The organism is Rhodoferax sp. GW821-FHT10B06 (genome assembly GCF_059415605.1).
The window spans coordinates 112056-167624 of sequence record NZ_JBWKNO010000001.1 but is presented as its reverse complement, the minus strand read 5'-3'; the positions used below and the strand labels follow the sequence as shown (position 1 = coordinate 167624).

Sequence of the window (55569 nt, the reverse complement as noted above, 5' to 3'; positions counted from 1 at the left end):
GCGCCATATTTCAGCGTCTGTGACCAGTCCGGGAATCAATATCAATGCGGGCATGCGGGAATCTTTTGGCTGCGGGGTGGCGCTGAAGGCGGATTTGGGCCTATGCTGGACTTTTCAAAGTTCGAGAGGATAAGCCATGAAAATTTTGTTGCCCCTGGATGGCTCCGACGTGTCTTTGCAGGCTGTGCGGCAGGTGATCAGCCTGGTGCACCAAGGATTGCAGGCCAGCGTGGTGCTGGCCAATGTGCAAGAGCCTGCGCAGTTGTACGAGATGGTCATGGCCGCCGACCCTTTGCTGATTGAGCGGGCCAGTGCCCAGGCCGGCGCCCATGCGCTCAAGGCGGGTGAGGCTTTGCTGCGGGAGGCCCATATTCCATTTGAATGCGAGGTGGCCAGTGGCGATCCGGCGCATACCCTGATCGACATTTTGGAGCGCTACGGCTGCGATATGGTGGTGATGGGCGCGCGTGACAAAGGCAGCCTGCGCAGCGCTTTGCTGGGATCGGTATCGCATGAAGTCTTGCATGCGGCCAAGGTGCCGGTCATGGTGATCAAACCACAGGAGGACGCCTGATGCCCTTCAGACCCTGGGCCGGCAGCCTTAGGTCATTGATTGCGTTCACGCAATGCGGGGCGGTGCTGGCGGCCACATCTTTGGCGCTGTCGGCCCAGGCGGCCGGCTTTCCCAGCAAAACCATTAGCATCATCGTGCCGTTTTCGGCCGGAGGCCCCACCGATCGGGTGGCGCGTGATTTGGCCGAGGCCTTGCGTAAGCCACTGGGCAGCATCAGCATCGTGGTGGATAACGTCGCTGGCGCCGGTAGCTCGATTGGTTCGGCCAAGGCCGCACGCGCTACGCCAGACGGCTATACCTTGCTACTGAACCATATCGGCATGGCCACCATGCCGACCCTGGTGCGCAACCTGCCGTTCAAGGTGGAAACAGATTTTGAATACCTGGGCCTGGTAGATGAGGTGCCCATGACACTGGTGAGCAAGCCCAGCATGCCTGCTAACAATTACAAAGAGTTGGCCGCCTGGATTGAACAGAACAAGGGCCGTATCAACCTGGGCAATGCCGGCGTGGGCTCGGCCTCGCACCTGTGCGGTCTGTTGTTTCAGAGCGCGCTGCAGGCTGATATGACCACCGTGCCCTATAAGGGGGCTGCACCGGCGATCACCGACCTGATTGGTGGCCAGATCGACCTGATGTGCGACCAGACCACCAACACCACCAACCAGATAGAGGCAAAAAAGGTCAAGGCTTTCGCGGTGACGACGGCCAAGCGTTTGAGCACACCTTTGTTGAAGGATCTGCCGACCTTGCAGGAGCTTGGTCTGAAGGGTTTTGAAGTCACCATCTGGCATGGCCTGTACGCCCCCAAGGGCACGCCGGCAGCCGTGTTGGCCAGGCTGAATGCGGCGCTGAGGGTTGCACTGAAAGACCCGGATTTCATCCGTAAGCAGGCCGACCAGGGAGCTGTCGTAGTAACGGACAAGCGCCTGGAGCCGGCCGAGCACAAGAGGTTCGTGGCCGCCGAGATCGCCAAATGGAGCCCCATCATCAAGGCTGCAGGCGTGTACGCCGATTGAGTTTGGCTCAGCCGTTAGAAGCTACCAGGTCACGTCGGCGTCTTCCTTGGCACAGCGGTGCAGCATGGCGATAAAGGGCATGGCACGTTGTTGCAAAGACACCGTGTCGGCCAGATGGGCCTTGGCTTCGGCGGTGGCTTCCTTGCGTTCCTGGTTGTCTTTGGCGATGGCGGCGTTCAGCGCGGCCTCGGCCGCCGCAAACTCGCTGACCAGGATGATGCCGTGGGCACCTGGCGTCTTGCCGATGATTTCCAGTACCTGGCGTCCATTCGCTTCGTGCATGATGAGATCGCCGTCGGCTTTGGATTTGAATTTGTACAGCATGGAAAACCTTTTCAAAGAGGTGTCACTATTGTGCCCTTCTTGGGCGCAATAGACTGGCATCATCCGGCCTTGTATCCGGTTTGGAACGGATGTTTTCAGTCCTTTTTTCAGGAGTATCTTGGTGAGCGATATCCATATGCAGCGTGAACATACTTTGGGCTTGTTGAATGCCCGCAAACTTGTCGGCGAATGGATCGAGCAGGCCGAAACCCGGCTGGGCATGAGCTGCAGCTACCAGCAAGGCGAGTCCAGCGACGAGATCAGTTTCCAGCGCCCGGGCGTGACCGGCACGGTGCAGATTACCGAGGACCGCTTTGTGCTGGATGCGGAGCTGGGCTTTCTGCTGAGTGCCTTCAAGGACAAGATTGAGTCCGAGGTCGCCCGGCGTATGGACAAGCTGTTGGCATAGGCGGTCTAGCCTGCAGTTTTTATGGCGGAGGCTAGAGCCGCGCCTCTAGCCGCTTAGGATCGCGTCTCTACACCTTATGCGTGGCCGTGCGTACAGTGACGCCATCGTTTTTGAGTTCGTTCATCTCTATTTTTGAGGATATTCCATGGCCACGAAACAGCCCGGCGACAGCGGCACCACCCCGGAGGGCGGCTCTTCCGCCCATCCATCTGTCAAGGATTCGGCCCAGCAGATCTGGCTGGCGGGTTTGGGCGCATTCGCCAAGGCGCAGGAAGAGGGCGGCAAGGTGTTTGAAGCCTTGGTCAAAGAGGGGCTGGGCATGCAGCGCAAGTCCCAGGTCATGGCCGAAGAAAAAATCACCGAAGCCGCCAGCAAGATGACCAACCTGGCCCAAGGTATTTCCGAGCGCGCCACCGGCCAGTGGGACAAGCTGGAAAACATCTTTGAAGACCGGGTTGCCAAGGCCTTGAAGAAGCTGGGTGTGCCCTCGGCCCGCGATGTGGATTTGCTGCTGGAGCGGGTGGACGTTTTGACCCAGGCGGTGGAGGCTCTTTCGGCCCGCGTCGAGGGTGGCAAGCCTGCTGCCAAGCGGGCGACCTCGCGTAAAACCGCAGCCGACGACAGCTCTGTGGAATAAGCCAGGGGCCTGCTGCTCCAAGACTGAATAGGGTGCTGCGGCACCCTTTTTTGTGGTCTGTGCACCGATGACCCTACTAGCGCCATCCCTAGTTTTATCGCCGCATGGCCTGGGGTAGAGTGGGGCATTCATCACAGGGAAGACATCCATGGCGAAAAAAGCGCCGCGCCGTACTGCAGAACGCATTCTGGAGGTTTCGCTGGATTTGTTTAACCGGTTTGGAGAGCCGAACGTCTCCACCACGCTGATCTCCGCCGAGCTGTCCATCAGCCCCGGCAACCTCTACTACCACTACCCGGCCAAAGAGGAGCTGATCAATGCATTGTTCGACCGCTATGAGCGCGGGTTGACCGAATTGCTCAATGCCAGCGACGGCGTGCGCGATGTGGAAGACGCCTGGTTCTTCATGCACAGCCTGTTCGAGCTGATCTGGGAATACCGTTTTCTGTACCGCGACTTGAATGATTTGCTGAGCAACAACCGCCATCTGGAAACCCATTTCCAGTGGGTGTTGAAGAACAAGACCCGGGCCTTGCGGGCCTTGCTGGATAGCATGGCCCAGGCCGGTGCCCTGCAGATCGATGCCCGTGAGACCGAAGCTACCGCTACCAGCATGGTGGTGGTGCTGACGTACTGGCTGAGTTTTGAATACGTGCGGGACCCGCGCCACGCCATGGAGCCGGAAAGCGCGCAACTGGCGCCATTGCGCGGTGCCCACCATGTGCTCAATGTGCTGCTGCCTTATCTGGAAATGGGACAGCGCATGCATCTGCTGAAACTGGTTTCTGCCTATAGTGATGGAGCTGCCAACGTAGCGGCCTGATTCCCCCAGCGAGCAACGCTGCCAACCCAGGAGACATGCCATGACCCAGTGGACGACTTTTCCTTATCCGGGCGCTTTTGCTTTTGATACGGCCAGCCTGGCCAAGAGCTGGCAGCGCCTGCACCAGCTGGATGTGGAGCCACCGCCAGGCGATACCCGTTTGCTGGAGGCCTGGGCGCTGTTCCATAACGGTGAATTCCAGCAAGCCACCGAAGCCGGCCTGGCGCTGGGGAATGCGGGTCTGAACGTGGCCAACAAGGCCTGCAGCATGTATGCAACCTATCTGGAGCCGCGCGAGAAGGCGCGGTTGGACCTGTTCATGGACGTGGCCAAACGAGCACAAGCCCAGGTCGAATCCGAGCCGAGTAACGCCAATGCCTGGTACTGGCATGCCTATGCGCTGGGGCGTTACAGCCAGTGCATCAACGTGGCCAAGGCGCTGGCCCTGGGTTTGGGCAGCAAGGTCAAAGATTCTTTGGAGCGCACGATCCGCTTGCAACCGCACCACGTGGCGGCCCATGTGGCACTGGGGGCCTTTCATGCGGAAGTGATTGATAAGGTCGGCCCCTTGATTGGCAGCATGACCTACGGCGTCAGCAAAGAGGAAAGCCTGCGCCTGCTGCGTGAGGCGCTGCGCATGCACCCGAACTCGGCGATTGCCCTGGTCGAATATGCGAATGCCTTGGTGATGCTGAACGGCGAGGCGGCCATACCCGAGGCCACGCGTTTGTACGAGCAGGCCTCGGCTGTAGAGCCGCTTGACGCTTCTGAGCGGCTCACCGCGGACCTGGCCCGCGCCGAACTAGAAACTTAGCTCGCGGTTTCCAGCAACCGGACTTCGCCGCGCAGCGAGAAGGACATGGCCTCGGTGATGGTGACATCCACCATCTGGCCGATCAAGCGTTCAGGGCCCTGGAAGTTGACGGCCCGATTGCATTCCGTACGGCCCATCAGCTCCAGACCATGGGCGCCGGGGCGGCGTGAAGGCCCTTCCACCAAGATCCGCTGAACGGTACCCACCCGCTGGGCAGCGATGGAACGCACGCTGTCGTTCAGCACAGTTTGCAGATGCTGCAGGCGCGCCAGTTTGACCTCGTGCGGCGTGTCGTCTGCCAGATTGGCCGCCGGCGTGCCCGGGCGGGGGCTGAAGATGAAGCTGAAGCTGTTGTCGTAGCCCACGTCGTGCACCAGCTTCATCATCTTTTGGAAGTCTTCCTCGGTCTCGCCGGGGAAACCGACGATGAAATCGCTGCTCATGGCCATGTCCGGGCGGATGGCGCGCAGCTTGCGCACCGTGCTCTTGTATTCCATGGCGGTGTAGCCGCGCTTCATGGCCATCAGGATGCGGTCGGACCCGTGCTGCACCGGCAGGTGCAAATGGCTGACCAGCTTGGGCAGCTTGTCGTAGGCGTCGATCAGCCGCTGGGTGAATTCATTCGGGTGGCTGGTGGTGTAGCGGATGCGCTCGATGCCGGGAATCTCGGACACGTATTCCAGCAGCAGCGCGAAGTCGGCGATCTCGGCCGTGTCGCCCATGCTGCCCCGGTAGGCGTTGACGTTCTGGCCCAGCAGCGTCACTTCCTTCACACCCTGGTCGGCCAGGCCGGCGACTTCGACCAGCACGTCGTCGAAGGGGCGTGAAACCTCTTCACCGCGTGTGTACGGTACCACGCAGTAGCTGCAGTATTTGGAGCAGCCCTCCATGATGCTGACAAAGGCGGATGCGCCTTCTACGCGCGCCGGTGGCAAGTGGTCGAACTTCTCTATTTCCGGGAAGCTGATGTCCACCTGCGGCCGGCTTTGCAGCGCGCGCTGGTTCAGCATCTCGGGCAGGCGGTGCAGGGTCTGCGGGCCAAACACCACGTCCACATAGGGCGCGCGGGCAATGATGGCTGCGCCTTCCTGGCTGGCCACACAGCCGCCTACGCCGATCTGTACGCCTTTCTTTTTCAGGTGCTTGATGCGGCCCAGGTCGCTGAAAACCTTCTCCTGCGCCTTCTCGCGCACCGAGCAGGTGTTGAACAGGATCAGGTCGGCTTCGTCCACGTTTTGCGTGGTCTCGTAGCCTTGCGCGGCATGCAGCACGTCCACCATCTTGTCCGAGTCGTACTCGTTCATCTGGCAGCCAAAGGTTTTGATAAAGACTTTTTTACTCATGGGGTACTTTCTGGGCGCGCGGTGTTAGCTCAAGGCCGCATGCCATTGCAATGCTTGGAATCGTGCCGCCGCCTGGGCTGGCGGCGCCAGGTATCAGAAAAAGAAGAAGCGTTTGGGTTTGGCGCCGTTGCGTTCCAGGGCCGCTTCGGCCTCGGTCAGTATCCATATCTCGGATAGCAAGCCGCTGGTGTCCCGGGTGTAGTTCACCCACATGGTTTGTCCGACCAGGCTGCCGGATAGCACCAACAGATTGTTGGTGCCATGGATGCGCGCGCCGGGTGAGAGCTGGTCGGCTTTGCCGTCCATTTCTACCTGGGGTGGCAATGTGACTTGCAGCGATCCGCGCAATGCGCTGGCCGGGAAGTCGCGGGTCTGCGCCGCAGCATTTAAAGAAAAAATGGCGCTAGCGCAGAAGATGACTGCGCTGATGGCTATTAAAAATATAGCGGATAGGGAGCGTGATGGTGTAGGCATGCAGCGGTTCGTGGTGTACATCCAGAGGCTGGGTGGCCGCGATTTTACCGCGCGGCCTCGGCCGCCACCATGTGCGTGGTGCGCTGCGTAAAGATGGCTCGGATATTGCTCAATGTCATGGAATAGTCGCGGAATGGTCATAAACCGTCACTAGGATTGCGCAAGCAAAGGGGGGGCGCTAGTATGTAATCGAGGGTTTTGTTGTAATTGTTTAGTAATTCTTCAGACTCTTTGCCTCCAGCCTGGGCTGGGTGTTTGCAGTCGCCGTTGCCGTGGTGCGCGGGCTTGCAAGAACCCTGATCTTTCACTGTCAACTGTCTCTCTGCTAGATAACGAAAAGGAAGTGATATGCCTCGTCAAATGTTCAAGCTCCTCGCTGTGTCGGCTGCCGCTGCCGTGGCACTGGGTAGCGCCCAGAATGCCTCGGCCCAATCGGCCCAGCTCGTCGCAGCTGCCAAGGCAGAGGGCGAGTTGACCGTGATCGCGCTGGCGCGATCCTGGTGTGGCTACGGCAAGATGATTGATGCCTTCAAGGCCAAGTACGGCATTAAGGTCAACGAACTCAACCCTGACGCGGGTTCTGGCGATGAACTGGAGGCCATCAAGGCCAACAAGGACAACAAGGGTCCTCAAGCACCCGACACCATCGATGTGGGCTTGTCCTTTGGCCCACAAGCCAAGGCCGCTGGCCTGCTGCAACCCTACAAGGTCGCCAATTGGGCGTCTATTCCGAACGACTCCAAGGATGCCGATGGCTTCTGGTATGGCGATTACTACGGTGTGCTGGCCTTCGAGGTGAACACCGACCTGATCAGCAAGGTGCCCACCGACTGGAGCGACCTGCTGAAGCCTGAATACAAAAACGCTGTGGCTCTTGCGGGTGACCCGCGCGCTGCAAACCAGGCCATCCAGGGCATCTACGCCGCAGGTATCTCCAAGGAACCCAACGATCCTGCCAAGGCGGCTGTTGCGGGCCTGACATTTTTCCGCGATCTGAACAAGGCTGGTAATTTTGTTCCCGTGATTGGTAAAGCTGCATCACTGGCACAAGGTACTACGCCCATCATCATCCGCTGGGATTACAACGCTCTGGCCGACCGTGATTCTTTGAAGGGCAATCCCAATGTCCAGGTGGTGGTGCCAAAGTCTGGTGTTGTGGCGGGCGTTTACGCACAAGCCATTAGCGCGTATGCACCGCATCCGAACGCAGCCAAGCTGTGGATGGAGTATCTGTATTCCGACGAAGGCCAGGCGGCTTGGCTGGACGGCTACTGCCACCCCATCCGGTTTGCCGATCTGATGGCCAAGAAAAAGTTGCCTAAGGCCAGTTTGGATAAGTTGCCACCAGCTGCCGGGTATGCCAAGGCGGTTTTCCCCACGCTGGAACAGCAAGGCGTTGCCAAAGAAACCATTACCAAACAGTGGGACACCCTCGTCGGTGCCGCTGTGAAGTAATCCAAAGCATTTGGACAGTGCTGGCCTGACCGGTGTCGGTCATGCCAGCTTCTTTTTGGCTTTCTCGCTTGCCTGGGGGCGCTGCTTTAAGTGGCTCATCGTGACTAATTCTTCAAGTATGGCGCCCTCTGCTGCGCTGCCCAAACCGGGGGGTAGACTCAGCTGGAACTGGCTGGGTGTTGCACCCTTCCTGGTCTTTGCCACCGTGTTCCTGGTGCTTCCGACCAGCTATTTGATGGTCGGGGCATTCCAGGACCCGGCCGGCCACTTCACGCTGAACAATTTGCGCGGCCTGTTTGACGACAACGTCATCAACGCCTACTGGATCAGCTTTCGTATCAGTGCCGCATCGGCCATCGGTGGCGGTGTGATTGGCTTCTTGCTGGCCTGGGCTGCGGTGCAGGGCCAGTTGCCCGCCTGGATACGGCCTACGCTGATGACGTTTTCCGGCGTGGCCTCCAACTTTGCGGGTGTGCCTCTGGCTTTCGCGTTTTTGGCGACGCTTGGGCGCGTGGGCCTGGTGACCACGCTGATGCGCAAGTACCTGGGTTTTGACCTGTATTCCACCGGTTTCAGCATCCTCAGCTTTACCGGGCTGACTCTGACCTATCTGTACTTCCAGATTCCCCTGATGGTGCTGATCGTGTCGCCCGCGCTGGAGGGGTTGAAGCGCGAATGGCGCGAAGCCTGCGACTGCCTGGGCGGCTCGTCCTTCCATTACTGGCGCTACATCGCCTTGCCGGTCTTGTGGCCCAGCATCATGGGCGCGATGCTGCTGCTGTTTGCGAACGCATTTGGTGCGGTGGCGACCGCCTATGCGCTGACCGGCAGTTCGCTGAACATTGTGCCCATCCTGTTGTACGCGCAGATCCGTGGTGATGTGCTGCACAACCCCAATCTGGGCTATGCCCTGGCCCTGGGCATGGTGGTGATTACTGGCCTGTCCAATGCAGGCTACATCTGGCTGCGTAGCAAGTCCGAAAAGGGGCGCACATGAAACCCGCATCCCAATCCACATCGCGATTAGGTGCCTGGATCGCCATCGGCGTTGGCGCCAGCTATTTCCTGATTCCGCTGCTGGCCACGTTTGAATTCAGCCTGCGCATGCTGCGCGGTGAGTACAGCTTTGAAGCCTATCGCGTCGTGTTTACCGACCCACTGTTCCAGGCCACGTTTGGCTACTCCATCATGATGGCGGTTATCACCATCATCGTGGGTGTGTTGCTGGTGGTGCCCACGGCCTACTGGGTGCAGCTGCGCCTGCCCAAGCTGCGGCCGCTGGTGGAGTTCATCACCTTGCTGCCGCTGGTGATTCCGGCCATCGTGATCGTGTTTGGTTACCTGCGGATTTTCAACAGCAGCTCCTGGATTCCTTTGACTGGCAACGAGCGGGCCACAGACTTCTTGCTGGTCTGTAGCTACGTGACTTTGTCGCTGCCGTATATGTACCGATCCATCGATACCGGCTTGCGTGCCATCGATGTGCGCACGCTGACGGAGGCTGCCGAGGTGTTGGGCGCCAACACCTTCACCATTTTGTTCAAGGTGATCTTTCCCAATGTGCGATCGGCGATTTTGTCGGGTGCCTTTCTGACCTTCGCGGTGGTGATCGGCGAGTTCACCATGGCCAGCCTGTTGAGCCGCCCGGCCTTTGGCCCCTATCTGCAACTGGTGGGCGCCAACAAGGCCTACGAACCCTCCGCGCTGGCGGTCATGGCCTTTATGTTGACCTGGGCCTCGATGGGCCTGATCCAGGTGTTTGGGCGCAATGCCAAGAACGCGACCAAACCCTGAACCCGTATTTCCACGTCCACCCACTGTCTACCCACCACACGCGATGGCTTTCCTCGAAATATCCCACCTGAAAAAAACCTTCGGCAACCAGACCGCGGTGCATGACTTCACGATGGACATCGCGCGCGGCGAGTTCATTACCTTCCTGGGCCCGTCCGGTTGCGGCAAGACCACTATTCTGCGCATGCTTGCCGGTTTTGAGGGTCCATCGGGCGGAACCATCAAGTTCGATGGGCGTGATGTGACCCATGTGCCCACTAGCCAACGCAAGATCGGCATGGTGTTCCAGTCGTATGCACTGTTCCCGAACATGACCGTGGCCGAGAACATAGGCTTTGGCCTCAAGGTCGCCAAGATGCCGGTGGAGCAAATCCATGCACGCGTGGAAGAGATGCTCAAGCTGATCGGCCTAGGGCACCTGGGGGGGCGTTATCCCTGGCAGATGTCGGGCGGCCAGCAGCAGCGCGTGGCGCTGGCGCGGGCCCTGGCCGGCAAGCCCCAGGTCCTGCTGCTGGACGAACCCCTGTCGGCGCTGGACGCGAAGATCCGCGTCTCGCTGCGCGAAGAAATCCGTGCGGTGCAGCGTGAGCTGGGCATTACCTCCATTTTCGTCACACACGACCAGGAAGAGGCCTTGTCCATCTCCGACCGCATCGTGGTGTTGAATGAAGGCCGAGTGGAGCAGATCGGTACTTCGTCCGAGGTTTACAACTTTCCGCGTACGCGGTTTGTGGCGTCTTTCGTGGGCACGCTGAACCTGTTGTCCGGCGTGGTTACGGATGCGGCTTCTGGCCAGTTGCAGGTGTGTGGCCAGACGTTGACCACCGCCAACCCCATGCCCGGCGCTGTGGCAGGTCAAACCCGTGCACTGGCGATACGGCCCGAGGCCATTTCGCTGGAAGCACCCGTGTCCGGTCGCAATTCGCTGGCCGCGACGGTGGAGGATGTGCACTTCCTGGGCGCCGTGGTGCGCATACGCGCGCGCGTCGATACCGTGGTGATTTCTTTGGATGTATTCAACAACCCTAGCCATGCCCTGCCGGAGCGTGGCGCGCCTGTGCACCTGGGCTTTTCCTTCGACAACCTGTTGGTACTCGAAGAGGCGGCCTGAGCATGGTTGCGGACAATGCCATGACCGGCTGGTCGCCCGCGAATCGGCGCGCCCTGGACCGGGTGCTGAGCACCCTGGGGCAAGGTGCTGCCGGCTATAACCCGGACAAGAAGCCGTATGCCGTATTCGACTGGGATAACACCTGCATCATGAACGATGCGGAAGAGGCTTTGCTGCTGTACCAGGCCGAGCAGCTGCGCTTCAAGCTGACGCCCGCCGAGTTTGCCCACGTGCTGCGCCTGGGTGTGCCCGAGGGCCTGTTCCATGCGGATTGCAGCAATGTGCAAGGTCAGCCGGTGGACATGCAAGACCTGACGGCCGATATTGATGAGGCTTACAGCTGGCTGTACGCCCGCTGCGCGACCCTGGGCGGCACAACGCCGCTGGCTGAGTTGGTGGAGACCCCGCAGTACCAGAACTTCTGCGCCAAGTTCTACTTCATGTACGGGGCGCTGTGCGACAGCTACCCCATGGAGGTGGGCTACAAGTGGATCATCTATTTTTATAGCAACTTCAGCACAGCCGAGCTGCAGTCCATGGTGTTGGATGCGGTGGCCCACAATTTGGCGTTGCCGCTGCAACAGGCGGCCATCACCAGCAGTGCAGAGCTGCCGGGTCGGGCCGGGCAACTTGCTCCCGTGCACTTCTACGGCATGCGCGTGCATGGCGAGATGGCCGAGCTGATGCGTGATTTGCGCACCCATGGTTTCGATGTGTTCGTGTCCACTGCTTCGCTGGACGACGTGGTGCGTGCGTATGCGGGCCACCCCGGCCTGGGCTACGAGGTGCCACCGGAAAATGTGCTGGGCCTGAAGTTGGAGATGCTGGACGGCAAGTACACACCGGTGTACCGCAAAGATTGGCATTTCAACTGGGGCCCGGGCAAGACACTGGGCATACAAAAGCACTGGGTGGCCACCAAGGGCTATGGGCCAGCCCTGGTGTTTGGCGACAGTGATGGCGACGCCTGGATGATGAAAGACTTTGCCGATACCCAGCTGGGGGTGATCATCAACCGCCTGCACCCTGGTCAAATTGGCCTGAACAGCCAGCAAGCTGCCGCTACGCTGGGCCAGCCGAACGCACGCTTTGTGCTGCAAGGCCGGAACGAAGCCCGGGGCTGTTTCAACGGCCAGGAACAGACGCTGAAATATGGGCGCAGCGCCCCGCAGCTACTGGTTTGATGTAACGGCCGCGCTGCGGTGCGTGCCGCGCAGCGTGGTGTAGGCCAGCCCAAAGGCGACCATGGCCGAGCCGGCAATGCCCACCACCATGGGCCGTGCGCTGCCATCTACATACAGGCCGACCAAGGCCATCACCAAGGCGCCTGCCGCGAACTGCAGCGTGCCCATCAGTGCCGATGCGGTGCCGGCGATATTGCCGTGCTTCTCCAGCGCCAGCACGCCGGTCAGCGGCATCATCAGCCCTAAAAATCCGTAGCCAATGAACAGCATGCCGATGAACACATCCAGCCGGTCCATGCCTGCCAAGTTGAGCAGCAACAACAGGACCATGGTGGCCGCATAACCCGCGCCGGCGGTCTTCACCAGCGGCGCCAGGCCGTAGCGCGCGCCCAGCTTGCCGGTGAACTGGGCGGCACCGATAAAGGCCGCCGCGTTCAGCGAGAAGGCCAGGCTGTACTGGCGCGGTGTCAGACCGTAGTGGTCGATCAGCACAAAAGAGGAGTTCGCCAAATAGGCAAAAAAGCTGGAGATGCCGAAAGCGCCTATGCCCACCAACCCCAGGTAGTGGCGGTCGCGCAGCAGCAGGCCGTAGGCGGCCACGGCGCTGCGCACATTGCTGCCTGCGCGCTGGTCGCTCGAGCGGGTTTCAGGCAGGCTGGTGGCCAGCAGCACCAGGCCCAGGCCGGCGGCCACAGTCACGGCCCAGAACACGCTGCGCCAGCCGGCCCATTCGATCAGGAAGCTACCCGCCAGCGGTGCCAGGATGGGCGACACGCTGAAGACCAGCATCAGCAAGGACATCAGCCGCGCTGCATCGGGTCCGGTGTGCAGGTCGCGCACCACAGCATTGGGTACCACCATGCCGGCACACGCGCCCAGGCCTTGCACAAAGCGCAGTACGACCAGGGTGTGGATATCGGGCGCCAGCGCGCAGCCCACGCTGCCCACGGCGAACAGGCTGAGGCCGAAATACAGCGGAGCCTTGCGCCCCAGCATGTCCGACGCTGGGCCGTACAGAATTTGCCCAATGCCCAGCGCCACAAAGAAGGCCATCAGGCTGGCCTGCACGGCGGTCATGCTGGCGCCCAGTGTCTGGCCAATGGAGGGCAGGGCGGGCAGGTACATGTCGATGGCAAACGGGCCAATGGCCGACAGCAGGCCCAGCACCAGCGCGGTTCGGAAGAAATGTGATTTCATGAAGTTCCTTGGTGTCGTGGCCGCCGAATGCTTGTGGGTAGCCTGCTGGAACGAAAAAACCCGCAGAACGATTGCTCTGCGGGTTTTAATATTTTTGGTGGTGATAGGTGGATTTGAACCACCGACATCAGCATTATGAATGCTGCGCTCTAACCAACTGAGCTATATCACCAACAGCCCAAGAGTATAGCCCACTTTTTTCGCTTGTTTTGAGATTGACCCTACATTTTAGACAAGTACCCAGGTTCTTCCGGGTTGGACATTCACGCTGCAGCCTGCTGTCAGGGCTTATTTGTGCGTAAACACGGCCTTGCGTTTGTTGACGAACGCGTCCATGCCTTCCTTCTGGTCGGCGGTGGCAAACAGGCTGTGGAACAGGCGGCGCTCGAACAACATGCCGTCGTTCAGGCTGCTTTCGAACGCGCGGTTCACCGACTCCTTGGCGGCCATGACCGCCAGCTGGCCGTACTCGCAGATCATCAGCGCGGCGCCCAGGGCCTCAAGCATCAGCTGGTCTATCGGCACGACGCGGCTGACCAGGCCGGCGCGCTCGGCCTCGGCGGCGTCCATCATGCGGCCGGTCAGCGCCATGTCCATGGCCTTGGACTTGCCCACGGCGCGCGGCAGGCGCTGCGTGCCACCCGCGCCGGGGATGATGCCCAGCTTGATCTCGGGCTGGCCGAACTTGGCGTTGTCGGCTGCGATGATGAAGTCGCACATCATCGCCAGCTCGCAGCCGCCGCCCAGGGCAAAGCCGCTCACCGCGGCAATCACCGGCTTGCGCACGGTCCGCAGGGTTTCCCAGTTACGGGTGATGAAGTCGGCCTTGAAGGCATCGGCATAGCTGTAACCGGCCATGGCGGTGATGTCGGCGCCAGCGGCAAAGGCTTTCTCGCTGCCGGTGATGACCATGCAGCCGATGGCTGCGTCGGCGTCAAACAGCTTCAGCGCGTGGCCCAGTTCGTCCATCAACTGGTCATTCAAGGCGTTCAGCTGCTTGGGGCGGTTCAGTGTGATGATGCCGACCTTGTCGGCCTCGGTGCGTACGGTGATCAGTTGGTAGTCCATGCCATGCTCCTGGTGGGTAGAGAAATGTTTGCTATCCAAAAAATAGCTGCTTGCGCAGGTATTACCTGCGCCAGAGGCATATTTCTTATAAATTCTTCAACATCAGCTTTTGGCCGGTTCCAGCCAGGCACTAACCGCGCGCGGGTTCTCGGCGGCGAGACGCCAAGTGCTGGTGCTGGCCACGGATGGCAGGTTCAGAGTCAGGCGCAGCAGCCGCTTGTCGCGGGCGACCAGGGCGGTGACCTGGCGTTGCTGGCCGGCATACAGCAGCAGGTCGTCCAGCTTGGACATGCGCCAGCCGCTGGTCTGTTTGCCCTGCGCCACTTCCACCCCCAGCCATTCGTCGCCGGCGGCGACGCCGGCCAGCTCGGCCGCGCCACCGCGCAGCACCACCTTGACTTGCAGGCCCTGGCTTTCGGCCACGCGCAGGCCCAGGCGCTGGGCCAGCTGGGCCGGGTCTTCATGCACGGTGACGCCGTGGCCGGCCAGCAGGTCTTTCAGTGGCAGCTCGCCGGTGCCATGCACCCAGGCCTGGATTTCGGCATGAAAAGAGCGGCCGCCCAGCTTGGCCAGCACGGCAGCGAAGTCGGCTTCCGCCATGGGCCCGCCCTGGCAGCGCAGCCACAGGGCGCGCATCACGTCGTCCAACGTGGTCTGGCCCTCGCCGCGCAAGGTCAGGTCGAAGCACAGGGCGACCAGCGCGCCCTTGGTGTAGTAGCTGACGGTGGCGTTGGGCGTGTTTTCATCCTGCCGGTAGTACTTGACCCAGGCGTCCATGCTGGCATCGGCCACCGACTGCACCAGTCGGCCCGGGGTTTGCTGCACCTGATTGATGGTCTTGTTCAGCAGCTTGAGGTAGGCCGTGTTGTCCAGCAGGCCGGCGCGGCGCAGCAGCAGGTCGTCGTAGTAGCTGGTGAAGCCCTCAAAGAACCACAGCAGCCGGGTGTATTGCTCGGCGTCGTATTGGTAACGTGCGAATTCGACCGGGCGCAGGCGTTTGACATTCCAGGTATGAAAGTATTCGTGGCTGATCAGGCCCAGCAGGGTGGTGTAGCCCTCGCTGCGTTTGGTGGGTGTGGTGGCCTTGGCTGGCTTTTTGGCATCCGCATCGCCCAGGCGCGGCAGATCGCGGCGATTGCAGATCAGCACCGTGGAGTTGCGGTGCTCCAGCCCGCCGTAGCCGTCGTCCACTGCATTCAGCATGAACAGGTAGTTGGCGTACGGCGGCTTGCCGGCCTGTTTGTTGGCGTGCCAGAAGCGGATCTCGGTTTCGCAGATGGCCTTGGTGTCGGCCAGCAGGCGGGCACCGTCGAAGGCGGGCGGTGCACCGGCCACCACAAAGCGGTGGGGTACGCCACCGGCCTTGAATTCGCCGCTCCAGAACTGGCCCATTTCCACCGGGCAGTCCACCAGCTCGTCATAGCTGGCCGCACGGTAGTGGCCAAAGCCGGCTGTGTCCACCGCCACGGCCTGCAAGCCGGTGGCTACGCTCCAGGATGTGGTGGCCGGACTGGTGGCCAGTTCCAGGCTGTGGGGAGCGTCTTCCTGGCCGTGTACGCGCAGGAACAGGCTGGTGCCGTTGAAGAAGCCGCGCGTGGCGTCCAGCCAGGCAGTGCGCACGGAGGCGTCGTTGGCATAGACCTCGCAGCTCAGCACCAAGGGCTTGGCGGGCGTGGCGGTGGCTTCCCAGGTGTTCTTGTCCAGTTGCAGCAGTGGCACGGCGCGTTTACCCTGGCGGGCCTGCAGCAGTTGCAGGTTTTTGGAAAACTCCCGCACCAGGTAGCTGCCCGGAATCCAGACCGGCAACGACACCCGCTGCGTGGCGGCGGGCTGGGCGATGGTCAGCGTGACGCGGAACAGGTGGGCGTGGAGGTCGGCCACCTCCACGCGGTAAGAGACGGCGCTGAGTGCGCGGGATGCGGGTTGGGGCATAGGCATGGGGCTAAGAATACCCCAGCCGCAGGCCGACCCGGGTTCAAGTCCCCGCAGCGCCCATCAAGCAGCTCAGCACGGCTGCGATGGTGGTGTGCAGGCGCAGCGGCAGCCAAGCGGCCAGGCCGGCTTCGGGCCAGGTTTTATGGTCTACCACGCACCACACGGCCAGTAGTAGGCCAAGCAGCGGCAGGCCGGCATAGGCGGGCATGATGATGGCGATCCAGCTCAAAAATGCGGGAATAGTGGCCAGTGCAATGTTCTTGCGCGGCGTGGGGGAGTCCATGTGCAGGCCGATGCCTCCGTGGATGCCACCCAAAAATGTGGCATGGGTGGCGGCCAGGCCGACCAGGGAGATGGCAATAAACGGGTGCAGGTTGTCTGGCACCAGCCAGATCAGCAGCGCCAGCAGCACATAGACCGCCATGCCAACGTAGGCGACGCGATGGACCAGAATTTCAGTGGAGTTTTTTTGCATGGGCGCGATTTTCCGGGCTTTGGCAGCCCTGCGCGCCAGCGAATGGCCCACTGTGTGTAAAACACCACGCCGCTGGTGGCGGCGGGTTGTTGAGTTCCTGGTTTAGTTCTTGATTTTGGCCAGCTGGGCTTCGACCTGCTCGGACGGGATGGCGCCTGGGATGCGCGAGCCGTCGGCAAACAACAGGGTGGGCGTGCCGGTGATGTGGTACTTTTTGCCGAACTCCACATTGCGCGCCAAGCCTGGGGCGTCGCAATTGGCCGGCGCAGCGGGCGGCAGCTGGCTGCGCACCATCCAGTCGGTCCAAGCTTTGCCCTTGTCCTTGGCGCACCAGATGTTGCGGGCCTTGTCGGTGGAGTCGGGGCTCAATATGGGGAACAGGTAGAGCGAGATGGTGACGTTATCCACCTTCTGCAGGTCTTTCTCGAAGCGTTTGCAGTAACCGCAGTTCGGGTCTTCAAACACGGCGATCTTGCGCTTGCCGTTGCCGCGCACGATGGTGAAAGCGTCCTTGCTGGGCAGGTCGTCAAAGTTCACCGCGCTGAGCTTTTCAATGCGCTCTTCGGTCAGGTTGCGGCGCAGCTTGGTGTCGATCAAATTGCCCTGGATCAGGAAGTTGCCGTCGGCATCGGTGTACATGATCTCGCTGCCGCCTACGCGCAGCTCGTACAGGCCGGGCATGGGGCTTTTGATGACCTCGTCGATCTTGGGCATCTGCGGAATGCGCTCGGCCAGATTTTTACGGATGGCGGCCTCCTGGGCCTGTGCGCCCAGGCAAGCGAGTGTGGCTGCCGTGGCGACTGCGAGTGTCAAAAATCTCATGGATATCTACCTAAACCGTAAAAAATGAACAGAGCGAGGCGCTCTAGCCTTCTAAACCCATGGCCTGCCGCGCGACCCAGCTCTTCACCCAGCCGCTGCGTTCAAAGCCCTTCATCCCCCAGTTGCGCAGGCCCTGCCATGTCGCATCGTCGCGTGCAAACAGCTGTTGCAGCCCGTCCGTCGCACCACCTACCGTCAGCAACGCTGTCTTGCGTGCGCGCTCGTATTGGCGCAGCAGCTTGCTGTCGTCCACGCTACGCCAGTAGTCGCGGCCGTGCAGAATGCGCGCCAGTTCGGCCACATCTCCCAGGCCCAGGTTCAAGCCCTGGCCAGCCAAGGGGTGCACCGTGTGCGCCGCGTCACCTGCCAACACCCATGCGCGCTGCTCCTTCTGCCCTACCCAGCGTGCCGCTTGCGCCTTGTGCAGCGGCCACGCGTTGCGCGGGCCATCCAGCGCGAGTGATCCCAGCGTGCCGTGGCTGGTGGCTTCCAGTGCCTGGGCAAACGCCTCGGGCGGCAAAGCCAGCAGTTCGGCTGCGCGTTCCTCTTGCACAGACCACACCACGGCCACAGAGTTCCCTCCATCGCCCTGCATCGGCAAAAAAGCCAGTATTTCACCCTGCGTAAACCATTGGCGGGCGGTGCCGTCGTGCGGTTTCTCACATACCAGGCGGGTGGCGATGGCGTGCTGGTGGTAGGCCATGCTGTCGAATGCCACGCCCAGTTCGGCCCGGGTAGCGCTGGCTTTGCCTTCGCAGACCACGGTCAGCTTGGCCTCGACCGGGCTGCTGACGACTTCGATCATGGGCTGGTAGCGCACGGCGTCAAACAGGCGGGCCTCCAGGGCCGGCACGTCCACGATCCAGGCCAGGGCGGGTACGCCTTGCTGCTCGGCGCTGAAGTGCACTTCGCCACCCTTGTCGCCCCAGACCTGCATGTTCTGCACGGCGGTGGCGTGCTGCGGCTCGGGCCAGCTGCGCAGGGATTCCAGCAGCTCGCGCGAGGCCGTGTTCAGCGCGTAGGCCCGCACGTCCTGGCTGGCAGTGGGGGCGACCGGTTCGGCCACCAGGGCCACGCGCAGGCGGTCGCGCGCCAGCAGCAGCGCCAAAGTGCGGCCAACGATGCCGGCGCCGCGGATACATATGTCGAAGGATTGGGCCATATCTGATAAGTCGGTACGGACGGGTCGCCCGGCGGGCAACAAGTCCAGTGCCGGGATTGTAGGAGGCGGGCACAATGCCTGGATTTGCCCAAGGAATTGCCCCATGGATGTGCAAGCCACCATCGCCCGCCTGTTTGTGTACCCGGTCAAATCCTGCGCTGGCGTGGAGTTGTCCGAGGCCACGCTGACCGAAACCGGCCTGGAATTCGACCGCGCTTGGATGGTAGTGGACGAGCAAGGCATTTTTGTGACCCAGCGCGAGCTGCCGCGCATGGCGCTGATTCAGCCTGAGCTGAAAAACTTAGAGATGGTTTTGCGCGCCCCCGGCATGCTGGCTCTGCACATTGCGCTAGATAAAGTAGAGCAGCCAACGCAGGTGACGGTGTGGAGCGACAGCGTGGCCGCCTTCGATATGGGCGATGTGGCCGCCCAGTGGTTCAGCGACTTTTTGAACACCGATGCCACAGGCCAGCGCGTGGCTGTGCCGCGCAAGCTACGGCTGGTGCGCTTTGATCCCGAGCATCGTCGCTTGTCCAGCCTGAAATGGACCGGTGGCACCGAGGCGCTGAACCAGTTTTGCGACGGCTTCGCGGTGCTGGTCATCAGCGAGGCCGCGCTGGATGGCCTGAACCAGCGCCTGCTGGCCGCCGGCGAAGCTGCGGTGGGCATGCAGCGCTTTCGCCCGAACATCGTGCTGGCCGGCGTGGAGGCCCATGACGAAGATAGCCTGGACGAGCTGCACATCAGCACCTTCCAGGGCCTGGCCCGTTTGCGCATGGTCAAGCCCTGCCCGCGCTGCCCGATCCCGAACATCGACCCAGCCACCGCCACCAGTACCCCTGTGGTGGGCGACATGCTGCAAACCTACCGCCGCAACGAGGTGGTTGGCGGTGCCGTGGCCTTCGGCATGAACGCCATCGTGGTGGACGGCGTGGACATGGCGCTGCGCGTGGGGCAGAGCGCCACCGCTGACTACAAGTTTGAGTGATCTGCTTTTGCCATAGAAGCGGAGGCTCATAAGGATTGGACCGGCTGAGCCCTTGGGCGGCAGCCCGCACTGGCCATTTAGCTGGTCATTACAATTGGCGGCTTCCCGCGTGACAAAACCAGCACAAAATTTTGCCGATTGGCGTGGTTTTGGTTGCGTCGCCAACCCTCTTTCGGCCCCTTCGTCTTGATGTGGGCCTGGCACTTCGAGATGCTCCGCATGGGCCTTGAAGTGCTTGATTCCTAAGGATATTTCATGAGTTTGAAGTGCGGCATTGTGGGCCTGCCCAACGTCGGTAAATCGACCCTGTTCAACGCGTTGACCAAGGCGGGCATCGCCGCGGAAAACTATCCCTTCTGTACCATCGAGCCCAATGTGGGCGTGGTGGAGGTGCCTGATCCGCGTCTGCAGCAGCTGGCCGACATCATCACGCCCGAACGCATCGTGCCAGCGATTGTCGAGTTTGTGGACATCGCCGGCCTGGTGGCCGGGGCCAGCACCGGTGAAGGTCTGGGCAACAAGTTCCTGGCGCACATCCGCGAAACCGACGCCACCATCAATGTGGTGCGCTGCTTTGAAGACGACAACGTGATCCACGTGGCCGGCAAGGTCGACCCGATCGCCGACATCGAAGTGATCCAGACCGAACTCTGCCTGGCCGACCTGAGCGCGGTTGAAAAGGCGCTGCACCGTGTAAGCAAGCTGGCGCGGTCCGGCGACAAGGAGTCCGCCAAGCTGGTGGCGATTCTGGAGAAGTGCCAGGCAGCGTTGAACGAGGCCAAGCCCGTGCGGACGCTGGACTTCAGCAAGGACGAAATGCCTTTGCTGAAGCAGTTCTTCCTGATCACCGCCAAGCCGGCGATGTTTGTGGCCAATGTGTCGGAAGACGGTTTCGAGAACAACCCGCTGCTGGACCGCCTGAAGGCCTTCGCTGCGGCACAGAACGCGCCCGTGGTGGCCATCTGTGCCAAGCTGGAAGCCGAAATGTCCGAGATGAGCGACGAAGACCGCCAGATGTTCCTGGAAGAACTGGGCCAGAGCGAGCCCGGCTTGAACCGTCTGATCCGCTCGGCCTATACCTTGCTGGGCCTGCAAACTTATTTCACCGCTGGTGTGAAGGAAGTGCGCGCCTGGACCATCCACGTGGGCGACACCGGCCCGCAGGCGGCTGGCGTGATCCACACCGATTTCGAGAAGGGTTACATCCGCGCCCAGACGATTGCGTTCGACGACTTCATCGCTAATAAGGGTGAGCAGGGCGCCAAGGATGCGGGCAAGATGCGCGCCGAAGGCAAGGACTACGTCGTCAAGGATGGCGACGTGATGAACTTCTTGTTCTCATCGTAATTCCATAAGCCTTTTAGCCTGCTTGCGCAGATAAACCCTGCGCAAGCAGCTATAAAAACGATAGTGTCTATGACCGAACCGGTTCGTCTCGCCAAACGCCTTGCCGAGCAGCTTGGCTGCTCTCGCCGCGAGGCGGAGCAGTACATCGAGGGCGGCTGGGTGCGCGTGGACGGGCAGCTGGTGGAAGAGCCGATGTTCCGCGTGGCCGACCAGAAGATCGAGGTGGACCCGGATGCCAGCCTGCTGGCGCCTCCGAGTGTCACGCTGATCTTGCACAAGCCGGTGGGCTTCACTGCCGGTCTGGATGCCGGCCCTGGCCCCAAGGCACAGGCCGCGCTGACTCTGTTAACCCGCGAGAGCCATGCACCCGATGATCGCTCCGGTATCCGCGTGCTTAAAAAACACTTTGCCCAATTGCGCCTGGCCTCTCCTATGGACAGCCGGGCCAGCGGTCTGGTGGTCTACACCCAGGATGGCCGTGTCTTGCGCAAGCTGGAGGAAGATGCGGACCTGATCGAGCACGAGTTGATTGTTGAAGTGGCCGGTGCCGTCACGCCCGGCATGTTGCGTACGATGTCCGAGCCGGTGCAGTACCACGAGCGACTGTTGACCCCCGCCAAGGTCAGCGTCAGCAGCAATACCGAGACCGAAACCCGGTTGCGTTTCGCGCTCAAGGGCGAGCGCCCGGGGCAGGTTGACTACCTGTGTGAAAGTGCCGGGCTGCAAATACGCAGCGTCAAGCGTATGCGTGTGGGCCGTGTGGCCATGACAGCGCTGGCTGCTGGCCAATGGCGCTACCTGGCGGCACACGAGCGATTCTGAGCGCTACCAGCTTAGGTGGGGAAACGCCCACACTACCGATCCTGTCATCACCAGATAGCGTAAAAACTTGCCCACTGCCATATAGCCCAGGCAAGGCCAGAACGGCAGTTTGAGCCAGCCGGCCACCGCACACAGCGGGTCACCCACCAGTGGCAGCCAGGCCAGCAGGCAGGCCTTGGGGCCCAAACGTTCCAGCCAACCCAGCACGCGAACGTGGTAGGCCGAATGCTGGTATTTGTCTGCCACTTTATGGGCGCCATAGCCCATCCACCAATCCACGGCACCGCCCAAGGTGTTGCCCAGCGTAGCGGTGAAAACCGCAGGCCAGAACAGGCCGGGGTTGAGGGAAACCAGTCCGATCACTGCCGGCTCGGAGCCCAGGGGCAGTAGCGTGGCGGAAATGAAGGACACCACAAACAGGGTGCTCAGGCCGAATTGCGGCAGTGCCAACAGGGTAAGCAGGTGTTCTATCCAGGCTTGCATGGAGCCAGTATAGGGTTGCGATGCAGGGCGCCCTGCGCAGACGGGATAAGTATTTCACGATGTGATACTCGCCCACCGCTGCGCGAAACGACGTGCTGCTGCAGTGCAGCATTTATTTTCGGTCAGCGGTTTTTTGTTTTGCATTGCAAAAAATGCTCGTAAGCCATTGATTTTTATAGTGTAAATATTTACTCTTATATAAGACATAAGAGTATCAAAAGTCTTGTAGAAGACTTAGAATTTTTCCACCGGCACCGCAGAACCCGCCGCTGGTGCAGACCCTGTTTCAATCAACCTCTGGAGTCTTTATGCCGCAATCCATCACCGAACAACTCAGCCGTGAACAACAAGCCGCCGCTCTGCAAAAAGACTGGGACACCAATCCCCGTTGGAAGGGCATCAAACGTGGCTACACCGCGGCCGAAGTCGTGCGCCTGCGCGGCTCCTTCCCCATCGAGCACACCCTGGCCCGCCGTGGCGCCGAAAAGCTCTGGGACTTGCTGCACACCGAAGCCTATGTGAACTGCCTGGGCGCGCTGACCGGTGGCCAGGCCATGCAACAGGTGAAGGCTGGCGTGAAGGCCATCTACCTGTCCGGCTGGCAAGTGGCAGCCGACAACAACGGCTACGCCGCCATGTACCCCGACCAGTCGCTGTACCCCGTGGATTCGGTGCCAAAGGTGGTGGAGCGCATCAACAACACCTTCCGCCGTGCGGATGAAATCCAGCACTCCAAGGGCATTGATGCGGGCGACGCCGGCTATATCGATAACTTCGCGCCCATCGTGGCCGATGCCGAAGCCGGTTTTGGCGGCGTGCTGAACGCCTTCGAACTGATGAAGGCCATGATCAACTCCGGCGCGGCCGGCGTGCACTGGGAAGACCAGCTGGCTTCGGTCAAAAAATGCGGCCACATGGGCGGCAAGGTGCTGGTGCCCACCGCCGAAGCCGTGCAAAAGCTGATCGCCGCCCGCATGGCCGCCGACGTCTGCGGGGTGCCGACCCTGGTGATTGCCCGCACCGATGCCGAAGCCGCCGACCTGCTGACCAGCGATTACGACGAGAACGACAAGCCCTTCATCACCGGCGAACGTACCTCCGAAGGCTTCTACAAGACCAACAAGGGAATTGACCAGGCTATCAGCCGCGCGATTGCCTACGCCCACTACGCCGATCTGGTGTGGTGCGAAACCGGCACGCCCGACCTGGCCTTCGCCAAGAAGTTTGCCGACGCCGTGCACAAGGTGCACCCCGGCAAGATGCTGGCCTACAACTGCTCGCCGTCCTTCAACTGGAAGAAGAACCTGGACGACGCGACCATCGCCAAGTTCCAGCGCGAACTCGGCGCCATGGGCTACAAGTACCAGTTCATCACGCTGGCCGGCATCCATTCGATGTGGTTCAACATGTTCGACCTGGCGCAAGACTATGTGAAGCGCGGCATGTCGGCCTATGTGGAAAAGGTGCAAGAGCCCGAGTTCGCTGCCCGCGACCGCGGCTACACCTTTGTGTCGCACCAGCAGGAAGTGGGCACGGGTTACTTCGACGAGGTGACGACAGTGATCCAGGGCGGCAAGTCCAGTGTGACGGCGCTGACCGGCTCTACCGAAGAAGAGCAGTTCCACTAATTCCTTGAAGGATGGAACGAAAAAGCCCGCAGCTGCGGGCTTTTTTCATGGGCAGGCCATTAGTCCCATAGTGGTGCCAGCCCGTCCGGGTTGGCCAGGCGTTCATCGCGATCGAGGCGGGCGATGGCGGCCATATCGTCGTCGCCCAGGCGCAGCGCCGCAGCGGCCAGGTTGCTCTGCAGATTATTCCGTTGTGTGGACGAAGGAATGACTCCCAGCCCGCGCTGCAGTGCCCAGGCCAGCACCACCTGCGCGGGTGTGGCGTTCAGGCGCTGCGCGATGGACAGGACGACCGGGTCGGTCAGCACCTTGCCATAGGCCAGTGTCATGTACGAGGTCACGCTTATCCCTTGGCCTTGTGTGAAGTCCACCAGCTTGCGGTTCTGCAAATAGGGGTGAACTTCCACCTGGTTGGTGGCAATCGCCGCTGCACCCACCGCAGCGATGGCCTGCTGCAGCAGTGCGATGTTGAAGTTGGACACGCCGATCTGGCGCGTCAGGCCCTGGGTCTGGGCTTGCTGCAAGGCCTGTAGCGACTCCGCTACCGGCACCGTGCCGCCGGGCGAGGGCCAGTGGATCAGCGTCAGGTCCACATAGTCCAGGCGCAACTTGGTCAAGCTTTCTTGCAGGCTGGGGATGAGCTTGGAGCCTGCCAGGTGGTCCGTCCAGATCTTGGTGGTGACGAACAGCTCGTGGCGCGGCACGCCGCTGTCCGCAATCACCTGGCCTACGGCGGCCTCGTTGCCATAGATCTGGGCGGTATCGATATGGCGGTAGCCCAGTTCCAGCGCAGTGCGCACCGAGGCGGTGGCGGTGTCGCCTTGCAGGCGGAAGGTGCCCATGCCGATCGGAGGGATAGTGTGTGTAGACATGGTTTTTCTTTCAAAAAGGGGGTGCAGTGGGAAATCAATGACCACCGGCGATGGCGGCCCGGCGAGGGCCGGCAGGCGCGGGGTTGTGCTGGTCCAGTCGGCCGCTCCAGGCCGTCAGGCCCCAGGCCAGCAGTACAACCAGGGCGCCTATCCAGGGCGTGTGCATCAGGCCGATGCTGTCCACGATGCGGCCGCCACCCCACGCGCCGCCGGCAATGCCGAGGTTAAAGGCGGCGATGTTCAGGCCGGAGGCCACGTCTACGGCCCGGGGCGCAAAGCGTTCGGCCTGTTGCACCACATAGACCTGCAAGCCAGCCACATTGCCAAAAGCCACGGCACCCCAGGCCAGCACGGTCAGCACCATCAGGCTTTTGTGCGGGGCCGTCCAGCTCAGCACCAGCAGCACTGCCGCCAGCAGCGCAAAAATCAGTTTCAATGCGCCCACCGGGCCCCGCTGGTCGGCCAGCTTGCCGCCCCAGATATTGCCTATTGCCACCGACACGCCATAGGCCAGCATCACCAGGCCGACCGCGTTGGCTTCAAAGCCCGATACCTGTTGCAGCATGGGCGCCAGATAGGTGAAGGCAATGAACGAACCGCCATAGCCCACGGCCGTCATGGCGTAGACCAGCAGAAGGCGCGGCTGGCGCAGCACGGCCAACTGTTGTAGCAAGGACGCAGGTTGGCTGCGCTGCAGCTTGGCCGGTAGGAAGACCAGGCTGCCGATAAATGCCACTACGCCGAGCGTGGCTACGGCCAGAAAGGTGGCCCGCCAGCCAAAGTGCTGGCCGATGAAGGTGCCCAGCGGCACGCCCGTCACCAGGGCTACGGTGAGGCCGCTGAACATGGTGGCGATGGCGCTCGCGGCTTTCTCTTTGGGCACCAGGTTGGTGGCAATGGTGGAGGCGATAGAGAAAAACACCCCATGCGCCAGGCCGGTGACCAGGCGTGCGACGACCAGGCTGGTGTAACCCGGTGCCTGCCAGGCCAGCAAATTGCCCAGGGTGAACAGCAGCATCAGCGCCAGTACCAGGGTTTTGCGCGGCAGCTTGCCGGTTAGCGCAGTGAGCACCGGGGCGCCCACGGCGACCCCCAGCGCATACAGGCTGACCAGCAGGCCGGCGGATGGCAGGTTGACGCCCAGGTCGGCGGCCACCGTGGGGATCAGTCCCACGATGACGAACTCGGTCGTTCCGATGGCAAAGGCGCTAAGGGTCAGCGCAAGCAGGGCAAGAGGCATTAAATCCACTCCAAATGAGTCACAAGGCCTGCAGTGTCTGGTTTTTATTCTTGGAGAAAAAGCCGGTATCCAGCACAATATTCTTGATAGAAAGTCAACAATGAAGACAAGTCTGGACGAACTGCTGGCCTTCACCACCGTGGTGGACAGCCACACCATCACCGCCGCGGCAGCGCAGCTGGCGCAGACCACGTCCGGCATCAGCCGGGCGCTGGGCCGTTTGGAGCGGAAGCTGGGCACCACCTTGCTGCGCCGCACCACGCGCAAGCTTGAGTTGACGGAAGAGGGCCAGGTATTTCTGGCGCATGCCCGCGAGATCCTGGCGGCGGTGGACGCGGCCGAGGAGCAAATGCTGTCGCGCCAGCGCAAGCCGTTTGGCCTGCTGCGGGTGAATGCCGCCGCGCCCTTCGTGCTGCATGGCATCGTGCCCCTGGTGAAGGATTTCCGGGCGCAGTACCCGGACATCACACTGGAATTGCACAGCAGCGACAACATCATCGACCTGCTGGAGCAGCGTACCGACGTGGCCATTCGCATCGGCACGCTGCGCGACTCCAGCCTGCATGCCCGGCCCTTGGCGCAGTACCCGTTGCGCGTGCTGGCCAGCCCGGCTTACCTGAAAGCCCAGGGTCGACCGAAAACCGTGGACGATCTGCGCCGGCACAGCCTGCTGGGCTTCACCCAGCCCGAGAGCCTGAACCTCTGGCCGCTACGCCACGCCGACGGCGATGGTTTTGCCGTGCAGCCTGTGGTCAAGGCATCCAGCGGCGAAACGCTGCGCTTCCTGGCGCTGGCCGGTGCCGGCATCGTCTGCCTGTCGGACTTCATGACAGCGCAGGACCGGGCCCGGGGGGACTTGGTGCAGGTGCTGCCGCGCGACACCTTGGAGGTGCGCCAGCCCATCCACGCGGTGTACTACCGCAATACCGCGCTGGCTTCGCGCATTCGCTGTTTTGTGGACTTCATGGCCGAGCGCATGGCCGCCGTTTAACCTGGCAGGCGCAGACCGGTGCCCGGGCCGTCCTCGGGTGAACGCTGCAGCACCCGCTCCACCAGCACCTCGGCCGTGCCCAAGGCCAGCAGGCCGATTTCCGCGGCGGCGGCTTGGCTCAGGTCGATGACGCGGTGGGTCAGAATGTGCGGCCCTCTGTCATTGATGCGCACCACCACGCTTTTTCCTGTGCGCACCAGCGTCACCCGGGCGTAGCTGAACAGGGGCAGGGTACGGTGCGCAGCGGTCAGTTCATTGGACTTGAAAATCTCGCCCGAGGCGGTGCGCCGACCATGGAATCGCCGCCCATACCAGCTGGCCACGCCACGCTGGGCCGCGCCCTGGCCCAGGTCGCCGGACCAGAAGTCGTTGGCGGGCGCACTCTCCGGGTTGGGGGGCGCTGCATCGGCGTTGTTGTCTTCGGCTGGGATGGTTTGCGCCCAGGTGCCGGCGGCCCCTATCCCGGTCAGAGAGAGCAGCAGGGCCTGGAGTGCAAGACGCTTCTTAAACATCGCGGCATGTTACTTGGCTGGCCGCTGTCGCCAAGGTGACGCATTTTGATTGCTGAAATTTTGAGCAGCTAGAATAGCGATCCCCCCGATTTTTCCTTGGCGCCTCACCGGCGCGTTGACCTATTCCCATGCACATTGGCCCGTACGCTTTGGCGAACCGCTTGTTTGTTGCGCCCATGGCTGGCGTGACCGACAGGCCGTTTCGTCGCCTGTGTAAAGCGCTAGGCGCGGGTTACGCGGTCAGCGAAATGGTGACCTCGCGGCGCGACTTGTGGAACACGCTGAAGACCTCGCGCCGCGCCAACCACGATGGTGAAGTGGCGCCGATTGCCGTGCAGATCGCCGGCACCGATGCAGCCATGATGGCCGAGGCGGCGGCCTATAACGTAGCCAACGGCGCCCAGATCATCGATATCAACATGGGCTGCCCGGCCAAGAAGGTGTGCAACAAATGGGCTGGCTCGGCTTTGATGCAGGACGAACCCCTGGCCCTGGCCATCGTCGAGGCCGTGGTGGCCGCCTGCACGCCGTACGGCGTGCCCGTCACCCTAAAGATGCGCACCGGCTGGAGCCAGGACAACAAGAACGCCGTGGCCTTGGCGCGCCAGTTCGAGCAGGCGGGCGTGCAGATGCTGACCGTGCACGGCCGTACCCGCGAGCAAGGTTACAAGGGCCATGCCGAATACGACACCATTGCCGCCGTCAAAGCTGCGGTGCGCGTGCCGGTGGTGGCCAATGGCGACCTGACCACCCCGGAGAAAGTGCGCGACGTGCTGGCCTATACCGGTGCCGACGCAGCCATGATCGGTCGTGCCGCCCAGGGCCGCCCCTGGATCTTCCGCGAGGTGGCGTATTTCCTGGAAACCGGCACGCACCTGGCACCGCCGCTGGTGGCCGAAGTCCAGCGCCTGCTGCTGGAGCATCTGGAAGACCACTACAGCCTATACGGCGACTTCAGCGGCGTACGCACCGCGCGCAAGCACATCGGCTGGTATGTCAAAAACCTGCCGGGGGGCGAGGCCTTCCGCGCCCGCATGAACCTGCTGGAAGAGCCGCAGCTGCAGCTGGCCGCGGTGGACGCATTCTTTTCCGGGCTTGCCGCCACCATGGACCGCATGCCCGAAGCCGCCGACCCCAGCACCCAAGAAACAAGACCGCATCTGGAGAGCACCGAGTGAGCCAAAAAAGTATCGATGAATGTGTAAGAGCCAGTTTGGCCGGCTACTTCAAGGACCTGGACGGTATCGAGCCCGCAGGCATGTACGACATGATGGTCCGGGTGGTGGAAAAACCCCTGCTCGAAGTGGTCATGGCCCAGGCCGACAACAACCAGTCCCGTGCGGCCGCATGGCTGGGCCTGAACCGCAACACCCTGCGCAAGAAGCTGCTGGAACACCGCCTGGTGGAATAAGTTCGCGCCTGCGTCCCCCTTTTTATTTTGACTCCCTGACCTGTAGAACCCCATGAACGCACTACTCTCCGTCTCTGATAAAACCGGTGTCCTGGAACTGGCCCGCTCCCTCCACGCCCTGGGTTATGGCCTGCTGTCCACCGGCGGTACCGCCAAGCTGCTGGCCGACAACGACCTGCCCGTGACCGAGGTGGCTGACCATACCGGTTTCCCCGAGATGCTGGACGGCCGCGTCAAGACCCTGCACCCCAAGGTGCACGGCGGCCTGCTGGCACGCCGCGACTTTCCCGAGCACATGGCGGCTCTGAAGACGCACGACATCGCCACCATCGACCTGCTGGTCGTTAACCTGTACCCGTTTGAAGCCACCGTGGCCAAGCCCGGCTGCACGCTGGAAGACGCCATCGAGAACATCGACATCGGCGGCCCGGCCATGGTGCGCAGCGCCGCCAAGAACTGGAAAGACGTGGCCGTGCTGACCGACGCCAGCCAGTACGACGGCGTGGTGGCCGAGCTGAAGGCCACCGGCTCCGTCAGCCAGAAGACCAAGTTCGCCCTGTCGGTGGCCGCGTTCAACCGCATCAGCCAGTACGACGGCGCCATCAGCGACTACCTGTCCAGCATCCAGGAAGACGGCAGCCACGCCCAGTTCCCCGCGCAAACCAACGGCCGCTTCGTGAAGCTGCAAGACCTGCGCTACGGCGAGAACCCGCACCAGCAAGCCGCTTTCTACCGAGACCTGCACCCCGCCCCCGGCTCCCTGGTCACCGCCAAGCAGCTGCAAGGCAAAGAACTGAGCTACAACAACATCGCTGATGCCGATGCCGCCTGGGAATGTGTGAAGAGCTTTGACGTGCCGGCCTGTGTGATCGTCAAGCACGCCAACCCCTGCGGCGTGGCCGTGGGCGCGAACGGCCTGGAAGCCTATAGCAAGGCCTTCCAGACCGACCCTACCTCCGCTTTTGGCGGCATTATTGCCCTCAACCGCACATTGGATAAGGACACTGCGCTACAGATTTCGAAGCAGTTCGTCGAAGTGCTGATGGCGCCCGGCTACACCGCCGAGGCGCTGGAAGTGTTCAAGTCCAAGGTCAACGTCCGTATCCTGGAAATCGCTTTGCCCACCGGCGGTGCGACTGCCTGGGAAAAAGGCCAGAACGCGATGGACATCAAGCGCATCGGCTCCGGCCTGCTGATGCAGACCGCCGACAACCACGAGCTGGCGCTGGCCGACCTGAAAGTCGTCACCACCGTGCAGCCCACGCAGCAGCAACTGCAAGACCTGTTGTTCGCCTGGAAGGTGGCCAAGTTCGTCAAGAGCAATGCCATCGTCTTCTGCAAGGACGGCATGACCATGGGTGTGGGTGCCGGCCAGATGAGCCGCCTGGACTCGGCACGCATCGCCAGCATCAAGGCCGGCCACGCGAATCTGAGCCTGGCCGGTACGGCCGTGGCCAGCGATGCCTTTTTCCCGTTCCGTGACGGGCTGGACGTGGTGGTGGACGCAGGCGCGACCTGCGTGATCCAGCCCGGCGGTTCGATGCGCGACGATGAAGTCATTGCCGCCGCCAACGAGCGCGGTGTGGCCATGGTGTTCAGCGGCGTGCGCCACTTCCGCCACTAAGACCATGCGCACCAGCGCCGTGTTTGCCGCTGCGCTGTTCTGCGCCAGCGGCTGGGCGGCGGTGCCACCGCAGGAGCTGGCCCAGCAGTCCGGCTGCATGTCCTGCCACGGCCTGGTGCACAAGCAGGTGGGGCCGGGCTTTGCCCAGGTGGCCGCCCGCTACCAGGGCGATGCGGAAGCACCGGCCCGGCTGGCCGCCAAAATACGCAGCGGTGGCGTAGGTGCCTGGGGGCGGCTGCTGATGCCGAGGCAAACCCGGGTGTCGGAGGCCGACGCGCAGGCCCTGGCGTGTTGGGTCCTGTCCCAGCCACCAGTGCCCTGATTTAGCTGCGCGCCACGATGAATAGGCGCGGAAAGGGCAGCAGCACCGTGCCGTCTGCCAGCGCCGGGTAGGCCTGGGCAATGGCTGTCTGGTAGCTTTCCAGAAACGCCGTTTGCTGTGCCGCGTCCAGCAGCGCCAGGTAGGGCCGCAGCGCCGATCCCTTGAACCATTCCACCACCGCCTGGGCACCGCCCGCCAGTGGGTGAAAGTAGGTGGTGCGCCACACATCCAGATGGCTGCAATGCGGCCGTAGCAGGGCGTAATACCACTCTGCGCTATGCCGTGGCGGGTGCTGCACGGCGCCTATCTGCGCGGCCCAGGGTCCTTGGGTGGCCAGCTCGCGCGCCAGGCGATGGGCGGGTTCTTCCAGGTTGTCCGGTGTCTGTATGGCCAGGCTGCCGCCGGGTGCCAATGTGCCGACCAGGCGTGGGTAGAGCGTGGCATGGTCAGGCAGCCACTGTAGCGATGCATTGGCCAGCAGCACGTCCGGCGGCTGGGCTGGTTGCCAGGTCTGGATGTCGGCCAGCGCAAACTGCAGCGCGGGCAGGCGCTGGCGCGCCGCGGCAACCATATCGTCCGAGCTGTCCAGCCCGGTGACGCTGGCATTGGGAAAACGGTGGGCCAGCACCTCGGTGGAGTTGCCCGGGCCGCAGCCCAGGTCCACGGCGTGGTGCACTTCCTGCTCCGGCAGGGCGGCCACCAGGTCGCGTACCGGGCGCGTGCGCTCGGCTTCAAACGTGGAGTATTGTTGGGCCGACCAGTGCATGCCAAGCTCCTTTGTGGGTTAATGCCCTCTTTTTAACAGGAGATGTGCATGTCGGATTTCGTCGTCGTTGCTTTGGCCCAGGCCAAGCCGGGTTATGAGGCTGCCCTGGTGGCCGCGCAGGCCGCGCTGGTATTGGAGGCGCGCAAGCAGCCCGGCTGCATCGTCTACGAGCTGCACGAGGACGACAGCCAGCCCGGCAAGGTGGTGTTCTTTGAGCGCTGGTGGGATCGTGCCGCCTGGCAAAACCACATCACCGGCCCGCATATCGAGGCCTTCAAGGCCCAGGCTGGCGACTGGGTGGCGCATTCTGAATTGCTGCAGATGCACCAGGTGGCCTAGGCTCACCCCCAGGCTACGCACTGCGTGTCTTCGCCAACCCCCTTGCGGGGGGGGGGGGCGAACCCTATGGCCCGGCAAAGCCGGTTCCATGGGTTCCTGGTGTGGAAGGCCCGGCTTATCTGCGTAGGCAGCTATTTATTTCGTAGCGATATCAGGCGCGCAGGGGCTGCAGCACGGGCTTGCCCGGCGCCCGCGACAGGATGATGGCGGTGGCCGCCAGCAGGCAGGCCGCGCCCGCCGCATACAGCGCGGGGCTGTACGAGAACATCACGGTACGCGTCAACCCGGCGCCATAGGCGGCCACCGCGCTGCCGATCTGGTGGCCGGCAAACACCCAGCCAAACACCATGCCGGCACGCTCCTTGGAGAAATGCGCTGTTACCAGTTTCACCGTGGGCGGCACCGTGGCCACCCAGTCCAGGCCGTAGAACATGGCGAACAGCGACAGGCCGTACAGCGTGAACTCCGAGTGCGGCAGCCAGAACAGCGACAGCCCACGCAGGCCGTAGTACCAGAACAGCAGCTTGCGGTTGTCATAGCGGTCCGACAGCCAGCCGGACAGGATGGTGCCGACGAAGTCAAACGCACCAATCATCGCCAGCACGGATGCCGCTGGCAGCGCCGCCAGCCCGTAGTCGCCACAGAGCGAGATGAAGTGCGTCTGGATCAACCCGCTGGTGCTCAGTCCGCAAACGAAGAAGGTGCCGAACAGCACCCAGAAGATGCCGCTGCGTGACACGCTGCCCAGCAGTTTTAGTGGCTCGGCCAGGCCCATGCGTGTGGCGGCGGGCGGCGTGTCCGGCACCAGCGGGTTGGCGCCATAGGCACGCAGCCCCAGGTCTTGCGGCCGGTTGCGCAGAAAGCAGAACGCCAGCCCGGCCACCAGCAGGCAGCTGGTAACGGCCGGCAGCACCGCCATGCGCCAGCCGTAGCGGTCTATCAGCCAGGTGGCCAGCGGCAGAAACACCAGCTGCCCGGTAGCCGAGCTAGCCGTTAGCAGGCCCAGCGCCAGGCCACGACGCTGCTCGAACCAGCGGGTGGCCACCACCGCGCCCAGCACCAGGGCCGTCAGCCCCGAGCCCACGCCCAACACCACGCCCCACAGTAGCACCAATTGCCACAGCGCCGTCATCCGCGTGGCCAGCAGCAGGCCGGTGGCCACCAGCAGCATGGCCGTGCAGACGATGGTGCGCAGGCCGTAGCGTTCCATCAGGATAGCGGCGAACGGCCCCATTAGCCCAAAGAGCACGAAGCGCAGCGCCATGGCGGACGAGATCTGATCGGCGGTCCAGCCGAATTCCTTGCCCAGCGGCTGCAGAAAGGCGCCGGGCAGGCCCAGCGAGGCCGCCGAGCTCAACATGGTCAGAAAGGCAATCGCCAGGATGGCCCAGGCGAAATGGATGCCCCGGCGTTGCAGCCAGGGGGACAGTGCGTGTGCAAACATGGCGTGGGTTCAGGCGGGTGTGGATGGAGAGGATGGGGTGGCGGGCAGCAGCTGGGCGCGCGCGGCGGCCAGCAGTTCGTCGGAAAGAGCGTCCCCCTGGGTGGCGCGGGACAGCAGCAAGGCGCCTACCAGGGTGGACAGCTGGGCCAGGGCCTGGCTGCGGTCGGTGGTGGCGTCGCCCGTGCCCTGCAGCGGCAGCAGCACCGACAGCAAGTCGTTCAGCCCGGCCAGGTAGGCGGCGCGCACCGGTTTGTCGGTCGACTCGCGGGCCACGTCGGCGGCCAGGGCGGGCAAGGGGCAGCCGGTGCCGGCGTTGTCGCGGCTTTCGGGCCGCAGATAGGCTTGGAACAGGTGCTGCAGGGCAGCGTCGGGGCTGGACTGGCTGGCGACGCGTTCGGTCCAGCGTTCATGGGCCTGGGTGAATGCGTGCGTGCAGGCCACGGCGGCCAGTGCGTCCTTGGAGGCGAAGTGGCCGTAGAAGCCGCCATGGGTCAGGCCCACCGCCGCCATCAGGTCGGCCACGCTGACGTTCTTGATGCCCTGCTCGCGGAACAGGCGGGCCGAGGTGGCTTCTATGGCCGCACGGTTGCTGTCGGTCTGGGCGCGGGATACGCGGGGCATGGGGTTCCTGGGTCAGGTTTTTTGAAAATAGATTGTAGTTATCATGTTTAATAGATGTCAATTGTCATTAATTTAGAGGGTTTCAGTTAAATTGGTATCTAGCGCAGTATTTATATGTACTGAAAGCTATTAATTTAATAGCATGTGGACGAAAAAAAGGACCGCGCAGCGGTCCTTAAAGGGGTGGGGTTATGGGTTTAGCGCCAGTGGCGGTAGCCGCTGGAGTAGCCGAAATTCAACTCGACACCGATGGGGGCTGGCCGATAGTAAGGCTGGGTCACGACCACCGGGGCGGTGACATAGGTCGGAGTGGCCTGGTAGTAGTCACCGGAGATGGTTTGCACCGGCGCCTGCACGGGAGCGCTATTGCCCACCGGTGATACCTGTACCGCAATGCTGGCGCCAGGGTCGGTGGCCGTGGTGGTGGTGTACTGCCTGCCCGCGTATTCGTAAACCACGTTGTAGCCTACAGTGCGGTTTTCATAAAAAGTCTGGGTGTTGCAGCTCTGCACATTCTGGATTTGCGTAGGGCCGGGGCTTTCGATGCGGTCACCCAGGATGGCACCGCCAAAAATGCCCAGCATGGTCGCCGCCGCACGGCCGCTGCCGCCGCCGATGGCATTGCCCACCGCGCCGCCAGCAATGCCGCCCATCAATGCGCCCGCACCCGAGCGCTGTGGTTCTACCGCCACCTGCTGGTTGCTGCACACCTGGCGCGGCACGCTGAACTGCTGCACGATGGGCGTGGATGAGAGAACTCGCCCGGTTTCCTGGGCGAAGGAAAGGCCGCTGACCAAGGTCAGGGCGCCGAGTAGTAGAGCTTTTTTCATCATGTAGCTATGACGCGCGACCCCCCTGCGGGGTTTCAGGCTTTACGCAAGAGTTTCAAATTTTTGCAAACGGGTTTTGTATAAAAAGTGGCCCTGACGCAGGTTGTACCTGCGCTGGTAGCTATGCTTTTGATAGTTCCTTGAAAACCGCCTGCGCGGCTGCCACGGTGGTCTGGATGTCGTCCGCCGTATGTGCGCTGCTGACGAAACCGGCCTCATACAGCGCCGGGGCGATATACACGCCGCGGTCCAGCAGGCCGTGGAACAGCTGGTTGAAGCGCGGGCTGCTGGTTTTCATGACCTGTGGGTAGTTCTGCGGCAACTGGTCGAGCAGGAAGAAGCCGAACATGCCGCCTTCGGAGTCGCCACAGAAGGCCACGCCCTCGGCATCGGCCGCCGCCTGCAGGCCACTGACCAGGCTGCGGGTGGAGGCCCCCAGGGCCTCGTAAAACCCGGGTTTGCGGATCTCGCGCAGCGTCGCCAGCCCGCAGGCCGTGGCCACCGGGTTGCCTGACAGCGTGCCGGCCTGGTAGACCGCGCCCAGCGGCGCCAGGTGTTCCATCACCGCACGTGAGCCACCAAAAGCCGCCAGCGGCATGCCGCCGCCAATTACCTTGCCCAGCACTGTCATGTCGGGGGCAAAGCCGGGGATGTGCTTGGCGTAGACGCTTTGCGCACTGCCCAGGGCCACGCGGAAGCCGGTCATCACCTCGTCCAGCACCAGCAGGGCGCCGTACTGGGTGCACAGCTCGCGGCAGCGCCGCATGAAGGGTACGCTGGCGCGCACGAAGTTCATATTGCCGGCGATGGGTTCGATCATCAGGCAGGCGATGTCCTTGCCGTGCAGAGCAAAGGCTTCTTCGATCTGGGCCAGGTTGTTGTATTCCAGCACCAGGGTGTGCTGCACCACTTCGGGCGGCACACCGGCGCTGGTGGCGCTGCCAAAGGTGGCCAGACCCGAGCCAGCTTTGACCAGTAGCGCGTCGGCATGGCCGTGGTAGCAGCCTTCGAACTTGATGATTTTGTTGCGGCCGGTGGCGCCGCGCGCCAGGCGGATGGTGCTCATCGCCGCTTCGGTGCCCGAGCTGACTAGGCGCAGCATCTCCATCGACGGCACCAGGGACAAAATTTCTTCGGCCAGCTCGACCTCGCGCTCGGTGGGCGCGCCGAAAGAGAAACCCTCCAACATGGCCTTTTGAACGGCCTCGACGACCGCCGGATGGCCGTGGCCCAGGATCATCGGGCCCCAGGAGCCGATGTAGTCGGTATAGCGCTGGCCGTTGGCGTCCCAGAAGTAGGCGCCCTGGGCGCGCTGCACAAAGCGCGGCGTGCCGCCCACGGCCTTGAAGGCGCGCACGGGGGAGTTCACGCCGCCGGGGATGACTTTCTGGGCACGGGCAAACAGTTGTTCGTTGTGGTTCATATGCGATTCCTCAAGTGCACACCCCGCAGCGGGTGTGCCGGCATCAATGCCGCGTGTCGTTGTTGGGGGGGATGTCCAGCGCGGCAATGGCGCGCAGGGTGTCGTCGTCGATCTCGGGGCCCTCACCGCCTTCTTCCCCATCTTCTTCGGGCTGGGCCCAGAACATGCGGTCGGGCAGGATGTGGCCCATGCCGGGGCGGAAGCCACCGTCCAGGCAGCGGTCCAGATAGCTCAGGGCTTCATGGGTGGCTTCGGGGAGCTCGCTGCCGCTGGCCAGCAGGGCTGCCAGCGCGGCCGACAGTGTTTCGCCCGCGCCGGTGAACACGGCTTCAAACAGCTCGAACTTCTCGCTGGCCACCACGGACTGCGGGCTGGTCAGCACGTTTTCCACATGCTGGTCGGGCAGCGGCATGCCGGTTACCAGGGTGTAGGCCACGCCCATGGCGGCGGCGGCCTTAGCGATGTCACGTGGGCTGGGGTTGCGGTCGTTGTCCCAATCGGGCAGCAGCCAGCGGCGCAATGTGCTGTGGTTGCCCACCAGCACGGTGGTCTGGGGTAGCAGTAGTTCGCGGAAGGCGTCCAGGTATTCCTCGATCTTGTCTTCGTCCCACCACGACAGGTTGGGCATGTAGGCGATGACCGGTACCTCGGCATAGTCGGAGGTGATCTCGGCAATCGCGCTGATGTTTTCCGGGCTGCCCACAAAGCCGATCTTGAACACCTGGACCTCGATATCTTCCAGCACCGCACGGGCCTGTTCGGTGACGGCTTCTTCGTCGAAGCAGAAATGGTCAAAAATCTCGCCGGTATCGCGGGTGTAGGCACCGGTGACCACGGGCAAGGCATGGGCGCCCACCGAGGCCATGGCCGTGGTGTCGGCCGGCAAGCCGGCTGCGCCGGTAGGGTCGCTGGCGTTGAAGACCATCACGCAGGCCGGGCCGGCGAGATCGTCTACTGCGTCTTCGGCGTCGTCAGCAGGTTCGGTGGTGGGGGAAGGGGGAGAAGTTGCGTTCATGGAGCCTAATTTGACGTGGGGCGCGAGCAAACTGGCAAGGCCATCATAATGCGTAGATACAATCCGTTTCATTCTATTCGAAGGCCCTTTAAGTTGTGACTGAAGCTACTACCTGGATGTGTTTGATTTGTGGATGGATTTACGATGAGGCCACAGGCTCACCGGAGCATGGTATTGAACCAGGAACTCCCTGGGCAAAAGTACCCATGAACTGGACCTGCCCAGAGTGTGGCGCGCGTAAAGAAGATTTCGAAATGGTTCAACTTTGACCCGCAGCGACTATTCGTTTTGCGAGTTCCTCACAGGAGTGCGATGACGTGAGTACGACAGCCTCAAGCTTCAAGGTGCTGGTGGTGGACGACAGCAATACGATACGTCGCAGCGCGGAGATCTTCCTCAAGCAGGGCGGTCACGAAGTGCTGCTCGCGGAAGATGGCTTTGATGCCCTCTCCAAAATCAACGACCATGTGCCGCAACTGATTTTTTGCGACATTTTGATGCCCAAGCTGGACGGTTACCAGACCTGTGCGATTATCAAGCGCAACCCGAAGTTCGCCGCTATCCCTGTGGTCATGCTGTCTTCCAAGGATGGTGTGTTCGACAAGGCCAGGGGCCGCATGGTGGGTTCGCAGGACTACCTGACCAAACCGTTTACCAAAGACCAACTGCTGCAAGCGGTACAGCAGTTTGGCATTGCAGTGCAAGGAGCTGATTGATGGCCATCCACCATGTGTTGATCGTGGACGATTCCAAAACCGAGTTGATGTACCTGACCGATTTGCTGCAGAAGATGGGCATGTCGGTGCGGACCGCTGAAAACGCTGAAGACGCGTTCCGGCGTCTGGCGGAACAAAAACCGGATCTGATCCTGATGGATGTGGTGATGCCAGGGCAAAACGGCTTCCAGCTGACCCGTACCATCAGCCGCACGCCTGAATATGCCGATGTGCCCATCATCATGTGTACCAGCAAGAACCAGGAAACCGACCGGGTTTGGGGGCTGCGCCAAGGTGCCCGTGACTACATCACCAAGCCGGTCGACGCCAATGAGCTGAAGGCCAAGATACGCGCTTTGGCCTAGGCCCCAGTACCTATGGCGAACCGTGAAGCCCTGAGAGAGCTACAAACCCGGCTAGCGTCCCGGTTGCAGGCGGCACGCAGTGAAGGTACTGCGGTGCGATGGTTGGCGGTAGAGGTTGGTGGCAGCCACTGCCTGTTCCCGCTGGCCCAGTGCGGCGAAATCTTCCCCTGGACCCCTGTCCAGCCTGCGGCTTATACCCAGCCCTGGTTTCTGGGCGTGGCTAATTTGCGTGGTGGCTTGTTCGGCGTGGTCGACTTTGCTCGATTTATGGCAGACGTAGTGCCCTCCGCACGCACCGATACGCCCTTGTCCGAGTGCAGCCTGTTGTCTTTGAATGCCGGCATGGATGTGAACTGTGCCTTGCTGGTCAGCCAGTTGTCCGGCTTGCGCGGGCCGGAGTCATTTACCGCGTCACAAGCACCTCCAGCCGATGCCCCTGCGTATTTCGGTCGTGTCTATACGGACGCGGCGGGACTGGCCTGGCAGGAGGTGAACCTGCTCGCGTTGTCCCAACTTCCTTCTTTTCTGAGCATTGGTGCTTAGGTTTTTCCAGAAAGCTGCGCTATGTCCGTTGTAGATCCTCAAACTCAGCCCCTCACGCAACACTCGGATTTTTCGGAGATGGATACGGTAGCGCAACCGCACGAAGCCGAGCCCGAACCAGTCTCCAAGGCGGCCCCTGATTCCCAGCAGGCTGCATATGGTGAAAGCCGATTTGTCGGTACGACTTCCCAGGATGCACAAGATACCCGGGTGACTTTGCCTTTGCTGGGGCGGCGTGCGGTGAATGCGCATCAGCGCATCCTGGCGTTGCTGCTGGTGGTGTCCTTGGCGGTGTTTGCGTCAGCGGCCGGTTATGCGGTGTGGCGCTCCAATAACGTGGCACAACAGTTGGGGGACGTGGGTACGGCGCTCATGCAGTCTCAGCGCTTGGCCAAAGCTGTTTCGCAGGCTTTGGTTGGTAGCGCATCGGCTTTTCCTGACGTCGCAGAAAGCTCTGCCTCGTTGGCAGAGGAAACGCATAGCTTTCAGTTTGGCGGTGACGATGTCGCGGCGATGGATGCTGCATTGCAGACGGATGTCGCGGAAATCAAACCGATCGTAGACCGTGCAACTAAAAATGCTGCCACCGTCATGGCGCAGCAAAAGATTTTGACCCAGGTGGGTAGCGCCTTGCGCACGATCAATCGCCAATCTTCGGATCTGCTGGAGATTGCCGAAACCATCGCGTCTTTCAAATTGCAACAAGCCGCTTCTCCTGCTGAGATTTCCGCAACGGGCCAGTTGGTGATGCTGACCCAGCGAATCGGCAAGTCGGCCAATGAATTCCAGACCATGGACGGCGTGAGCCCGGAGGCCGTGTTCTTGCTGGGTAAAGATTTGAACTCGTTCAAGGAAATTACCCAGGGCTTGAAGGACGGCAGCCCTGAGCTGCACCTGGCAGCCGCCAAGGATTCGGCCACGCGGGAGCGGTTGGATGCCTTGCTCAAGCTGTACGACGAAACCCGGGCCCAGGCTGGCGCGATTCTGGGGAACTTGCAGGGGCTGGTGTCGGCTCGTGAAGCAGAGGTTTCCATTGGTGCAGACAGTGAGCCCTTGCGCCGCAAGCTGGAAGCCCTACAGGGCAAGTTGTCGGACCGTACCGGTCTGCCAGCGGTAGTTATTGGCCTGCTGCTCTTGTCGGTGCTGCTGGCGTTCCTCAGTGCTGCGGGGCTGGTGAAGCTGCAGTTGCAGGAAAGTCGCCAGCGCCAAGCATTTGCCGAGCGTGAGCGTATCGATGCGGAGCTGTCGCAACGTGAAACCAAGCGTTTGAACGACGCCAACCAGGCCGCAATTTTGCGTTTGATGAATGAGTTGCAAACTGTGGCGGAAGGCGATCTGACACAACAGGCCACCGTGACGGAAGACATTACCGGAGCCATCGCCGATTCGGTGAACTACACGGTGGAAGAGCTGCGCGCACTGGTAGGTAGCGTGCAGAACACGGCCACCCAGGTGGCGCACACGACGTCCCAGGTGGACAGCACCTCGACCGAGCTGCTGGCAGCCTCAACGGAGCAGTTGCGCGAGATCCGTGAAACCGGTCTGTCCGTGCTGGAAATGGCGTCGCGCATCAATGAGGTGTCCACCCAGGCGCAGGAATCCGCCACAGTGGCGCGTCAGTCCCTGCAAGCGGCCGACTCGGGCCTGCAAGCGGTGCAGAACGCCATCGGTGGTATGAATGCCATCCGTGACCAGATCCAGGAAACCTCCAAGCGCATCAAGCGCCTGGGCGAGTCGTCGCAGGAGATTGGTGAAATCACCGAGCTGATTTCCGACATTACCGAACAGACCAACGTGCTGGCCTTGAACGCCGCCATCCAGGCCGCGTCTGCCGGTGAAGCCGGTCGCGGCTTCTCTGTGGTGGCCGAAGAAGTGCAGCGCCTGGCCGAGCGCTCTGCCGACGCGACACGCCAGATTGCGGCATTGGTGAAAGCGATTCAGACCGATACCCATGACGCTGTGGGCGCCATGGAGCGTTCGACCCAGGGTGTGGTGGCTGGAGCCCAACTGTCGGACAACGCCGGTACGGCCCTGACCGAGATCGACCGCGTGTCGCGTCGACTGGCTGAGCTGATCGAGCAGATTTCCCTGGCCACGTCGCGTGAAGCCGAAAAGGCCAACGTGGTGGCCGACAACATCCAGCATATTTTTGCGGTGACGGAGCAGACCGGTGAGGGGACGCGCAGCACGGCCACGCAGGTGCGTGAGCTTTCCCATATGGCTGAAGAGTTGCGCCAGTCGGTTGCGCGATTCAAAATCGTTTGATCGGTTCTGCGTTGTCGCGCATTGCTGCTAGGGACATTTCTATGCAAGCCATTGAATCCACGGCTGTTGACTCGACCGAGCAGGACTTGGGGCCGTTGGCCTGGGTGCTCGATGAACTGCGCAAAACACTGGAAGTCGCTGTCAAGAGTTTGCGGCGTTACGTGCGTGAAACGGAAGCTGCGCAGGGGGCTGCATTTGTGCTGCCCGATAGCAGCCGTTTGACCACGGCACGCCAGCAATTGCACCTGACTGTCGGTGCACTGGAGATGGTGGGCATGACGCCGCCGTCCCTGGTGCTGCAGGCCATGGAGGCTGCAGCGGTGCGATTTATCGAGAACCCCAATCTGTGCAACGAGGACGCTGTCGGCAAGATTGAGCGCGCCAGCTTTGCACTTGTCGATTACCTGGAAGGCGTGCTGGCGGGCAAACCGGTGTCGTCCGTAGGCCTGTTTCCTCAGTACCGCGAGGTGCAGGCCTTGGCGGGTGTGAACCAGGTCCATCCGGCTGATCTGTGGCCGATGGAGGCCCATTGGCGGGATATCCCTGCGGCCGTGCCGGTGGTGCCGATCGCCTATTCGCCCGCGCTGCGTGCGCGGCTGGACCAGCATGTTTTGAAGGTGGTGAAGACTGGCGACCCAGCAGCTGCGCAGGCGCTGGTCGCCATCTGCCTGGGCTGTGCTGCGGCGCAGAGCCGACATCCTGATCGTGCGTTCTGGACGATTGCTGCTGCTTATTTTGAAGCCCTGTCCTTGGGCTTGTTTCCTTCGGACGTCTATTCCAAGCGCATTGCGTCCCGGGTGTTGACCCAGTATGCCGCCCTGGCGCGCGGTGATACGCAGATTCCACCGCGCCTGGCGCAGGACATGCTGTTTTTTTGCGCGCAGACCGTGCCGGTGCGCAGCTCGGATGCACCCACCCTGACGGCGGTGCGTCAGGCCTATGGGTTGCAGCGGCATGCTCCCATTGATTACGAGGTCCGGCAGTTCGGTCGGTTCGATCCGGCTTTGCTGGCACAAGCGCGCAAGCGCCTTGCCGCTGCCGCAGAGACCTGGTCAGCCCTGGCCGGTGGTGATGTCCATCGTTTCAAGCCTGCGCTAGACCAGTTCACCATGGTGGGTGAATCCCTGTCCAAGTTGCACCCTGGCAGTACGGTGCTGGCGCAAGCCCTGGTTCAGGCCGTGGAAGCCACGGTGCGCTCCAAGGTGCCACCTTCTGCCGCTTTGGGCATGGAGGTGGCGACGGCTGTGCTGTATCTGGAGGCTGCGTTCGAGGAGCTGGACCAGGCCGATGAGCAACTGGCCGAGCGTGCCAGCGTGTTGGCGCAGCGCCTGGCCGATGTAGAGCGAGGCCAGCAACCACAGCCCCTGGCGGGCTGGATGGAGGAGTTGTACCACCGCGTGAGCGATCGCCAAAGTATTGGTAGCGTGGTGGACGAGCTGCGTAGCACCCTGACCGAGGTCGAGCAGTCACTTGATCAGTTCTTCCGCACGCCGCGCGAGAAAGTGCCTTTGGCCAAGGTCGCCAACCAGTTGTCGCAGATGCGCGGCGTCTTGTCGGTGCTCGGTCTGGACCAGGCTTCCCACGCCGTGATGCGTATGCGCGAAGTGGTGGACGGCTATATGTCCGATGATGAACAGGACGCGCAAGAGCGCGCGGCCAGCTTCGACCGCCTGGGAAATAGCCTGGGGGCCTTGGGCTTCATGATCGACATGCTGGGTTACCAGCGCGCCTTGGCCAAGAAATTGTTTGTGTACGACGAAGAGGCCGGTGAGTTCAAGTTGCTGGTCGGGCGCAGCCCGGTACCAGCGCATGAAACCGTGCAAGTGCCCTTCATGGACTCCATGTTGGACCAACCGCTGGATCTGGAACTGGGCGTTGCTGAGTCATTCGAGAGCACCGAGCTAGCTCCTTTGACGGAGGCCGCCGGAGTTGACCAGGAGCTGGATTTCTTCGCCATAACCGAGCCCATGCCGCTTGAGTCGTCGGAGCCTGCCCCTGTCGAGTCATTGGACGTGTTCAGCATGGACGAGCCAATGCTGGAATTTTTGCCACTCGACGAGGTGGTCACCAGCGCACCCGAGCCTGCAGCGGAGCCGATGGCAGCGCCAACATCCGCTGTCGCAGAGCCCTTGCCCGCGCAAGAGGATGACGAAGCTGAGTTACAAGACATCTTCCTGGAAGAGGCCCGAGAGGTGGTGCAGGCGGGCCTGGAGTCGCTAGACACGCTGGCCGTCGAACCGGTGGACATGGCGGCCCAAACTTCCTTGCGCCGTGCTTTCCATACCCTGAAGGGCAGCGCGCGCATGGTCGGCTTGGCCGAATTCGGCGAGGCAGCCTGGGCGATGGAACAGCTCATCAACAGCTGGCTGGCCGAACAAACGCCGGCCACTGCGGCACTACAAACCTTGTCGCGCCAGGCTTTGCAGGCATTTGGTCGCTGGGCTGACGACATCGCTGCGGGCGCTGCTGAGCCCTGGACGGCGCAGCCTTTCCGCGCCTCGGCCGATGCCCTGCGTCTGGAGCTACGCAGCTTGCCACTGGCCGTACCGCATTCCGCATCTGCTGTGACTGCGCTGGAAGAGCCGGCTGTGCTGGACGTACCAGAGCCGCAGACTGAAATTCTGGATGTACCGCAGGACGAGCCCCTTGTTGCAAATCTGCTGGAAGACGAGCCCGTGCCAGCACCGTCTGCCGAACTACCCGATGCCACCGTGGTAGAAGAACTGTCCTTGGCATCTGCAGAACCGCATGCAGAACCCGAGCCGGAGGTAGATGACAACACCAAGGTCATCGGCAGCTTGCGTATAGGCATTCCGCTGTACAACGTGTACCTCAACGAGGCAGACGAATGGTCGCGGCGCTTGTTGACAGAGCTCAGCGAATGGTCGCTGGAGCTGGAGCAGCCCTTGCCCGATACCACGGTCGCGCTGGCGCATTCACTGGCGGGCAGCTCCGCAACCGTGGGCTTCCAGGCCTTGTCGCAAATGGCGCGGGCCCTGGAGTCAGCGCTGGAGCATGTGCAGCTGGAGCCCCAGGGCACGGCACAGCATGCGCAGATATTCACCGATGCGGCCGAAGACATACGCCGTTTGCTGCACCAATTCGCTGCGGGCTTCCTGAAAGAGCCCAACCCCACCGTGTTGCAGGCCCTGCGCGACTTGCTGGAAGCCGAGCCTGTTGCAGCACCCGCAACTCCGCTTGCCGAAGCAGCTCCTGAGCTGGATGATGCGGCTGCGTTGGCTTTCTTCTCCGAGTTGGAGCAGGTCGAAGAGCCTGCACCGGCTGAGGCTGTTGAGCTGGTGGTACCCCCAGAGCCAGAAGCTCCGGCGGTGGAACCAGTGCCGGAACTGCTGGAGCTGCCGCCAGAGCCTGTCGAGGCTCCCGTGTTGGATGCTACTGCAGAGTTGCCGGAAGCCGCTCCGCATGAGGTTCCGGACGATACCCAAGTGCCTGTACCGATAGACTTCCATGCGGCTATGGGTGTTCAGGTACAGGACGCCTTGGCCGATTTCGAAGACGAAATCGATGTCGAGGACGCGATTGATGCGGACTTGTTCCCAATCTTTGAAGAAGAAGCCAACGAGCTGCTGCCCCACCTGGGTGGCGCATTGCGCCAGTGGCGTGCAAGGCCGGAGAACACTGGTGCGCGCAGCGAGGTCTTGCGCGCACTGCACACGCTCAAGGGCAGTGCCCGCCTGGCTGGGGCTTTGCGTTTGGGGGAACTGGCGCATCGGCTGGAAACAGCGATAGAGCGGCTGGACGCCGACTCGCTCCAGTCCGCGCAGATCGACCCCTTGCTGTCTTATTTCGATCGGCTGCAGTTCGATCTGGATGGCCTGCGCACCCAGTACCTGCAGGCACCCAGCGCGGCTGTCGTGGCTTTGCCCGTGGCTGCTCCGACGGCGGCGGCTGCAGCTGTCGATGCCACCCAGGCGTCGGCGCCGGTGCTGGCCTTGCACACGCCCTCTTTGCCGCGACAGATGGCGCAGCAGTCCGTGCGCGTGCGTTCGCAGCTGCTGGACCGCCTGGTCAACCAGGCCGGCGAAGTCATCATTACCCGGACCCGGCTGGAGGCGCGGCTGAACCAGTTGCGCGGCTCCCTCGGCGACTTGACCGGCAACCTGGAGCGTCTGCGCACCCATTTGCGCGACATCGAGGTGCAGGCGGAATCGCAGATGCAATCGCGTCTGGCTTTGGTCAAGGATTCGGCCCAGGGCTTTGACCCGCTGGAATTCGACCGCTTCACCCGCGTGCAGGAGTTGACCCGCATGATGGCCGAGTCGGTGAACGACGTAGCCACCGTGCAGCGCAGCTTGCAGCGCACCATTGAAGGCACCGAAGATGATCTGGTTGCCCAGGCCCGCCAGGCCCGCGAGCTGCAGCGCGATCTGTTGCGCACCCGCATGGTGGAGTTTGAAGGCATTGCCGAGCGGCTGTATGCCGTGGTGCGCCAGGCCTCCAAAGAGACTGGTAAGCAGGTCAAACTGGACATTGTGGGCGGCTCCATCGAGATGGACCGGGGTGTGCTGGACCGCATGGCCCCCGCATTCGAGCATTTGTTGCGCAATGCCGTGGCCCATGGCATCGAGGCGGTGGATCTGCGCGAAGCGGCAGGCAAGCCCGCAGTCGGCTCCATCACGGTTGCGCTGACCCACGAGGGCAATGACATCTCGGTCAATTTCTCGGACGATGGTGCAGGGCTGGAGCCGGAACGCATACGCCGCAAGGCCATTGCCCAGGGGCTGCTGACCGCGGACCAGGCAGTCGATGACGCGGCTTTGACCGACTTCATCTTCATGCCGGGCTTTTCCACCGCCTCCCAGGTGACGGAGCTGGCCGGTCGCGGTATTGGTCTGGATGTGGTTCGGGCCGAGGTGCTGGCGCTGGGCGGCCGGATTGAAACCAGTTCGGTGCCCGGAGACGGCACGCAGTTCAAGCTGGTGCTGCCCTTGACCACGGCGGTGACCCAGGTGGTGATGCTGCGTGCCGGAGCGCTGTCCATCGGCGTGCCCGCCAACGTGGTGGAGCAAGTGCGCCGCATGCCACAGGCCGACTTGGCCAAAGCCTATGCCGAGCATGTCGTACCGTTTGCGGGCGAGTCGGTTCCATTTTTCTGGGCCGGCGCCTTGTTGCAGGCGTCTCAGCACAGTGTTGAACCCGCCGGCAAGAACAGTTCAGTGGTGATTTTCCGCAGTGCTGCGCAGCGCCTGGCCTTGCACGTGGATGAAGTGCTGGGTAACCAGGAAGTGGTGGTGAAGAATCTGGGGCCACAGCTCTCGCGTCTGCCCGGTTTGGCTGGTTTGTCGGTGCTGGCATCCGGCGCCGTGGTGCTGATCTACAACCCGGTGGCCTTGTCGTCGGTCTACGGCACGCAGGCGCGCCAGTGGCAAGACGATGGCGGCAAAAAGGATGCGCCCCTGGCCGTGGTGCAGCAGGTGCCTCTGGTGCTGGTGGTGGACGACTCCATCACCGTGCGCCGTGTTACCCAGCGTTTGCTGCAGCGTGAAGGCTACCGCGTCAGCCTGGCGAATGACGGCGTGCAGGCCCTGGAACGTTTGCACGAAGAGCTGCCAGCGATCGTTTTGTCAGACATCGAAATGCCGCGCATGGACGGTTTCGATCTGGCGCGCACCATCCGGGATGATGCGCAGTACAAACACCTGCCCATCGTCATGATCACTTCCCGCACGGCGGAAAAGCACCGCGAGCATGCGCAGGCCCTGGGCGTGAACCACTATCTGGGCAAGCCGTATTCGGAAGAGGAACTGCTGAGCCTGGTGCGCCGGTATACGGCGGTGGAGATCGCTCAGACTTAACGCTTGGGTGAGGTATACCTGGGGAGGTATACGCCAAACTGGCTGCCAGCGCAGGTACTACTTGCGCTGGCAGCTATTAAATAAGTAGCATCACCCTGGCAAGGCATTCGGTTTCTTGACCACCGCGTAGCGCAGCAATGTGCGCGTCCGTGCCGCGTCATGCGCCACGATGGGCTGGGGGTAGTTCTGACCCAGCACCACATCTGCCGCTTGCAATTCCATGGGTTTCGCCGTCCACGGTGCGTGGATGGCGGTGTTCGGTAGTTTGGCCAGTTGCGGCAGATAGCGGCGGATGAATTTGCCCTCGGGGTCGAACTTTTCGCTCTGGCTGGTCGGGTTGAAGATGCGGAAATAGGGCTGGGCATCGCAGCCGCTGGAGCTGGCCCACTGCCAGCCGCCGTTGTTGCTGGCCAGGTCGAAATCGTTCAGATGCTCTGCAAAGTAGCGTTCGCCCCAGCGCCAGTCCAGCCCCAGGTCTTTCACCAGGAAGTTGGCCACCACCATGCGCAGGCGGTTGTGCATATAGCCGGTCTGGTTGATCTGGGCCATGGCCGCGTCGACCAGCGGGTAGCCGGTGCGTCCCTGGCACCAGGCTTCGAACAAGGCTTTGGCCGCCTTGCCGTGCTCCCAGCCGATGTTGTCGTATTCGGGTTTGAACGCACCCTGCGCTACATGCGGGAAGTTGCTGAGTATCTGCACATAGAAGTCGCGCCAGACCAGCTCGCTGAGCCACACGCTGGCGCCATTCAGCCCCTGGAGTGACAAGGCGTGGGCTACCCTGGCCAGCTGGCGTATCGATACCGTGCCAAAGCGCAGGTGCACGCCCAGGTAGCTGGGGCCTTTGACGCTGGGAAAGTCGCGGGTGCTGCCATAGTGTTCTATGCGATCCAGGAACTCCTCGAACAGATGCTGGCCGCCGCTGGCGCCGGCAGGCAGTTTCAGTTGCCCCAGGTTGGTACGTTCAAAACCCAAGGCCGCCAGGTCAGGCACCGGCTGCGCGCAGTCTGCGGGGCGGGCAGCCAGGCTGGCGGCGTATTTTTCTACCGGGTAGGGCTTGAGGTAGAAGTCGTTCAGCTTCTTGAGCCAGGCATTCTTGTACGGCGTAAACACGCCATAAGGCCGGCCCTGCTGGGTGAGCACCTCTTTGCGCTCGAAGATCACATGGTCTTTGTAGGTGCGTAGTGCCACACCCCTATGTGCCAAAGCGCCCAGTACGGCGGCGTCGCGCGTAAGGGCCTGGGGTTCGTCGTCGTGGTTGGCAAACACCGCCTGGGCCTGTAGGGATTGGGCCAGCGCTGGAATGGCGTCTCGTGCTGCCGCATGGCGCACGATCAGGCCGGCCTGAGGTTGCAGCGCGCGCAGAGCGGCATCCAGTTCGACTACGCTGGCCTGGATGAATTCCACCCGGCGGTCGGCACGCGGCAGGCTGTCGAGTATCTCGGTATCGAAGATGAAAACGCAGTGCACCCGCTGGCAGTGTTTCAGCGCGTGGTAGAGCGCAGCGTGGTCAAAGCTGCGCAAATCCCGGCGGAACCAGACGATGCCAGTAGCGAACTCTTTGTAAGCTGTTTGTGCAGGCCCGCGTTTTAGCATTCCACGATGTTAACGGCCAAGCCGCCGCGCGAGGTTTCCTTGTACTTGGTCATCATGTCGGCGCCGGTTTCGCGCATGGTTTTGATGACCTTGTCCAGGCTCACGAAGTGGCTGCCGTCGCCGTGCAGCGCCATGCGGGCGGCGTTGATGGCCTTCACCGACGCGATCGCGTTGCGCTCTATACAGGGGATTTGCACCAGGCCGCCCACCGGGTCGCAAGTCAGGCCCAGGTGGTGTTCCATGCCGATCTCGGCGGCGTTTTCCACCTGCTCGGGTGTGCCGCCCATCACCGCACAGAGCGCGGCGGCGGCCATGGAACAGGCCACGCCCACCTCGCCCTGGCAGCCGACTTCGGCGCCCGAGATGGAGGCGTTTTCCTTGTAGAGCATGCCGATGGCGGCGGCGGTCAGCAGAAAATCGATAACGCCGCTGGGCGTGGCAGTGGCCACGAAGCGCACGTAGTAGTGCAGCACTGCGGGCACGATGCCGGCCGCGCCGTTGGTGGGCGCAGTGACGACCCGGCCACCGGCGGCGTTTTCTTCATTCACTGCCAGCGCATACAGGTTTACCCAGTCCAGCACCTGCAGCGGGTCACGCAAGGATGCTTCGGGATTGGAGCGCAGCTTGGCGGACAGTTCGGCCGCGCGGCGCTTGACCTTGAAGCCGCCGGGCAGCACGCCCTGGGTGCGGCAGCCACGTTCCACACAGGCCTGCATCACGTTCCAGATTTTGTGCAGCCCGGCGTCGATTTCGGCATCGCTGCGCCAGTGCTGCTCATTGCGGCGCATTAGTGCAGCGATGGATAGGCCAGCGCTTTTGCATTGCTGCAGTAGTTCATCGCCGCTGTGGAAGGGGTAGGGCAGCACCGTGGTGTCGGGTGCCAGCACCTTTTGCTTCTGGCCGTCTGCCGCTACCTCGTCACTGACGATAAAGCCACCACCCACCGAGTAGTAGCAGCGGTTTTGCAGCTCGACGCCATCTGCATCAAATGCAATGCAGCGCATGCCGTTGGAGTGGAATGGCAGGGTTTCGCGCCGGTACATGGCCAGATGCTCTTTTTCTTTGAACGCTATCAGGTGCCGCCCGCCCAGGCGCAGTTGGCCGCTATTGCGGATTGCGTCCAGCATGGCGGGAATAGCCTCTACGTCTACGGTCTCGGGGTCATGGCCCTCCAGGCCCAGCAGCACGGCTTTGTCGGTGCCGTGGCCCTTGCCCGTGGCACCCAGGGAGCCGTAGAGCTTGACTTCGACCCGCGTGCAACGGGCCAGCAGATCCTGGTGTACCAGCCGCTCGGTGAACAGGCGGGCAGCTCGCATGGGCCCCACGGTATGTGAGCTGCTAGGGCCGATGCCAATCTTGAAAATATCGAAAACGCTGACTGCCATGGTGGAGTTGTCTCTTGTTTTAGCGCTGCGCGCTTTGGTATTGGGGATGCACAAAGAACGGTGCATCCGAGCGTGGCAGGGCAGTTTTGCCGCGGATTGTATCGGCCATTTTTTCGGCCAGCATGATGGTGGGCGCATTCAGGTTGCCGCTGATTACGTCCGGCATGATGGACGCGTCCACCACCCGTAAACCACTCACGCCATGCACCCGGCCGCTGCCGTCGGTGACTGCCATGTCGTCTGTGCCCATGCGGCAGGTGCAGGATGGGTGGAGCGCGCTTTCCGCGTGTTCGCGGATGTGTGCGTCGATCTCGGTATCGGTCTGCACCGCGTTGGTGGGCGAGATGGCTTCGCCACGGAAACGGTCGAACGCCTTCTGTTCAAAAATCTCGCGCGTCAGGCGGATGCCGGCGCGCATTTCCTTGCGGTCCTGCTCGGTGGACATGTAGTTGAACAGGATGCGCGGCGCTTCCTTGGGGTTGGCACTTTTCAGCGTGACCGAACCGCGGCTGGTGGGGCGCATCGGCCCGACGTGCGCCTGGAAGCCGTGGAAGCTGGCCGGCGCGCTGCCGTCGTAGCTGATTGCCATGGGCAGAAAGTGGTATTGCAGATCTGGATGCTTGACGCCAGCTTCGCTGCGGATGAAACCGCCGGATTCGAAATGGTTGGTCGCCCCCAGGCCGGTGCCCAGCAGCATCCATTCGGCGCCGATCTTGGCCTTGGCCACCGGGTTCATGGCGTTGTACAGGGTGATGGGTTCCTTGCAGGCGTACTGCACATAGGTTTCCAAATGGTCCTGCAGGTTCTCGCCCACACCACGCAGCGCGGCAATCACCGGAATGCCCAGCTTGCGTAGTGCGTCGGGGTTGCCCACGCCGGAAAGCTGTAGCAGCTGCGGTGAGTTGATGGCGCCGCCGCACAAAATCACCTCGCGCTGGGCGCGCAGCAAGTCGGTCTTGTGGCCGTTGACAACCTCCACGCCGATGGCGCGCGGTGGGCTGCTCTCGGGCTCGAAGGCCACGCGGGCCACCAGGGCGCGGGTGCGCACCTGCAGATTCGGGCGCTTCAGCGCTGGGCGTAGATAGGCCATGGCGGTACTCCAGCGCCGGCCCTTGTGTACCGTCATGTCCATCGGCCCCAGGCCTTCCTGGCGGTAACCGTTCATGTCCTCGGTGCGGGCGTAGCCGGCTTGTTGCCCGGCTTCGATGAAGGCGTTGTACAGCGGGTTCACGCAGGCGCCGGTGGAGACGTGCAGCGGGCCGCTGTCGCCGCGGTAGACGTCGCCGCCCTTGGCACGGGTTTCGGCTTTGCGGAAGTAGGGCAGGCAGTCGGCGTAGGACCAGTTTTCCAGGCTCGGGTAGCTGGCCCAGCCGTCGTAGTCCAGCGCGTGACCGCGGATATAGACCATGCCGTTGATGCTGGAGGAGCCGCCCAGTACCCGGCCACGCGGGCAGTACATGGCCCGGTTGTTCATGTAGGGGTCGGGTTCGGAGTGGTAGTACCAGTTGTACTTGTCGTTGGCCAGCGGGTAGGCAAAGGCCGAGGGCATGTGGATGAAGATGCTGCGGTCGCCCGGGCCGGCTTCCAGCAGCAGCACAGTCACGTCCGGATCTTCGGTCAGGCGGTTGGCCAGCACGCAACCGGCCGAGCCGGCACCCACGATGATGTAGTCAAAGCTTTCCGTGCGCATGGTTCAACGGTATCCGCAGGCGACTTGGCCCAGTTCTACGTACACGGTTTTCAGCTGGGTGTAGTGCTCCAGCGCGACCATGCTGTTTTCATGGCCTATGCCGGATTCGCCCGCGCCGCCAAAGGGGATCTCGATGGGCGTGATGTTGTAGTTGTTGATCCAGCAGATGCCGGCTTTGAGGCTGGCCGCTACACGGTGGCCGCGTGCGCCGTCGCGGGTGAACACACCTGCGGCAAGGCCGAAGCGGGTGGCGTTGGCGCGGCGTACCACCTCGGCCTCGTCGTCAAACACCAGCACGGACATCACCGGGCCAAAGATTTCTTCCTGCACGATGGCCATGCTGTCTGTGCAGTCGGCAAAGATGGTGGGAGCTACGAAATTGCCCTGCTCGCAGCCAGGCACTGCCGCCGCGGTACCGCCGCAGACCAGGGTGGCGCCACCGGCCACACCCTGGGCGATGTAGCCCAGCACCTTGTCACGGTGGGCGGCGGAGATCAGCGCGCCGACTTCGGTATCGGGGTCGGTGGGGTTGCCCACGCGCAGCAGCAGCGTGCGTTCCTTCAGCCGTGCCAGGAACTTGTCTTGGATGCCGCGCTGTACGAAGACGCGGGTGCCGTTGGTGCAGATCTCGCCCTGGGTGTAGAAGTTGGCCATCATGGCGGCGGTCACGGCCTGTTCAAAGTCGGCGTCGTCAAACACAATCAACGGCGACTTGCCGCCCAGCTCCATGGTGACGCGCTTGAGCGTGCCGGCGGCACTGGCCATGACGCGTTTGCCCGTCGGCACCGAACCTGTCACGGAGACCTTAGCCACGTCCGGGTGCACGGCCAGCAGCGCGCCGGTGTTGCCGCGGCCTTGCAGCACGTTGAACACGCCGGGCGGTACGCCGGCTTCCAGGTAGATCTCGGCCAGCTTCACGGCCGTCATGGGCGTGAGCTCGGACGGTTTAAAAATCATAGCGTTCCCCGCAGCCAGGGCCGGCGCAGACTTCCAACAGGCTATCTGGATGGGGTAGTTCCAGGCGCCTATGCCCACGCACACGCCCAGGGGTTCGCGGCGGGTGTAGGCAAAGGCGTTCTTCAGCGGGTATTGGGCTCCGGCCAGGGTGGCGGCGGCGCCGGCAAAGTATTCGATGCAGTCGGCCCCGCTGGCCACATCGACCACGCAGGCTTCCTGCCAGGGCTTGCCGGTGTCTTGCACTTCCAACACGGCCAGTTCGTCGTTGCGTTCACGCAGCAACTGGGCCGCACGGTGCAGGATGCGGCCGCGCTCGGTGCCGGTCATGGCCGACCAGATGGCGAAGCCGCGTTGGGCGGCGGCCACGGCGGCGTTGACGTCGGCCTCGCCGCAGTCGTGCACACCCGCAATGACGGCGCCGGTAGCGGGGTTGATCGTGGTGAAGTGGTCACCACTGCCTTGTATGCTTACACCGTCGACAAAGCTGGGGATCAGGGATTCGGTCATGGTTTTCTCTTCTGGGGGCTATGGCTCAGCGTAGCACTACGGTCTTCATGCCGTTGATGAAGACACGCCGGTCCAGTACGAAGCGCATGGCACGGGACAGCACCAGGCTCTCCACCAGCCGACCGGCTTGCGAAAGGTGTTGTGGTGTATCCGCATGGTCCACGCGCTCGACGGATTGCTCAATGATCGGGCCTTCGTCCAGGTCGGTGGTGGCAAAGTGGGCAGTGGCGCCGATCAGCTTGACACCGCGGTCAAAGGCCTGCTGGTAGGGCTTGCCGCCCTTGAAGCCGGGCAGGAAGGAATGGTGGATGTTGATGACCCGGCCGTGCAGGCGCTCGCACAGCGATTCGGACAAAACTTGCATATAGCGCGCCAGCACCACGAATTCGGCACCGGTGTCGGCAATCAGCTGCTCCAGCTTGGCTTCTTGGGCTGGCTTGGTGTCGGCGCTGATGGGGATGTGGTGAAAAGGCAGGCCTTCGGCTTCGGCCAGCGGTGCCAGGTCGGGGTGGTTGGACACCACGGCGACGATGTCCATCTTCAGCTCACCACGGCGCCACTGCGCGATCAGCTCGCGCAGGCAGTGGTCGAACTTGGACACCATGATCAGCACGCGGGTGGGCTGGGCCAGGTCGTGCACCTTCCACTGGGCTGCTGGAAAGCTTTTTGCCAGGTCGGCGAAGGCGCTGCGCAGCACATCCACCGAGCTGCTGAGGCTGAACACGCTGCGTACAAAAAAGCGCTCGGTCGTGTGGTCGTCAAACACCGAAAACTGTTCGATGTAGGCGCCGTGCTGGTTCAGCAGTTCGGACACGGCGGCGACCTGTCCCTGGGCACTGCCGCAGGCCAGGTTCAGGCAGAAATGGGTGGAAGAAGCCGAGGTCATAGCAGAGCGCGCCAAAAATAGGTAAAGGTAGTGCTGCCGGGTTGATACGGCAGCACTGCAGGTGGGGAGAACTTACTTCAGCGACGCGGTGACCGCAGGCAGGCCATCTTGACCCGAGAAGGTCTTCACACCCTTGAGCCAGCCTTCCAGCACGCCAGGGTTCTTCTTCAGGTAGGCCTTGGCTGCGGCCTCGGGCTTGGCCTTGTCCAGGATGCCGATCATCACGTTGTTTTCAATCGTGGTGGTGAACTGCAGGTTCTTCAGCAGCGTGGCAACGTTCGGGCAGCGGGCTTCGTAGCTGGGGGGCACGGCGGTGAAGACCTTGGCTTCACCCAGGTTGGGGCCGAACACATCGTCGCCGCCTTCCAGGTACTTCATCTTCATCTGCACGTTCATGGGGTGGGGTTCCCAGCCCAGGAACACGATGCCCTTGTTGCTGCGGCTGGCGCGCTGCACTTCGGCCAGCATGCCGGCCTCGGATGACTCGACCATCTTGAAGCCCTTGAGGCCGAACTGGTTTTTGTCGATCATGCCCTGGATCAGCGCATTGCCGTCGTTGCCAGGTTCAATGCCGTAGATCTTGCCGTCCAGATCTTTCTGGAACTTGGCGATGTCATTGAAGGTCTTCAGGCCCTTGTCGTACAGGTAGGCGGGTACGGCCAGGGTGTACTTGGCACCGACCAGGTTGGGTTGCTCCAGCACCTTGATTTGGCCGGCCTTGACGAAGGGCTCAATGATGGGCGTCATGCTGGGGTTCCAGTACCCCAGGAAGGCGTCAATCTGCTTGGACTTGATGCCTGCGAAGGTGATCGGTACCGAGGCGATGGTCACCGTGGGCTTGTAACCTAGGCCTTCGAGCACCACGGAAGCCAGGCCGGTGGTGGCGGCAATATCACTCCAACCCACGTCGGCAAAACGCACGGTTTTGCAGCTGGCTTCTTCTGCATGCGCAAGCGGTGCGCACAGCGAGAAGGCGGAGGAGGCGAGACCGAGAAGAGCGAGTTTCAATTTCATGACCGATTCCTAGTGGGTGGAGGGGCAGGTGTTGTACCAAGTGACGACACCATGCACTTTCACAGGTTGGCGGCTGGAAACTTTGCTGAGAACGACGCGGAGTTGTCCGGGTACGGCAAGTGTCAGAGACTTGTCAGAATATTAGGCATAAAAAAGCCTGCCTGCGCAGGTTTTATATGCGCAGGAAGCTATAAATTATGTAGCAATAGGTGGCGCCAACGCTTAGGCGCCGTTGGGGCTAAAAAAAACAGCCGATGAAGCGGGGTTCAGGCCACGCGTATGGCGGATACCGTTGCCGAGGCCTGCTTGGGCCAGGCCGGTGCACGCGCAGGCGTGGTGCCTGCGTGGCGGCGGCGTTCCTCGCTGGGCGAGTGGCCGAACAGGCTGCGGTAGGCTTTGCAGAAGTGCGAGGACGATTGGAAGCCGCAGGCCACAGTGACTTGCATGATGGGCATGCTGCTGTGCGTCAGCAGCTCCTGCGCGCGGCGCAGCCGCAGGTTCATGTAGTACTGCGCCGGGTTCATGCTGAAGTAG

General features: G+C 62.3%; 54 protein-coding genes and 1 tRNA gene (2 of these 55 running past the window's edge). 27 read left to right on the top strand and 28 right to left on the bottom strand.

The window, feature by feature from the left end; all coding sequences use genetic code 11:
- Positions 1–54 carry the 5' portion of an alpha/beta fold hydrolase gene (locus AC07O2_RS00800; RefSeq protein ID WP_495073837.1) on the bottom strand. It extends 681 nt beyond the left edge of the window, so only the first 54 of its 735 coding nucleotides appear in the window; it begins with the start codon at positions 52–54; its stop codon lies off the left edge, out of view.
- A gap of 82 nt (positions 55–136) precedes the next feature.
- Here AC07O2_RS00800 and AC07O2_RS00795 point away from each other — a divergent pair, with 82 nt between their 5' ends.
- On the top strand, positions 137–574 hold the full coding sequence (locus tag AC07O2_RS00795; RefSeq protein ID WP_495073836.1) for a universal stress protein: 438 nt from the start codon (positions 137–139) through the stop codon (positions 572–574).
- Positions 574–1593: a tripartite tricarboxylate transporter substrate-binding protein gene (locus AC07O2_RS00790; protein WP_495073835.1), complete on the top strand. Its 1020-nt coding sequence runs from the start codon at positions 574–576 to the stop codon at positions 1591–1593. The genes AC07O2_RS00795 and AC07O2_RS00790 overlap by 1 nt, the downstream gene beginning before the upstream one ends.
- A 21-nt stretch (positions 1594–1614) precedes the next feature.
- Here the strand turns inward: AC07O2_RS00790 and AC07O2_RS00785 are convergent, their stop codons facing one another.
- Positions 1615–1917: a DUF1840 domain-containing protein gene (locus AC07O2_RS00785; RefSeq protein WP_495073834.1), complete on the bottom strand. Its 303-nt coding sequence runs from the start codon at positions 1915–1917 to the stop codon at positions 1615–1617.
- A 121-nt stretch (positions 1918–2038) separates the two neighbouring features.
- On the opposite strand from AC07O2_RS00785, the gene AC07O2_RS00780 reads away from it, so the two are divergent.
- The 4 genes from AC07O2_RS00780 (at position 2039) to AC07O2_RS00765 (ending at position 4600) form a co-directional block, all read left to right on the top strand.
- A complete protein-coding gene (locus AC07O2_RS00780) occupies positions 2039–2326 on the top strand; it encodes a polyhydroxyalkanoic acid system family protein (RefSeq protein WP_495073833.1) in 288 nt (95 codons plus the stop codon).
- A 145-nt stretch (positions 2327–2471) separates the two neighbouring features.
- A complete protein-coding gene (locus AC07O2_RS00775) occupies positions 2472–2963 on the top strand; it encodes a phasin family protein (protein ID WP_495073832.1) in 492 nt (163 codons plus the stop codon).
- A 148-nt stretch (positions 2964–3111) separates the two neighbouring features.
- The gene (locus tag AC07O2_RS00770) at positions 3112–3786 is read left to right on the top strand and encodes a TetR/AcrR family transcriptional regulator (RefSeq protein WP_495073831.1); all 675 of its coding nucleotides are present in this window, start codon (positions 3112–3114) and stop codon (positions 3784–3786) included.
- A gap of 40 nt (positions 3787–3826) precedes the next feature.
- A complete protein-coding gene (locus AC07O2_RS00765) occupies positions 3827–4600 on the top strand; it encodes a hypothetical protein (RefSeq protein ID WP_495073830.1) in 774 nt (257 codons plus the stop codon).
- Here AC07O2_RS00765 and miaB read toward each other — a convergent pair.
- The gene (miaB, locus tag AC07O2_RS00760) at positions 4597–5943 is read right to left on the bottom strand and encodes a tRNA (N6-isopentenyl adenosine(37)-C2)-methylthiotransferase MiaB (protein WP_495073829.1); all 1347 of its coding nucleotides are present in this window, start codon (positions 5941–5943) and stop codon (positions 4597–4599) included. The two genes, AC07O2_RS00765 and miaB, sit on opposite strands and share 4 nt — an antisense overlap.
- A 93-nt stretch (positions 5944–6036) precedes the next feature.
- A complete protein-coding gene (locus AC07O2_RS00755; protein WP_495073828.1) occupies positions 6037–6417 on the bottom strand; it encodes a hypothetical protein in 381 nt (126 codons plus the stop codon).
- Positions 6418–6777: 360 nt separating this feature from the next.
- On the opposite strand from AC07O2_RS00755, the gene AC07O2_RS00750 reads away from it, so the two are divergent.
- The 5 genes from AC07O2_RS00750 (at position 6778) to AC07O2_RS00730 (ending at position 11961) form a co-directional block, all read left to right on the top strand.
- Positions 6778–7872, top strand: coding sequence for an ABC transporter substrate-binding protein (locus AC07O2_RS00750; protein WP_495074216.1), 1095 nt, complete (start codon positions 6778–6780; stop codon positions 7870–7872).
- 118 nt (positions 7873–7990) lie between these two features.
- The gene (locus AC07O2_RS00745; protein WP_495074215.1) at positions 7991–8869 is read left to right on the top strand and encodes an ABC transporter permease; all 879 of its coding nucleotides are present in this window, start codon (positions 7991–7993) and stop codon (positions 8867–8869) included.
- A complete protein-coding gene (locus AC07O2_RS00740; protein ID WP_495073827.1) occupies positions 8866–9666 on the top strand; it encodes an ABC transporter permease in 801 nt (266 codons plus the stop codon). The genes AC07O2_RS00745 and AC07O2_RS00740 overlap by 4 nt, the downstream gene beginning before the upstream one ends.
- A gap of 43 nt (positions 9667–9709) precedes the next feature.
- Complete coding sequence (locus AC07O2_RS00735) at positions 9710–10777, top strand: ABC transporter ATP-binding protein (protein WP_495073826.1); 1068 nt, start codon at positions 9710–9712, stop codon at positions 10775–10777.
- A gap of 2 nt (positions 10778–10779) precedes the next feature.
- Positions 10780–11961 carry an HAD family hydrolase gene (locus tag AC07O2_RS00730; protein ID WP_495073825.1) on the top strand — a complete coding sequence of 394 codons (1182 nt, stop codon included), beginning with the start codon at positions 10780–10782 and terminating at the stop codon, positions 11959–11961.
- On the opposite strand, the gene AC07O2_RS00725 is transcribed toward AC07O2_RS00730, so the two are convergent.
- From AC07O2_RS00725 to AC07O2_RS00695, 7 genes are all read right to left on the bottom strand, one after another.
- Complete coding sequence (locus AC07O2_RS00725) at positions 11950–13158, bottom strand: multidrug effflux MFS transporter (protein WP_495073824.1); 1209 nt, start codon at positions 13156–13158, stop codon at positions 11950–11952. The genes AC07O2_RS00730 and AC07O2_RS00725 overlap by 12 nt on opposite strands.
- Positions 13159–13253: 95 nt before the next feature.
- Positions 13254–13330: transfer RNA gene (locus AC07O2_RS00720), tRNA-Met, on the bottom strand.
- 116 nt (positions 13331–13446) lie between these two features.
- A complete protein-coding gene (locus tag AC07O2_RS00715; protein WP_495073823.1) occupies positions 13447–14226 on the bottom strand; it encodes an enoyl-CoA hydratase in 780 nt (259 codons plus the stop codon).
- A gap of 102 nt (positions 14227–14328) precedes the next feature.
- Positions 14329–16158, bottom strand: a complete 1830-nt coding sequence (locus AC07O2_RS00710; RefSeq protein ID WP_495073822.1) for a M61 family metallopeptidase — start codon at positions 16156–16158, stop codon at positions 14329–14331.
- Between the two features lie 43 nt (positions 16159–16201).
- The gene (locus tag AC07O2_RS00705) at positions 16202–16636 is read right to left on the bottom strand and encodes a DUF3429 family protein (protein WP_495073821.1); all 435 of its coding nucleotides are present in this window, start codon (positions 16634–16636) and stop codon (positions 16202–16204) included.
- 102 nt (positions 16637–16738) lie between these two features.
- Positions 16739–17458, bottom strand: coding sequence for a DsbC family protein (locus AC07O2_RS00700; RefSeq protein WP_495073820.1), 720 nt, complete (start codon positions 17456–17458; stop codon positions 16739–16741).
- A gap of 43 nt (positions 17459–17501) precedes the next feature.
- Positions 17502–18620 carry an FAD-dependent monooxygenase gene (locus AC07O2_RS00695; RefSeq protein ID WP_495073819.1) on the bottom strand — a complete coding sequence of 373 codons (1119 nt, stop codon included), beginning with the start codon at positions 18618–18620 and terminating at the stop codon, positions 17502–17504.
- Positions 18621–18723: 103 nt separating this feature from the next.
- Here AC07O2_RS00695 and AC07O2_RS00690 point away from each other — a divergent pair, with 103 nt between their 5' ends.
- The 3 genes from AC07O2_RS00690 to AC07O2_RS00680 all read left to right on the top strand — a co-directional run bounded on the left by AC07O2_RS00690 (position 18724) and on the right by AC07O2_RS00680 (position 21777).
- Positions 18724–19608, top strand: a complete 885-nt coding sequence (locus tag AC07O2_RS00690) for an MOSC domain-containing protein (protein WP_495073818.1) — start codon at positions 18724–18726, stop codon at positions 19606–19608.
- A gap of 255 nt (positions 19609–19863) precedes the next feature.
- Positions 19864–20955, top strand: a complete 1092-nt coding sequence (gene ychF, locus AC07O2_RS00685; RefSeq protein WP_495073817.1) for a redox-regulated ATPase YchF — start codon at positions 19864–19866, stop codon at positions 20953–20955.
- Between the two features lie 69 nt (positions 20956–21024).
- The gene (locus tag AC07O2_RS00680) at positions 21025–21777 is read left to right on the top strand and encodes an RNA pseudouridine synthase (protein WP_495073816.1); all 753 of its coding nucleotides are present in this window, start codon (positions 21025–21027) and stop codon (positions 21775–21777) included.
- Between the two features lie 3 nt (positions 21778–21780).
- Here AC07O2_RS00680 and AC07O2_RS00675 read toward each other — a convergent pair whose 3' ends face one another.
- Complete coding sequence (locus AC07O2_RS00675; RefSeq protein WP_495073815.1) at positions 21781–22260, bottom strand: YqaA family protein; 480 nt, start codon at positions 22258–22260, stop codon at positions 21781–21783.
- Between the two features lie 308 nt (positions 22261–22568).
- Between AC07O2_RS00675 and aceA the strand changes: the two genes are divergently transcribed.
- On the top strand, positions 22569–23888 hold the full coding sequence (gene aceA / locus AC07O2_RS00670) for an isocitrate lyase (protein ID WP_495073814.1): 1320 nt from the start codon (positions 22569–22571) through the stop codon (positions 23886–23888).
- A gap of 59 nt (positions 23889–23947) precedes the next feature.
- Here aceA and dkgB read toward each other — a convergent pair whose 3' ends face one another.
- Positions 23948–24760, bottom strand: a complete 813-nt coding sequence (gene dkgB / locus AC07O2_RS00665; protein ID WP_495073813.1) for a 2,5-didehydrogluconate reductase DkgB — start codon at positions 24758–24760, stop codon at positions 23948–23950.
- A 34-nt stretch (positions 24761–24794) separates the two neighbouring features.
- A complete protein-coding gene (locus AC07O2_RS00660; RefSeq protein ID WP_495073812.1) occupies positions 24795–26000 on the bottom strand; it encodes an MFS transporter in 1206 nt (401 codons plus the stop codon).
- Between the two features lie 100 nt (positions 26001–26100).
- On the opposite strand from AC07O2_RS00660, the gene AC07O2_RS00655 reads away from it, so the two are divergent.
- Entirely contained in the window at positions 26101–26991 is an 891-nt protein-coding gene (locus AC07O2_RS00655) for a LysR substrate-binding domain-containing protein (RefSeq protein WP_495073811.1), read from the top strand.
- Here AC07O2_RS00655 and AC07O2_RS00650 read toward each other — a convergent pair.
- Positions 26988–27503, bottom strand: a complete 516-nt coding sequence (locus AC07O2_RS00650; RefSeq protein ID WP_495073810.1) for a septal ring lytic transglycosylase RlpA family protein — start codon at positions 27501–27503, stop codon at positions 26988–26990. The two genes, AC07O2_RS00655 and AC07O2_RS00650, sit on opposite strands and share 4 nt — an antisense overlap.
- A 128-nt stretch (positions 27504–27631) precedes the next feature.
- Between AC07O2_RS00650 and dusB the strand changes: the two genes are divergently transcribed.
- From dusB to AC07O2_RS00630, 4 genes are read left to right on the top strand one after another with little or no spacing between them, the layout of a single operon-like run.
- Positions 27632–28681, top strand: coding sequence for a tRNA dihydrouridine synthase DusB (gene dusB, locus AC07O2_RS00645; protein WP_495073809.1), 1050 nt, complete (start codon positions 27632–27634; stop codon positions 28679–28681).
- Positions 28678–28914 carry a Fis family transcriptional regulator gene (locus tag AC07O2_RS00640; RefSeq protein WP_490590869.1) on the top strand — a complete coding sequence of 79 codons (237 nt, stop codon included), beginning with the start codon at positions 28678–28680 and terminating at the stop codon, positions 28912–28914. Before dusB ends, AC07O2_RS00640 begins: the two co-directional genes overlap by 4 nt.
- Before the next feature lie 52 nt (positions 28915–28966).
- A complete protein-coding gene (purH, locus tag AC07O2_RS00635; RefSeq protein ID WP_495073808.1) occupies positions 28967–30538 on the top strand; it encodes a bifunctional phosphoribosylaminoimidazolecarboxamide formyltransferase/IMP cyclohydrolase in 1572 nt (523 codons plus the stop codon).
- A gap of 4 nt (positions 30539–30542) precedes the next feature.
- On the top strand, positions 30543–30860 hold the full coding sequence (locus AC07O2_RS00630) for a c-type cytochrome (protein WP_495073807.1): 318 nt from the start codon (positions 30543–30545) through the stop codon (positions 30858–30860).
- Position 30861: 1 nt separating this feature from the next.
- Here AC07O2_RS00630 and tam read toward each other — a convergent pair whose 3' ends face one another.
- Positions 30862–31626 (bottom strand): trans-aconitate 2-methyltransferase, encoded by a 765-nt coding sequence (gene tam, locus AC07O2_RS00625; RefSeq protein WP_495073806.1) that lies wholly within the window; start codon positions 31624–31626, stop codon positions 30862–30864.
- Between the two features lie 48 nt (positions 31627–31674).
- Here tam and AC07O2_RS00620 point away from each other — a divergent pair, with 48 nt between their 5' ends.
- Positions 31675–31965: a putative quinol monooxygenase gene (locus tag AC07O2_RS00620; protein ID WP_495073805.1), complete on the top strand. Its 291-nt coding sequence runs from the start codon at positions 31675–31677 to the stop codon at positions 31963–31965.
- Between the two features lie 151 nt (positions 31966–32116).
- Here the strand turns inward: AC07O2_RS00620 and AC07O2_RS00615 are convergent, their stop codons facing one another.
- The 5 genes from AC07O2_RS00615 to thiD form a co-directional block, all read right to left on the bottom strand.
- Positions 32117–33409: an MFS transporter gene (locus tag AC07O2_RS00615; RefSeq protein ID WP_495073804.1), complete on the bottom strand. Its 1293-nt coding sequence runs from the start codon at positions 33407–33409 to the stop codon at positions 32117–32119.
- 9 nt (positions 33410–33418) lie between these two features.
- Entirely contained in the window at positions 33419–34030 is a 612-nt protein-coding gene (locus AC07O2_RS00610) for a TetR/AcrR family transcriptional regulator (RefSeq protein ID WP_495073803.1), read from the bottom strand.
- Between the two features lie 197 nt (positions 34031–34227).
- Positions 34228–34860, bottom strand: a complete 633-nt coding sequence (locus tag AC07O2_RS00605; protein ID WP_495073802.1) for a glycine zipper 2TM domain-containing protein — start codon at positions 34858–34860, stop codon at positions 34228–34230.
- 121 nt (positions 34861–34981) lie between these two features.
- Entirely contained in the window at positions 34982–36283 is a 1302-nt protein-coding gene (hemL, locus tag AC07O2_RS00600; protein ID WP_495073801.1) for a glutamate-1-semialdehyde 2,1-aminomutase, read from the bottom strand.
- Between the two features lie 43 nt (positions 36284–36326).
- Positions 36327–37298 carry a bifunctional hydroxymethylpyrimidine kinase/phosphomethylpyrimidine kinase gene (gene thiD, locus AC07O2_RS00595; RefSeq protein ID WP_495073800.1) on the bottom strand — a complete coding sequence of 324 codons (972 nt, stop codon included), beginning with the start codon at positions 37296–37298 and terminating at the stop codon, positions 36327–36329.
- A gap of 116 nt (positions 37299–37414) precedes the next feature.
- Here thiD and AC07O2_RS00590 point away from each other — a divergent pair, with 116 nt between their 5' ends.
- The 6 genes from AC07O2_RS00590 (at position 37415) to AC07O2_RS00565 (ending at position 47003) form a co-directional block, all read left to right on the top strand.
- Positions 37415–37567 carry a rubredoxin gene (locus AC07O2_RS00590; protein WP_495074214.1) on the top strand — a complete coding sequence of 51 codons (153 nt, stop codon included), beginning with the start codon at positions 37415–37417 and terminating at the stop codon, positions 37565–37567.
- Positions 37568–37615: 48 nt separating this feature from the next.
- Positions 37616–38014 (top strand): response regulator, encoded by a 399-nt coding sequence (locus tag AC07O2_RS00585; protein WP_495073799.1) that lies wholly within the window; start codon positions 37616–37618, stop codon positions 38012–38014.
- A complete protein-coding gene (locus tag AC07O2_RS00580) occupies positions 38014–38379 on the top strand; it encodes a response regulator (protein WP_495073798.1) in 366 nt (121 codons plus the stop codon). The genes AC07O2_RS00585 and AC07O2_RS00580 overlap by 1 nt, the downstream gene beginning before the upstream one ends.
- Before the next feature lie 12 nt (positions 38380–38391).
- Positions 38392–38922 carry a chemotaxis protein CheW gene (locus AC07O2_RS00575; protein WP_495073797.1) on the top strand — a complete coding sequence of 177 codons (531 nt, stop codon included), beginning with the start codon at positions 38392–38394 and terminating at the stop codon, positions 38920–38922.
- Positions 38923–39000: 78 nt separating this feature from the next.
- Complete coding sequence (locus AC07O2_RS00570; RefSeq protein WP_495074213.1) at positions 39001–41187, top strand: methyl-accepting chemotaxis protein; 2187 nt, start codon at positions 39001–39003, stop codon at positions 41185–41187.
- 41 nt (positions 41188–41228) lie between these two features.
- Entirely contained in the window at positions 41229–47003 is a 5775-nt protein-coding gene (locus AC07O2_RS00565; RefSeq protein WP_495073796.1) for a hybrid sensor histidine kinase/response regulator, read from the top strand.
- A gap of 90 nt (positions 47004–47093) precedes the next feature.
- Here AC07O2_RS00565 and AC07O2_RS00560 read toward each other — a convergent pair whose 3' ends face one another.
- The 7 genes from AC07O2_RS00560 to AC07O2_RS00530 form a co-directional block, all read right to left on the bottom strand.
- On the bottom strand, positions 47094–48596 hold the full coding sequence (locus AC07O2_RS00560; RefSeq protein WP_495073795.1) for a cryptochrome/photolyase family protein: 1503 nt from the start codon (positions 48594–48596) through the stop codon (positions 47094–47096).
- Positions 48590–49981, bottom strand: a complete 1392-nt coding sequence (locus AC07O2_RS00555) for an L-serine ammonia-lyase (protein ID WP_495073794.1) — start codon at positions 49979–49981, stop codon at positions 48590–48592. Before AC07O2_RS00555 ends, AC07O2_RS00560 begins: the two co-directional genes overlap by 7 nt.
- Before the next feature lie 19 nt (positions 49982–50000).
- Positions 50001–51671, bottom strand: coding sequence for a choline dehydrogenase (gene betA, locus AC07O2_RS00550; RefSeq protein WP_495073793.1), 1671 nt, complete (start codon positions 51669–51671; stop codon positions 50001–50003).
- A 3-nt stretch (positions 51672–51674) separates the two neighbouring features.
- Entirely contained in the window at positions 51675–53135 is a 1461-nt protein-coding gene (gene betB / locus AC07O2_RS00545; protein WP_495073792.1) for a betaine-aldehyde dehydrogenase, read from the bottom strand.
- Positions 53136–53160: 25 nt separating this feature from the next.
- On the bottom strand, positions 53161–54021 hold the full coding sequence (gene purU / locus AC07O2_RS00540) for a formyltetrahydrofolate deformylase (RefSeq protein ID WP_495073791.1): 861 nt from the start codon (positions 54019–54021) through the stop codon (positions 53161–53163).
- 72 nt (positions 54022–54093) lie between these two features.
- Positions 54094–55035, bottom strand: a complete 942-nt coding sequence (locus AC07O2_RS00535) for a choline ABC transporter substrate-binding protein (protein WP_495073790.1) — start codon at positions 55033–55035, stop codon at positions 54094–54096.
- A 266-nt stretch (positions 55036–55301) separates the two neighbouring features.
- Positions 55302–55569, bottom strand: the 3' portion of a protein-coding gene (locus AC07O2_RS00530) for a GlxA family transcriptional regulator (protein WP_495073789.1). 722 nt of this gene lie beyond the right edge of the window; only the last 268 of its 990 coding nucleotides appear in the window; the start codon falls outside the window, past its right edge; it ends in the stop codon at positions 55302–55304.

Excerpts from the sequence above, each read along its gene's own strand:
- AC07O2_RS00795 (WP_495073836.1), top strand. The coding sequence starts at position 137 with ATGAAAATTTTGTTGCCCCTGGATGGCTCCGACGTGTCTTTGCAGGCT.
- AC07O2_RS00790 (WP_495073835.1), top strand. The coding sequence starts at position 574 with ATGCCCTTCAGACCCTGGGCCGGCAGCCTTAGGTCATTGATTGCGTTC.
- AC07O2_RS00785 (WP_495073834.1), bottom strand. The coding sequence starts at position 1,917 with ATGCTGTACAAATTCAAATCCAAAGCCGACGGCGATCTCATCATGCAC.
- AC07O2_RS00775 (WP_495073832.1), top strand. The coding sequence starts at position 2,472 with ATGGCCACGAAACAGCCCGGCGACAGCGGCACCACCCCGGAGGGCGGC.
- AC07O2_RS00770 (WP_495073831.1), top strand. The coding sequence starts at position 3,112 with ATGGCGAAAAAAGCGCCGCGCCGTACTGCAGAACGCATTCTGGAGGTT.
- AC07O2_RS00765 (WP_495073830.1), top strand. The coding sequence starts at position 3,827 with ATGACCCAGTGGACGACTTTTCCTTATCCGGGCGCTTTTGCTTTTGAT.
- miaB (WP_495073829.1), bottom strand. The coding sequence starts at position 5,943 with ATGAGTAAAAAAGTCTTTATCAAAACCTTTGGCTGCCAGATGAACGAG.
- AC07O2_RS00755 (WP_495073828.1), bottom strand. The coding sequence starts at position 6,417 with ATGCCTACACCATCACGCTCCCTATCCGCTATATTTTTAATAGCCATC.
- AC07O2_RS00750 (WP_495074216.1), top strand. The coding sequence starts at position 6,778 with ATGTTCAAGCTCCTCGCTGTGTCGGCTGCCGCTGCCGTGGCACTGGGT.
- AC07O2_RS00745 (WP_495074215.1), top strand. The coding sequence starts at position 7,991 with ATGGCGCCCTCTGCTGCGCTGCCCAAACCGGGGGGTAGACTCAGCTGG.
- AC07O2_RS00740 (WP_495073827.1), top strand. The coding sequence starts at position 8,866 with ATGAAACCCGCATCCCAATCCACATCGCGATTAGGTGCCTGGATCGCC.
- AC07O2_RS00735 (WP_495073826.1), top strand. The coding sequence starts at position 9,710 with ATGGCTTTCCTCGAAATATCCCACCTGAAAAAAACCTTCGGCAACCAG.
- AC07O2_RS00730 (WP_495073825.1), top strand. The coding sequence starts at position 10,780 with ATGGTTGCGGACAATGCCATGACCGGCTGGTCGCCCGCGAATCGGCGC.
- AC07O2_RS00725 (WP_495073824.1), bottom strand. The coding sequence starts at position 13,158 with ATGAAATCACATTTCTTCCGAACCGCGCTGGTGCTGGGCCTGCTGTCG.
- AC07O2_RS00715 (WP_495073823.1), bottom strand. The coding sequence starts at position 14,226 with ATGGACTACCAACTGATCACCGTACGCACCGAGGCCGACAAGGTCGGC.
- AC07O2_RS00710 (WP_495073822.1), bottom strand. The coding sequence starts at position 16,158 with ATGCCCCAACCCGCATCCCGCGCACTCAGCGCCGTCTCTTACCGCGTG.
- AC07O2_RS00705 (WP_495073821.1), bottom strand. The coding sequence starts at position 16,636 with ATGCAAAAAAACTCCACTGAAATTCTGGTCCATCGCGTCGCCTACGTT.
- AC07O2_RS00700 (WP_495073820.1), bottom strand. The coding sequence starts at position 17,458 with ATGAGATTTTTGACACTCGCAGTCGCCACGGCAGCCACACTCGCTTGC.
- AC07O2_RS00695 (WP_495073819.1), bottom strand. The coding sequence starts at position 18,620 with ATGGCCCAATCCTTCGACATATGTATCCGCGGCGCCGGCATCGTTGGC.
- AC07O2_RS00690 (WP_495073818.1), top strand. The coding sequence starts at position 18,724 with ATGGATGTGCAAGCCACCATCGCCCGCCTGTTTGTGTACCCGGTCAAA.
- ychF (WP_495073817.1), top strand. The coding sequence starts at position 19,864 with ATGAGTTTGAAGTGCGGCATTGTGGGCCTGCCCAACGTCGGTAAATCG.
- AC07O2_RS00680 (WP_495073816.1), top strand. The coding sequence starts at position 21,025 with ATGACCGAACCGGTTCGTCTCGCCAAACGCCTTGCCGAGCAGCTTGGC.
- AC07O2_RS00675 (WP_495073815.1), bottom strand. The coding sequence starts at position 22,260 with ATGCAAGCCTGGATAGAACACCTGCTTACCCTGTTGGCACTGCCGCAA.
- aceA (WP_495073814.1), top strand. The coding sequence starts at position 22,569 with ATGCCGCAATCCATCACCGAACAACTCAGCCGTGAACAACAAGCCGCC.
- dkgB (WP_495073813.1), bottom strand. The coding sequence starts at position 24,760 with ATGTCTACACACACTATCCCTCCGATCGGCATGGGCACCTTCCGCCTG.
- AC07O2_RS00660 (WP_495073812.1), bottom strand. The coding sequence starts at position 26,000 with ATGCCTCTTGCCCTGCTTGCGCTGACCCTTAGCGCCTTTGCCATCGGA.
- AC07O2_RS00655 (WP_495073811.1), top strand. The coding sequence starts at position 26,101 with ATGAAGACAAGTCTGGACGAACTGCTGGCCTTCACCACCGTGGTGGAC.
- AC07O2_RS00650 (WP_495073810.1), bottom strand. The coding sequence starts at position 27,503 with ATGTTTAAGAAGCGTCTTGCACTCCAGGCCCTGCTGCTCTCTCTGACC.
- dusB (WP_495073809.1), top strand. The coding sequence starts at position 27,632 with ATGCACATTGGCCCGTACGCTTTGGCGAACCGCTTGTTTGTTGCGCCC.
- purH (WP_495073808.1), top strand. The coding sequence starts at position 28,967 with ATGAACGCACTACTCTCCGTCTCTGATAAAACCGGTGTCCTGGAACTG.
- AC07O2_RS00630 (WP_495073807.1), top strand. The coding sequence starts at position 30,543 with ATGCGCACCAGCGCCGTGTTTGCCGCTGCGCTGTTCTGCGCCAGCGGC.
- tam (WP_495073806.1), bottom strand. The coding sequence starts at position 31,626 with ATGCACTGGTCGGCCCAACAATACTCCACGTTTGAAGCCGAGCGCACG.
- AC07O2_RS00620 (WP_495073805.1), top strand. The coding sequence starts at position 31,675 with ATGTCGGATTTCGTCGTCGTTGCTTTGGCCCAGGCCAAGCCGGGTTAT.
- AC07O2_RS00615 (WP_495073804.1), bottom strand. The coding sequence starts at position 33,409 with ATGTTTGCACACGCACTGTCCCCCTGGCTGCAACGCCGGGGCATCCAT.
- AC07O2_RS00610 (WP_495073803.1), bottom strand. The coding sequence starts at position 34,030 with ATGCCCCGCGTATCCCGCGCCCAGACCGACAGCAACCGTGCGGCCATA.
- AC07O2_RS00605 (WP_495073802.1), bottom strand. The coding sequence starts at position 34,860 with ATGAAAAAAGCTCTACTACTCGGCGCCCTGACCTTGGTCAGCGGCCTT.
- hemL (WP_495073801.1), bottom strand. The coding sequence starts at position 36,283 with ATGAACCACAACGAACAACTGTTTGCCCGTGCCCAGAAAGTCATCCCC.
- thiD (WP_495073800.1), bottom strand. The coding sequence starts at position 37,298 with ATGAACGCAACTTCTCCCCCTTCCCCCACCACCGAACCTGCTGACGAC.
- AC07O2_RS00590 (WP_495074214.1), top strand. The coding sequence starts at position 37,415 with ATGTGTTTGATTTGTGGATGGATTTACGATGAGGCCACAGGCTCACCG.
- AC07O2_RS00580 (WP_495073798.1), top strand. The coding sequence starts at position 38,014 with ATGGCCATCCACCATGTGTTGATCGTGGACGATTCCAAAACCGAGTTG.
- AC07O2_RS00575 (WP_495073797.1), top strand. The coding sequence starts at position 38,392 with ATGGCGAACCGTGAAGCCCTGAGAGAGCTACAAACCCGGCTAGCGTCC.
- AC07O2_RS00570 (WP_495074213.1), top strand. The coding sequence starts at position 39,001 with ATGGATACGGTAGCGCAACCGCACGAAGCCGAGCCCGAACCAGTCTCC.
- AC07O2_RS00565 (WP_495073796.1), top strand. The coding sequence starts at position 41,229 with ATGCAAGCCATTGAATCCACGGCTGTTGACTCGACCGAGCAGGACTTG.
- AC07O2_RS00560 (WP_495073795.1), bottom strand. The coding sequence starts at position 48,596 with ATGCTAAAACGCGGGCCTGCACAAACAGCTTACAAAGAGTTCGCTACT.
- AC07O2_RS00555 (WP_495073794.1), bottom strand. The coding sequence starts at position 49,981 with ATGGCAGTCAGCGTTTTCGATATTTTCAAGATTGGCATCGGCCCTAGC.
- betA (WP_495073793.1), bottom strand. The coding sequence starts at position 51,671 with ATGCGCACGGAAAGCTTTGACTACATCATCGTGGGTGCCGGCTCGGCC.
- betB (WP_495073792.1), bottom strand. The coding sequence starts at position 53,135 with ATGACCGAATCCCTGATCCCCAGCTTTGTCGACGGTGTAAGCATACAA.
- purU (WP_495073791.1), bottom strand. The coding sequence starts at position 54,021 with ATGACCTCGGCTTCTTCCACCCATTTCTGCCTGAACCTGGCCTGCGGC.
- AC07O2_RS00535 (WP_495073790.1), bottom strand. The coding sequence starts at position 55,035 with ATGAAATTGAAACTCGCTCTTCTCGGTCTCGCCTCCTCCGCCTTCTCG.